This window comes from Pseudomonas sp. GW823-FHT02E01, from assembly GCF_058797535.1.
This window is the reverse complement of record NZ_JBXAJS010000004.1, coordinates 128364-186034: the sequence shown is the minus strand read 5'-3', so window position 1 is coordinate 186034 and position 57671 is coordinate 128364. Positions and strand designations below refer to the sequence as shown.

The 57671-nt window shown below is 60.9% G+C and carries 47 protein-coding genes and 2 tRNA genes (1 of these 49 only partly in view); 33 read left to right on the top strand and 16 right to left on the bottom strand.

Going from position 1 to position 57671, the window contains the following annotated elements:
• The 5 genes from parE to AC1RDQ_RS11070 all read left to right on the top strand — a co-directional run.
• A protein-coding gene (gene parE / locus AC1RDQ_RS11090; RefSeq protein ID WP_340312326.1) for a DNA topoisomerase IV subunit B crosses the window boundary here: on the top strand, positions 1-1673 show its 3' portion. The gene continues 232 nt to the left of window position 1, outside the view; the window shows 1673 of its 1905 coding nt (coding positions 233-1905); the start codon falls outside the window, past its left edge; the stop codon is at positions 1671-1673.
• On the top strand, positions 1673-2662 hold the full coding sequence (locus tag AC1RDQ_RS11085) for an esterase-like activity of phytase family protein (RefSeq protein ID WP_492587240.1): 990 nt from the start codon (positions 1673-1675) through the stop codon (positions 2660-2662). Before parE ends, AC1RDQ_RS11085 begins: the two co-directional genes overlap by 1 nt.
• Positions 2659-3183, top strand: coding sequence for a retropepsin-like aspartic protease family protein (locus tag AC1RDQ_RS11080; protein WP_057712259.1), 525 nt, complete (start codon positions 2659-2661; stop codon positions 3181-3183). The genes AC1RDQ_RS11085 and AC1RDQ_RS11080 overlap by 4 nt, the downstream gene beginning before the upstream one ends.
• A 7-nt stretch (positions 3184-3190) precedes the next feature.
• A complete protein-coding gene (parC, locus tag AC1RDQ_RS11075; protein WP_057396215.1) occupies positions 3191-5458 on the top strand; it encodes a DNA topoisomerase IV subunit A in 2268 nt (755 codons plus the stop codon).
• 442 nt (positions 5459-5900) lie between these two features.
• On the top strand, positions 5901-6614 hold the full coding sequence (locus AC1RDQ_RS11070; protein ID WP_057712257.1) for a PqiC family protein: 714 nt from the start codon (positions 5901-5903) through the stop codon (positions 6612-6614).
• 252 nt (positions 6615-6866) lie between these two features.
• Here the strand turns inward: AC1RDQ_RS11070 and AC1RDQ_RS11065 are convergent, their stop codons facing one another.
• Entirely contained in the window at positions 6867-8384 is a 1518-nt protein-coding gene (locus tag AC1RDQ_RS11065; RefSeq protein ID WP_154910352.1) for an AhpA/YtjB family protein, read from the bottom strand.
• A gap of 135 nt (positions 8385-8519) precedes the next feature.
• Here AC1RDQ_RS11065 and serB point away from each other — a divergent pair, with 135 nt between their 5' ends.
• Positions 8520-9734, top strand: coding sequence for a phosphoserine phosphatase SerB (gene serB, locus AC1RDQ_RS11060; RefSeq protein WP_057395688.1), 1215 nt, complete (start codon positions 8520-8522; stop codon positions 9732-9734).
• A 128-nt stretch (positions 9735-9862) separates the two neighbouring features.
• Here serB and asd read toward each other — a convergent pair whose 3' ends face one another.
• Genes asd through AC1RDQ_RS11045 form a run of 3 tightly spaced genes read right to left on the bottom strand, consistent with a single transcriptional unit; the run spans position 9863 to position 13137 of the window.
• Positions 9863-10723 carry an archaetidylserine decarboxylase gene (gene asd, locus AC1RDQ_RS11055; RefSeq protein WP_095964686.1) on the bottom strand — a complete coding sequence of 287 codons (861 nt, stop codon included), beginning with the start codon at positions 10721-10723 and terminating at the stop codon, positions 9863-9865.
• 18 nt (positions 10724-10741) lie between these two features.
• Positions 10742-11557, bottom strand: a complete 816-nt coding sequence (locus tag AC1RDQ_RS11050) for a rhodanese-like domain-containing protein (protein WP_150811899.1) — start codon at positions 11555-11557, stop codon at positions 10742-10744.
• Between the two features lie 41 nt (positions 11558-11598).
• The gene (locus AC1RDQ_RS11045) at positions 11599-13137 is read right to left on the bottom strand and encodes an HDOD domain-containing protein (RefSeq protein WP_492587238.1); all 1539 of its coding nucleotides are present in this window, start codon (positions 13135-13137) and stop codon (positions 11599-11601) included.
• A 167-nt stretch (positions 13138-13304) separates the two neighbouring features.
• On the opposite strand from AC1RDQ_RS11045, the gene motA reads away from it, so the two are divergent.
• Positions 13305-14156, top strand: coding sequence for a flagellar motor stator protein MotA (gene motA / locus AC1RDQ_RS11040; RefSeq protein WP_015093220.1), 852 nt, complete (start codon positions 13305-13307; stop codon positions 14154-14156).
• Between the two features lie 3 nt (positions 14157-14159).
• Positions 14160-15206, top strand: a complete 1047-nt coding sequence (gene motB / locus AC1RDQ_RS11035) for a flagellar motor protein MotB (RefSeq protein WP_492587236.1) — start codon at positions 14160-14162, stop codon at positions 15204-15206.
• A 51-nt stretch (positions 15207-15257) separates the two neighbouring features.
• Here the strand turns inward: motB and AC1RDQ_RS11030 are convergent, their stop codons facing one another.
• From AC1RDQ_RS11030 to rsgA, 4 genes are all read right to left on the bottom strand, one after another.
• The gene (locus AC1RDQ_RS11030; protein WP_057712251.1) at positions 15258-15749 is read right to left on the bottom strand and encodes a toll/interleukin-1 receptor domain-containing protein; all 492 of its coding nucleotides are present in this window, start codon (positions 15747-15749) and stop codon (positions 15258-15260) included.
• On the bottom strand, positions 15749-16708 hold the full coding sequence (locus tag AC1RDQ_RS11025) for a caspase family protein (protein ID WP_057712250.1): 960 nt from the start codon (positions 16706-16708) through the stop codon (positions 15749-15751). The genes AC1RDQ_RS11030 and AC1RDQ_RS11025 overlap by 1 nt, the downstream gene beginning before the upstream one ends.
• Positions 16709-16710: 2 nt before the next feature.
• Positions 16711-17118, bottom strand: a complete 408-nt coding sequence (locus tag AC1RDQ_RS11020; protein WP_057712249.1) for a TIR domain-containing protein — start codon at positions 17116-17118, stop codon at positions 16711-16713.
• A 200-nt stretch (positions 17119-17318) separates the two neighbouring features.
• Positions 17319-18350, bottom strand: a complete 1032-nt coding sequence (gene rsgA, locus AC1RDQ_RS11015) for a small ribosomal subunit biogenesis GTPase RsgA (RefSeq protein WP_007978809.1) — start codon at positions 18348-18350, stop codon at positions 17319-17321.
• 107 nt (positions 18351-18457) lie between these two features.
• Between rsgA and orn the strand changes: the two genes are divergently transcribed.
• On the top strand, positions 18458-19000 hold the full coding sequence (gene orn / locus AC1RDQ_RS11010) for an oligoribonuclease (protein ID WP_008035288.1): 543 nt from the start codon (positions 18458-18460) through the stop codon (positions 18998-19000).
• 185 nt (positions 19001-19185) lie between these two features.
• Positions 19186-19797, top strand: a complete 612-nt coding sequence (locus AC1RDQ_RS11005) for a trimeric intracellular cation channel family protein (RefSeq protein ID WP_057712247.1) — start codon at positions 19186-19188, stop codon at positions 19795-19797.
• Here AC1RDQ_RS11005 and queG read toward each other — a convergent pair.
• Positions 19779-20858: a tRNA epoxyqueuosine(34) reductase QueG gene (queG, locus tag AC1RDQ_RS11000; RefSeq protein ID WP_057712246.1), complete on the bottom strand. Its 1080-nt coding sequence runs from the start codon at positions 20856-20858 to the stop codon at positions 19779-19781. The two genes, AC1RDQ_RS11005 and queG, sit on opposite strands and share 19 nt — an antisense overlap.
• 63 nt (positions 20859-20921) lie before the next feature.
• Between queG and AC1RDQ_RS10995 the strand changes: the two genes are divergently transcribed.
• The 12 genes from AC1RDQ_RS10995 (at position 20922) to AC1RDQ_RS10940 (ending at position 35926) form a co-directional block, all read left to right on the top strand.
• Positions 20922-22421: an NAD(P)H-hydrate dehydratase gene (locus tag AC1RDQ_RS10995; RefSeq protein ID WP_492587234.1), complete on the top strand. Its 1500-nt coding sequence runs from the start codon at positions 20922-20924 to the stop codon at positions 22419-22421.
• Positions 22409-22879, top strand: coding sequence for a tRNA (adenosine(37)-N6)-threonylcarbamoyltransferase complex ATPase subunit type 1 TsaE (gene tsaE / locus AC1RDQ_RS10990; protein ID WP_007973252.1), 471 nt, complete (start codon positions 22409-22411; stop codon positions 22877-22879). The genes AC1RDQ_RS10995 and tsaE overlap by 13 nt, the downstream gene beginning before the upstream one ends.
• Positions 22880-24310, top strand: coding sequence for an N-acetylmuramoyl-L-alanine amidase (locus AC1RDQ_RS10985; protein ID WP_150811893.1), 1431 nt, complete (start codon positions 22880-22882; stop codon positions 24308-24310).
• The gene (mutL, locus tag AC1RDQ_RS10980) at positions 24307-26217 is read left to right on the top strand and encodes a DNA mismatch repair endonuclease MutL (RefSeq protein ID WP_057712243.1); all 1911 of its coding nucleotides are present in this window, start codon (positions 24307-24309) and stop codon (positions 26215-26217) included. Before AC1RDQ_RS10985 ends, mutL begins: the two co-directional genes overlap by 4 nt.
• Positions 26217-27188: a tRNA (adenosine(37)-N6)-dimethylallyltransferase MiaA gene (miaA, locus tag AC1RDQ_RS10975; RefSeq protein ID WP_150812098.1), complete on the top strand. Its 972-nt coding sequence runs from the start codon at positions 26217-26219 to the stop codon at positions 27186-27188. The genes mutL and miaA overlap by 1 nt, the downstream gene beginning before the upstream one ends.
• Before the next feature lie 93 nt (positions 27189-27281).
• A complete protein-coding gene (gene hfq, locus AC1RDQ_RS10970; RefSeq protein WP_003221112.1) occupies positions 27282-27542 on the top strand; it encodes an RNA chaperone Hfq in 261 nt (86 codons plus the stop codon).
• Between the two features lie 12 nt (positions 27543-27554).
• Positions 27555-28856 (top strand): ribosome rescue GTPase HflX, encoded by a 1302-nt coding sequence (gene hflX, locus AC1RDQ_RS10965; protein WP_057712241.1) that lies wholly within the window; start codon positions 27555-27557, stop codon positions 28854-28856.
• A gap of 96 nt (positions 28857-28952) precedes the next feature.
• On the top strand, positions 28953-30128 hold the full coding sequence (hflK, locus tag AC1RDQ_RS10960; protein ID WP_057712240.1) for an FtsH protease activity modulator HflK: 1176 nt from the start codon (positions 28953-28955) through the stop codon (positions 30126-30128).
• A complete protein-coding gene (gene hflC, locus AC1RDQ_RS10955) occupies positions 30128-30997 on the top strand; it encodes a protease modulator HflC (protein ID WP_007973264.1) in 870 nt (289 codons plus the stop codon). The genes hflK and hflC overlap by 1 nt, the downstream gene beginning before the upstream one ends.
• Positions 30998-31309: 312 nt before the next feature.
• Positions 31310-32497 (top strand): ATP phosphoribosyltransferase regulatory subunit, encoded by a 1188-nt coding sequence (locus tag AC1RDQ_RS10950; protein WP_492587232.1) that lies wholly within the window; start codon positions 31310-31312, stop codon positions 32495-32497.
• Between the two features lie 54 nt (positions 32498-32551).
• Positions 32552-33841 carry an adenylosuccinate synthase gene (locus AC1RDQ_RS10945; protein ID WP_057712238.1) on the top strand — a complete coding sequence of 430 codons (1290 nt, stop codon included), beginning with the start codon at positions 32552-32554 and terminating at the stop codon, positions 33839-33841.
• Between the two features lie 150 nt (positions 33842-33991).
• Positions 33992-35926 (top strand): methyl-accepting chemotaxis protein, encoded by a 1935-nt coding sequence (locus AC1RDQ_RS10940; protein ID WP_492587230.1) that lies wholly within the window; start codon positions 33992-33994, stop codon positions 35924-35926.
• 120 nt (positions 35927-36046) lie between these two features.
• Here the strand turns inward: AC1RDQ_RS10940 and AC1RDQ_RS10935 are convergent, their stop codons facing one another.
• The 5 genes from AC1RDQ_RS10935 to AC1RDQ_RS10915 all read right to left on the bottom strand — a co-directional run bounded on the left by AC1RDQ_RS10935 (position 36047) and on the right by AC1RDQ_RS10915 (position 39236).
• Positions 36047-37612, bottom strand: a complete 1566-nt coding sequence (locus tag AC1RDQ_RS10935; protein ID WP_090452817.1) for an ABC transporter permease — start codon at positions 37610-37612, stop codon at positions 36047-36049.
• A complete protein-coding gene (locus AC1RDQ_RS10930) occupies positions 37612-38622 on the bottom strand; it encodes an extracellular solute-binding protein (protein ID WP_150811888.1) in 1011 nt (336 codons plus the stop codon). The genes AC1RDQ_RS10935 and AC1RDQ_RS10930 overlap by 1 nt, the downstream gene beginning before the upstream one ends.
• Before the next feature lie 18 nt (positions 38623-38640).
• The gene (locus tag AC1RDQ_RS10925; RefSeq protein ID WP_159389505.1) at positions 38641-38925 is read right to left on the bottom strand and encodes a hypothetical protein; all 285 of its coding nucleotides are present in this window, start codon (positions 38923-38925) and stop codon (positions 38641-38643) included.
• Positions 38896-38982, bottom strand: a tRNA-Leu gene (locus AC1RDQ_RS10920). Before AC1RDQ_RS10920 ends, AC1RDQ_RS10925 begins: the two co-directional genes overlap by 30 nt.
• A 167-nt stretch (positions 38983-39149) precedes the next feature.
• Positions 39150-39236 (bottom strand) — tRNA-Leu (locus tag AC1RDQ_RS10915).
• 225 nt (positions 39237-39461) lie between these two features.
• Here AC1RDQ_RS10915 and rnr point away from each other — a divergent pair.
• The 11 genes from rnr to AC1RDQ_RS10860 all read left to right on the top strand — a co-directional run bounded on the left by rnr (position 39462) and on the right by AC1RDQ_RS10860 (position 56352).
• Complete coding sequence (gene rnr, locus AC1RDQ_RS10910) at positions 39462-42089, top strand: ribonuclease R (protein WP_223501883.1); 2628 nt, start codon at positions 39462-39464, stop codon at positions 42087-42089.
• On the top strand, positions 42086-42853 hold the full coding sequence (gene rlmB, locus AC1RDQ_RS10905; protein ID WP_007973273.1) for a 23S rRNA (guanosine(2251)-2'-O)-methyltransferase RlmB: 768 nt from the start codon (positions 42086-42088) through the stop codon (positions 42851-42853). The genes rnr and rlmB overlap by 4 nt, the downstream gene beginning before the upstream one ends.
• A 305-nt stretch (positions 42854-43158) precedes the next feature.
• Complete coding sequence (rpsF, locus tag AC1RDQ_RS10900) at positions 43159-43581, top strand: 30S ribosomal protein S6 (RefSeq protein ID WP_008048087.1); 423 nt, start codon at positions 43159-43161, stop codon at positions 43579-43581.
• Between the two features lie 28 nt (positions 43582-43609).
• Complete coding sequence (rpsR, locus tag AC1RDQ_RS10895; protein ID WP_002551829.1) at positions 43610-43840, top strand: 30S ribosomal protein S18; 231 nt, start codon at positions 43610-43612, stop codon at positions 43838-43840.
• A 36-nt stretch (positions 43841-43876) separates the two neighbouring features.
• On the top strand, positions 43877-44770 hold the full coding sequence (locus tag AC1RDQ_RS10890; protein ID WP_056725445.1) for a YybS family protein: 894 nt from the start codon (positions 43877-43879) through the stop codon (positions 44768-44770).
• A gap of 19 nt (positions 44771-44789) precedes the next feature.
• Entirely contained in the window at positions 44790-45236 is a 447-nt protein-coding gene (rplI, locus tag AC1RDQ_RS10885; RefSeq protein WP_007973276.1) for a 50S ribosomal protein L9, read from the top strand.
• A 122-nt stretch (positions 45237-45358) separates the two neighbouring features.
• Positions 45359-46756, top strand: coding sequence for a replicative DNA helicase (gene dnaB, locus AC1RDQ_RS10880; RefSeq protein WP_007915846.1), 1398 nt, complete (start codon positions 45359-45361; stop codon positions 46754-46756).
• Between the two features lie 188 nt (positions 46757-46944).
• Complete coding sequence (locus tag AC1RDQ_RS10875; protein ID WP_007994999.1) at positions 46945-49248, top strand: YgiQ family radical SAM protein; 2304 nt, start codon at positions 46945-46947, stop codon at positions 49246-49248.
• Between the two features lie 366 nt (positions 49249-49614).
• Positions 49615-52887: a transglutaminase family protein gene (locus AC1RDQ_RS10870; RefSeq protein WP_492587227.1), complete on the top strand. Its 3273-nt coding sequence runs from the start codon at positions 49615-49617 to the stop codon at positions 52885-52887.
• An 88-nt stretch (positions 52888-52975) separates the two neighbouring features.
• On the top strand, positions 52976-55462 hold the full coding sequence (locus tag AC1RDQ_RS10865; protein WP_492587225.1) for a circularly permuted type 2 ATP-grasp protein: 2487 nt from the start codon (positions 52976-52978) through the stop codon (positions 55460-55462).
• The gene (locus tag AC1RDQ_RS10860) at positions 55462-56352 is read left to right on the top strand and encodes a transglutaminase family protein (RefSeq protein WP_407514988.1); all 891 of its coding nucleotides are present in this window, start codon (positions 55462-55464) and stop codon (positions 56350-56352) included. The genes AC1RDQ_RS10865 and AC1RDQ_RS10860 overlap by 1 nt, the downstream gene beginning before the upstream one ends.
• A 213-nt stretch (positions 56353-56565) precedes the next feature.
• Here AC1RDQ_RS10860 and AC1RDQ_RS10855 read toward each other — a convergent pair whose 3' ends face one another.
• Entirely contained in the window at positions 56566-56745 is a 180-nt protein-coding gene (locus tag AC1RDQ_RS10855; protein WP_007973286.1) for a hypothetical protein, read from the bottom strand.
• Positions 56746-56813: 68 nt separating this feature from the next.
• Positions 56814-57401, bottom strand: a complete 588-nt coding sequence (locus AC1RDQ_RS10850; RefSeq protein ID WP_057397746.1) for a cytokinin riboside 5'-monophosphate phosphoribohydrolase — start codon at positions 57399-57401, stop codon at positions 56814-56816.
• Between the last annotated feature and the right edge of the window lie 270 nt (positions 57402-57671).

The window sequence follows — 57671 nt, the reverse complement described above, 5'->3', positions numbered from 1 at the left end:
TGCCGGTGGACATTCACCCCGAGGAAGGTGTTTCGGGCGTCGAGTTGATCCTCACCAAGCTGCATGCCGGTGGCAAGTTTTCCAACAAGAACTACCAGTTCTCCGGCGGCTTGCACGGGGTGGGTATTTCCGTGGTCAACGCCTTGTCCACCGAAGTGCGGGTGCGTGTAAAACGTGACGGCAACGAATACCAGATGACCTTCAAGGATGGCTACAAGGCCACCGAGCTTGAAGTCGTCGGTACTGTCGGCAAGCGCAATACCGGGACCAGCGTGTTCTTTGCGCCGGACCCGAAATACTTCGACTCACCAAAATTCTCCATCAGCCGCCTCAAACACGTGCTCAAGGCCAAGGCCGTTCTGTGCCCGGGCTTGCTGGTCAGTTTTGAAGACAAGGCCACCGGCGAGAAAGTCGAATGGCATTACGAAGACGGCCTGCGTTCCTATCTGGTGGATGCGGTCAGCGAATTCGAGCGCCTGCCGAACGAACCGTTCTGCGGCGCTTTTGCCGGTAACAAGGAAGCCGTGGATTGGGCGCTGCTGTGGCTGCCGGAAGGCGGCGATGCGGTGCAGGAAAGCTACGTCAACCTGATCCCGACGGCCCAGGGCGGTACCCATGTCAACGGTCTGCGTCAGGGCCTGCTCGACGCCATGCGCGAGTTCTGCGAATTCCGCAGCCTGCTGCCGCGTGGCGTGAAGCTGGCACCGGAAGACGTCTGGGAACGCATCGCCTTCGTTCTGTCGATGAAGATGCAGGAACCGCAATTCTCCGGGCAGACCAAGGAGCGCCTGTCGTCCCGTGAAGCGGCGGCGTTCGTCTCCGGTGTGGTCAAGGATGCGTTCAGCCTGTGGCTCAATGCCAACCCGGAAACCGGCATGTTGCTGGCGGAACTGGCGATCAACAACGCCGGCCGTCGCCTCAAGGCCAGCAAGAAGGTCGAGCGCAAACGCATTACCCAAGGCCCGGCGCTGCCGGGCAAACTGGCCGACTGTGCCGGACAGGATCCGATGCGTTCCGAGCTGTTCCTGGTCGAAGGTGATTCCGCCGGCGGTTCGGCCAAGCAGGCGCGGGACAAGGAGTTCCAGGCGATCCTGCCGTTGCGCGGCAAGATCCTCAATACCTGGGAAGTCGACGGCAGCGAAGTGCTGGCCAGCCAGGAAGTGCACAACATCGCCGTGGCCATCGGTGTCGATCCGGGCGCGGCGGACATGAGCCAGCTGCGCTACGGCAAGATCTGCATCCTCGCCGACGCCGACTCCGACGGTCTGCACATCGCGACCTTGCTGTGCGCCTTGTTCGTCCAGCATTTCCGCCCGTTGGTCGATGCCGGTCACGTTTACGTCGCGATGCCGCCGTTGTACCGCATCGACCTGGGCAAAGAGATCTACTACGCCCTCGATGAAGCCGAGCGCGACGGGATTCTCGATCGCCTGGTGGCCGAGAAGAAGCGCGGCAAGCCGCAGGTCACCCGATTCAAGGGTCTGGGCGAAATGAACCCGCCGCAGTTGCGCGAGACCACCATGGACCCGAACACCCGGCGTCTGGTGCAGTTGACCCTGGAGGATTTCGAGGCTACCTCGGAGATGATGGACATGCTGCTGGCGAAGAAGCGTGCCGGTGACCGCAAGACCTGGCTGGAGTCCAAGGGCAACCTGGCCGAGGTGCTGGGCTGATGCGCTTGGGCTTTGCCCTGGCGTGTGCGTTGCTGCTGACCTCAATGACGGTGTCTGGCGAACCGACACCGCAACTGCGTCTGTTGTCCGAGCATGCCGTCGATGGCATGCGCGGCGGCAACCTGTCCGGGCTGGCCCAGTGCGGCAAGGAGCTGTGGACGGTCTCCGACCGTGACGATGATCAGATCTATCGTCTCGATACCCGGGCCAACGTCTGGCGCGCAGAGGCCGTGGGCATCGGCGTACCTGAAGTACCTGACAGCGGGTTGCCCTGGGGATTGCGTTCGCGGACCTGGGCCGCTTCGTTCGTGCGTGGCGGCAATCTGGATTTCGAAGGTATCACCTGTGACCGCGCCGGCAATCGTTACGTGGTCAGCGAATCCCATGCAGCGGTGTTGCAAATACCGCCAACCGGGCCGACGTCCTGGCTGAAGATTTCGCCGCTCATGGCGCGTGAAGCCCGGGCCAGCGGCATGTTGTTGCGTTTCAATGCACTGTTCGAAGGCTTGGCGATCAATCCTGAAGGTGACCAGTTGTGGTTGGCTGCCGAGCGCGAGAGCCGCGGGTTGCTGCTGATCAAGCGCAAGCAATTGGTGTGGGACTGCGATGGTGGATGCGTGCTGCTGAGTGAAGCCGGGAAAGAAATGCAACCCGCACAGTTTCCCAACGCCAGAGCGATGCCTCGGGATTTTGCCGATCTGTCATTGTTCAACGGCAAGCTGTTTACCCTGGAGCGCAATGCGTTCGAGGTCTGCCGCCGAGATGCGCTGACCGCCAAAGTCGAGCGTTGCTGGTCGTTTGCCGAAGAGGCATTGCAGGAAAATCGGCGTTATCCACAGGATTATGGCCTCGCGGAAGCGCTGGTAGTGGACGCTTACGGTGCCTGGATCGGTATCGACAACAACAACGGTGCTCGCGCCGATGGCGAAGTCCGTCCGGTGGTCTGGCGTTTTGCTGCACCGGAAGGTGGCTGGAGTGCCAAGTCATGAGACAACGAAGCCCGGGGCAGCGCATCGGCCGGGTGTTTATGGTACTGGCCTGGTGTGCCGCGTTGTTTCTGGCCACGCGTTTTTTCGGCCAGTGGGAAGCGCGTCAGCAAAATCCGAACGTGGTGGTCAGCTCGGAGCAGGGCGAGGGTTTCATTGAGGTGAAACTGGTGAGCAATGCGCAGGGGCATTTTGTCGCCAGCGGTCAGATCAACGGCCATCCGGTGGACTTCATGCTCGATACCGGGGCGACCGATGTGTCGATTCCGGCGGACCTGGCCAAGCGTTTGAAGCTCGAAGAAGGATTCGGCGTGACCCTGAGCACGGCCAATGGCCTGAGTCAGGGCTATCGCACCCGTATTGAACGCCTGCAACTGGGCGACATCGTGCTGCGGGATGTACGCGCACTGGTGGCCCCGGGGCTGCATGGCGATCAAGTGTTGCTCGGCATGAGCGCACTGAACAAACTTGAATTTACCCAGCGCGGTGGCACCATGCTGCTGCGCCAGACAACGAACCGATGAGGCCCGCATGAGCGACTCCCTTGATCTCAGCCTGGACGGTGTAGAACGCCGGTCACTGGCTGACTTCACCGAAAATGCCTACCTCAACTACTCCATGTACGTGATCATGGACCGTGCCCTGCCGCATATCGGCGACGGCCTGAAACCGGTACAGCGGCGTATCGTCTACGCCATGAGCGAGCTGGGGCTGGACGCTGATTCCAAGCACAAGAAGTCGGCACGTACCGTCGGTGACGTGCTCGGTAAATTCCACCCCCACGGCGACTCGGCCTGCTACGAAGCCATGGTGCTGATGGCCCAGCCGTTCAGCTATCGCTATACGCTGGTCGACGGCCAGGGCAACTGGGGTGCGCCGGATGATCCCAAGTCCTTCGCCGCCATGCGTTACACCGAAGCGCGGCTGTCGCGTTATTCCGAAGTGCTGCTCAGCGAACTGGGCCAGGGCACGGCGGATTGGGGCCCGAACTTCGACGGTACGCTGGACGAGCCGCTGGTGTTGCCGGCCCGCCTGCCGAACATCCTGCTCAACGGCACCACCGGTATCGCCGTGGGCATGGCCACCGACGTGCCGCCGCACAACCTGCGGGAAGTCGCCACGGCGTGCGTGCGTTTGCTCGATGAGCCCAAGGCCACGGTCGAACAGCTCTGTGAACACATCCAGGGCCCGGACTACCCGACCGAAGCGGAAATCATCACCCCGCGCGCCGACCTGCTGAAAATCTACGAAACCGGTCGCGGTTCTGTGCGCATGCGCGCCGTGTATCACATCGAAGACGGCGACATCATCGTCACCGCGCTGCCGCATCAGGTCTCGGGCGCCAAGGTGCTGGAGCAGATCGCCGCGATGATGCAGGCCAAGCCGTCAAAGGCGCCGCAAATTGCCGACCTGCGTGACGAATCCGACCACGAAAACCCGTGCCGGATCGTGATCATTCCGGGCGCACGGAAAAACTTCGACCACGATGCGCTGATGCAGCACCTGTTCGCCAGCACCGAGCTGGAGTCGAGCTACCGGGTCAACATCAACATCATCGGCCTGGACGGCAAGCCGCAGCTGAAAAACCTGCGGGCGCTGCTGGTCGAATGGCTGGAGTTCCGGGTGCAGACCGTGCGTCGTCGCCTGCAATTCCGCCTCGACAAGGTCGAACGTCGCCTGCACCTGTTGGACGGTTTGCTGATTGCCTACCTCAACCTGGATGAAGTGATCCACATCATCCGCACCGAGGAGCAGCCACGGGCCAGGCTGATCGAACGCTTCGCCCTGAGCGAAATCCAGGCCGACTACATCCTCGACACCCGTCTGCGTCAGTTGGCGCGACTGGAAGAGATGAAACTGCGTGCCGAGCAGGATGAACTGCTCAAGGAACAAGCCAAGCTGCAAGCCCTGCTGAGCAGCGAAGCCAAGTTGAAAAAACTGGTGCGCAGCGAACTGATCAAGGACGCTGAAACCTACGGTGATGACCGCCGGTCGCCTATTGTCGAGCGCGCCGAAGCCAAGGCCCTGACCGAGCACGACCTGCTGCCGAACGAGAAAGTGACGGTCGTGTTGTCGGAAAAAGGCTGGATTCGCTCCGCCAAAGGCCACGAAATCGACGCCACCGGGCTCTCCTACAAGGCCGGGGACGGCTTCAAGGCACTGGCAGCCGGGCGCTCCAACCAGTTTGCCGTGTTTATCGACTCCACGGGCCGCAGTTATTCGGTGGCCGCCCATACCTTGCCGTCGGCCCGTGGCCAGGGCGAGCCGCTGACGGGTCGCCTGACGCCGCCGCCAGGGGCGAGTTTCGAGTGCGTGCTGATGCCGGAAGACGATGCGCTGTACGTGATCGCCTCCGACGCCGGCTACGGCTTCGTGGTCAAGGGTGAAGACCTGCAGGCCAAGAACAAGGCGGGCAAGGCCCTGTTGAGCCTGCCGAACAACGCCAAGGTCATGCTGCCGCGCCCTGTGGCCGATCGTGAACAGAACTGGCTGGCGTCGGTGACGACCGAAGGTCGCCTGCTGATCTTCAAAATCAGCGACCTGCCACAATTAGGTAAAGGCAAAGGCAACAAGATCATCGGGATTCCCGGTGAGCGAGTGGCCAGTCGCGAAGAGTATGTGACGGACATCGCCGTATTGCCGGACGGTGCAACACTGGTGTTGCAGGCCGGGAAACGTACCTTGTCACTGAAAGCGGACGATCTTGAACACTACAAGGGTGAACGTGGTCGTCGTGGCAACAAGTTGCCGCGTGGCTTCCAGAGGGTCGATGCGCTGCTCGTCGAAAACCTCAATTAGGCGACCTGGGGGCGTTCTCGACTAGTTTCACCACCGCGCCGGGTCTGCTGTTGAGCAGGGCAAGGCGCGAGAAGCGAGGTTTGGTCATTCCAAATAAGCTTCGAGCAACACAGCCCTGCACAACAGCAGGCCCGGCCCTTCGGGTTGTGCCTTAAAGCGGGCCAGGCTGCGTTGGAGGCCTTGGAAAGGGAGCAACCATTACCTGCGGCCTCCGCCTTGCCTGGCCCGCTTTAAGGCGACAACGCGGTGGTGAAACTAGGCGAGAACGCCCCCTGGAAGCGCCGAACTACGAATTAACCCGTAGTTCGGCGCTTTGCGCTGGAGTCGGAACGCATATTCACGGATGATATGGCCTTTCAAGCGCCGGCATTGCCGCGCGTTCTTCATATTTATTGAGTATTTTCACTGTGGTCAGCCTTTTAGCGACCACCTGGATGGGACGATGACTGCTCTGCGCCTTCCTTTTATTCTTTTGCTCGCCGGCGTTCTTGGCCTGGCGGGTTGCAGCGTTCACCAGCCGGTGTCGTTGTATCAACTGGACGCTGGTAGTCCGGTACAGCCCGCACAGAACGCGGGCATGGCGGTATTGTTGGGGCCGGTCACCGTGGCCGACTACCTGCAACGCGAAACCCTGTTGCAGCGTCAGCCGGATGGCAGCCTGCAAGCCTCGACCGACGGTCGTTGGGCTGGCAGCCTTTCGTCGGATATCGATCAGCTACTGCTGCGCCAGGTCGCGGGTCGCCTGGACAGTCAGCGCGTAGTGCTGGCCCCGGCGACAGTGGGCTTCACCCCGGACGTTCAGGTGCTGCTGACTATCACGCGCCTGGATTCGGGTGAAAAACAACCGGCGATCCTCGACGCGCAATGGCGCCTGATCGACCGTCGCGGGCAGGTCCGCGACAACCGCATTATCCATTTGCAGGAACAGCATGCCGGTACCACGGCGGCTCAGGTCCAGGCACAGGGTGTGTTGTTGCAGCGCCTGGCCGAACAACTGTCGGTGGCGCTCAAGCCTTTGGCCAATCAGCCGCCGATCGCCGAAGCCCCACGCAAGCCGGCAGCCAAGGCGGCAGCACCTGCGGTAGAACAGGAAAAGCAGCCGAAGATCCCGATGGCCGCGCCGATTCGTACGGATATGGAAGTGTTCCGCTTCTAAGTCTGGACTGAATCCATACAAAGCCCGCATTGATGCGGGCTTTGTTGTTTTTACAGGTTGGAGATATCTAGCGCCTGTTCTGGCCTCATCGCGAGCAAGCTCGCTCCCACAGGGGATCTTCAGTGAGCACACCCTTGGGCTAACCCGGATCAAGTGTGGGAGCGAGCTTGCTCGCGATGAGGCCAGAACAGGCAACAAAAAAGCCCGCAGACGATCACTCATCTGCGGGCTTCTTCATATCGAGGTTAAGGCTTAAGCTCGACGCTCATGCATCCGCGCCAGTTGCCGTTCAAGCATCGACGGATACGGCTCCATCAACCGTTCCACGCAGCACGCACCTTCAGGGCTGGCGATCGGGCGGATCCGCGCGCGCTGGCGAATCAACACGTCGTCACTGATCTTGCGCTCCACCAGCAGCAGGTTGCGGCTGTGTTGCGACAGGGCCAGGGCGTCCTGGGCAGGGTCGGTCAGCAGCAAGTCGATCTGGCTCAGGCCGAACAGTTCGTCGCCCAGAGTCAGGCCAAGCTGCAATTGCAGGGTGATGCCACTGTCCGCGACTTCGATCTGCAACTGGTGGCCCAGGGCCCGCAGCAGCTCGCCACAGCAAATGGCGTTGGTCAGGTAATCGTCGCCGCTGTCTTCGGTGTGGAACAGCATCAGCGTGCTGCCATCGTTCAAGGTCTCTACTTCGCCCTGATACAGGGAAGCTGCCTGGTCTAGGCAATCGCGATAGCGCTCGAGCAGTTCTTCAAGACGCGCCCGCGGCAGGCGTCGCAGTTGCTCCTGGGAGCCCAGTTGCACCGCCAGCACCGCGCTGTGTTGCGGTACGCTCGGCGTGGCTTTGCGAATCACCGGTTGTGGGGTGCTGTCCAGCGACTCGTCGCGCAGATCGGCGAACGGGTCTTCGTCATCGTCGTCTTCAACGGTGCTGACGATCTGTCGTGGCGCTGGTTTGAGCGCCGCTACCGGGCGGCTCTCGTCGAAACTCGGATCGCGCAGGTTACGGACTTCGAAGGCCGGGTCGGCCTCGTCATCCATGTCGTCGAACTCCGGTTCCGGTTCTGGCACAGGGGCCGGTTCCGGGGCGAAGTTGGCGTGCAGCTGGCGCGCCAGGTCGCCGATTTCGTCCTGGCGGTCAGTGGCCGGGGTGAATTCATCGATATTGCGCAGCCACACCCGCAATTGCAGCAGCGGCGTGGAGAGATAACGCCCCATGCGCAGGCTCAGGGCCAGGGACAGGGCCAGCAGGATTGCACTCAGAATGCCCATGCTTTGCAGGCTGATGGTCATCGGTTGCTGGAACTGGTCCATGTCCAGGCTGATGCGCAATTGCCCGGCAGTCACGTCCTGGAAGGTGATCTTGCTTTGGTACATGCCCTCGGCTTCGCCCAGCAGGCCATGCTTGGGGCGTTGGCCGGATTCGGCGAGGATGCGGTTGTCCGGGCTGTAGATGGCGGCGTGGGCCACCAGCTTGTTCTTGGTCAGGTTGTTGAGCAGCACGTTGAGGCTGAGGATGTCGTTGGACACCAACAGCTCGGTGGCCGAGGTGGCCGTCTGCGTGGTCAGGCTTTCGCCCAGCGCATCCGCCTGCTCGTGCATGGCCTGCTTGAACTGCAGGCCCATCACACCGGCATAGATGACCAGAGCCAGGGCGACCAGGATCACGTTATGGCTGGCGATGCGCAATGCAATCGGTACACGGCGGTGGCGCAGTGCCCGGAAGATCAGCAGGAAGAAGTTGTCGGTTTTTACTGGCGTGGGCCGGTTCACTTGAGCTCGGCTCTTTTGTCCGTGAAGTTGACGCGCAGTATAGCGACAGGCCCTAGACCGTCAAAGCGCTCACGGTGCCCGATGGTCACTGAAAGTGGGTAGAATGCGGTTTTTTTCCACTTGCGGGGGTGCGCCTTGCGCGAAATCGTCCTGATAAACATCACGGGAGTCGACCGTCCGGGTCTGACTGCAGCCATTACCGGCGTTCTGGCCCAGGGTGGTGTGAACATTCTCGACATCGGTCAGGCGGTGATCCACGACACCTTGTCGTTCGGCATCCTGGTTGAAATTCCCGACACCGAGCAAGGCAAGTCCGTGCTCAAGGACATCTTGTTCAAGGGCTATGAACTCGATCAACAAGTGCGTTTCACGCCGGTGTCCGAACAGGATTACCAGCAGTGGGTCGGCAATCAGGGCAAAAAGCGCCACATTGTGACCCTGTTGACCCGCAAGGTGACAGCCGGGCAGTTGCAGGCCGTGAGCTCGATCACCGCCAAATATGGCCTGAACATCGATCACATCGATCGCCTGTCCGGGCGCATGCCGCTGGACACACCAGCCGACAAGGGCAAGGGCTGCATCGAGTTTTCCGTGCGTGGCGAGGCGGCTGATCCGCAGGCGCTGCGTGCCGAATTCCTCAGCGTCGCCCAGGAACTGAACGTCGACATCGCCTTCCAGGAAGATTCGCTGTTCCGTCGCAACCGTCGCCTGGCGGTGTTCGACATGGATTCAACGCTGATCGAAGCCGAAGTGATCGATGAGCTGGCCAAGGCGGCCGGCGTCGGCGACAAAGTGTCGGAAATCACCGAGCGGGCAATGGCCGGTGAGCTGGATTTCCGCGCCAGCTTCAAGGAGCGCCTGGCCTTGCTCAAAGGTCTGGACGTCAATGTGCTGGACTCCATCGGTGCCTCGCTGCGCCTGACCGAAGGCGCAGAAACCCTGTTCGCCGAACTCAAGCGCCTGGGCTACAAGACCGCGATCCTGTCGGGCGGCTTCACCTACTTCGCCAAGCAGTTGCAGGCCAAGCTGGGAATCGACTACGTGTTCGCCAACGAACTTGAAGTGGTCGACGGCAAAGTCACCGGCGTGGCGGTCGAGCCGATTGTCGATGCACAGCGCAAGGCGGATTTGCTGAAGGAACTGGCACACAAGGAAGGCTTGCGCCTGGAGCAGACCATTGCGGTCGGCGATGGTGCGAATGACTTGCCGATGCTGGCGATTGCCGGGTTGGGCGTGGCGTTCCGGGCCAAGCCGCTGGTCAAGCAGTCGGCCAAGCAGGCGATTTCCACCTTGGGGCTGGATGGTGTGCTCTACCTGCTGGGTTTCCGCGATCGCGACGGCCAGCTGTAACACCGCAAAACAACTGTAGGAGCGAGCTCGCTCGCGATGAGCGGCGAGGCGACGCGGGCATTCAGATTGCCCGCGTCATCGTTAACGCCCATCGCGAGCAGGCTCGCTCCTACACGTATGTGCGTTGATCAGGCCTTCGGTGCGCCCATGCCCTGACCCATCTGCACCGCTGTGCCAGCGGTCATTTCTTCAGCCCACTTCACCTGATCCGGCCCGAACAGCACGACGGCGGTCGAACCCAGTTTGAAGCGACCCAGTTCCGCACCTTTTTCCAGGTGGATCGGCGCGCGTGCGGCTTCGTCGTAACGGAAGGTTTTCAGCTCGCGCTTCGGCGGCGTGACCAGACCGGCCCAGACGGTTTCAATCGAGGCCACAATCATCGCACCCACCAGTACCACGGCCATCGGGCCGCGTTCGGTGTCGAAAATGCACGCCACGCGCTCGTTGCGGGCAAACAATTCCGGAACGTTTTCAGCAGTGGTCTGGTTGACCGAGAACAGACGGCCCGGGATGTAGACCATCTCGCGCAGGGTGCCGGCCAGTGGCATGTGCACGCGGTGGTAGTCCTTCGGCGACAGGTAGATGGTCGCGAAGTCGCCACCCATGAACGGCGCAGCGTTTGCCGCATCGCCCCCCAACAGTTCCAGCACGCTGAAGCTGTGGCCCTTGGCCTGGAACACGCGGCCGTGCTCGATCGGGCCGAGCTGGCTGATCGCGCCGTCGGCGGGGCTGAGGATCGCGCCCGGGGTTTCGTCCAGCGGACGGGCACCGTCTTTCAGTGCGCGGGTGAAGAACGCGTTGAAGTGCTCATAGGCGGTCAGGTCTTCGACCAGCGCCTGGGACATGTCCACCTGATAACGTTTGGCGAACCAGGCGGTGAAGGCATTCTTGAACCAGCGCACGCGGCATTCGGCGATGCAGCCGGCCAGACGCGAGAGCAAGTTGTGGGGCAGCAGGTACTGGCCGAGGAGAAACAGACGCTTGTTCATTAACGGTCCTTAAAAATCTTAAATTTCTACCGGGGTATCGGGATGATTGCCCCATTCGCCCCAGGAGCCGGCGTAGCCTTTGACCCGCGGATAACCGAGAGCCTTGGCCACCAGATAGGTGAAACCAGAACGATGATGTGTCTGGCAGTGGGTAATCACTTCTTTGTCTTTGCTGATCCCGAGTTGTTCGAGGATCTGCGGCATGTCGGTGCGGATGCGCAGCTGGCGTGCCCGATCCATGCCAGCGGTCCATTCGAAATTGATCGCGCCGGGAATGTGTCCGCCCTTGGCTGCCAGGACTTTCTCGCCGGAGTACTCCAGCGGCCCGCGCGCATCCCAGATTGCCAGGTCGGCGGCGCCGAGACGGCTTTGCAGGTATTCGCGGGTGGCGGTGGGTTCATCGTGCAGGGTCAACGCAACCGGACCGCCCACGTGCGGCGGGATCTGGATCGACATGGGCAAGCCTGCTGCCAGCCAGGCTGTCAGGCCACCGTCAATATAGTGGTACTTACTGTGGCCGATGACATCCAGCAGCCAGATGAAGCGTCCGGCCCAACCGCCGCCTTCGTCGTCATACACCACGTAGACCGCATCGGGGTTGTGCCCCAGCTCACCAAACAGCGTTTCGAGTGCTGCCTGCGGGGGCATCAGCCCCGGGGCGGGGGCCTGGCCGAGCTGCGTACGCTTTGGATCGACAAAGCGCGCGCCGGGAATGTGCCCTTCGGTGTAGCGGGCGGCACTGGTCAAGTCCACCAGAATCAGTTCGCGGGCGTCGAGGCGAGGGAGCAAGTCGCTCGGCTCGATCACCAGCGGCAAGCCAGAGAAGTCAGACATGTGAGGTCTCCAGAGCACAAAAGGGAGGATTGTAACGCAGCTTATTGGCCACGGTGGCTAAAGCTGTGCAGGGCTTTCTCGATGCACTGTGCGGTTTTGCCGAAGGCCTGTACGGAAATTTCCGAAAACGGCCCGCCGCCTTGATCCGCCACGACGATCATGATCACCCGGCCATTGTTGATCAGCGAACGCAGGAGCAAGTGTTCACCGCTGAACTGCGAGCGCAGGCTGTTGGGCAACATGGCCGAGAATTGCGCGTTGTTGGCAGGCGTCAGGCGCACCTGGGCCTGCTGCGCGAGCAGGCGTTGCAACACGTTGCTCTGGCTGACCACGAAATTCAACCCGGCCACTTCCTTCGACAGGCCGGCCGTCTGGTGCACGCGCAGGTTGGCGTGGGTGCGATCGGCCATCAGGATCATCACCCGGCGCATGCCGCAGGCCACGAGGGCGTCCCGGGCGGCGATGGTCAAGTGCATGGCGTTGGTGAAACGGCTCGGCTCGACCAGCAACTCGGCGCATTGCTTGCGCCACTTCGCCAGGTCTTCGGCGGTAGGTGCCGCTGCCGGCAGCAAGCCTGCGTGGACACGGTTCATGCCCCACGGCCAGATCAGCGACTCGGCAGGGTGCCAGAGGTCGGGCATGGCGTGTTGGCGTGCGCTGTTGGCGGCTTGCTGGTGCAATTGCTGCTGCAGTTCGTCCATCGGCATTTGCAGGTAAAGGCTGGTCAGGTACTGCCAGCGCTCGCTGTGGGGGCTGTCCCAGGCGTGTTGCGCCGACAGCGCCAGCCCATTGGCCAGCAGCACTGTATTGGCCGGTTGATTGAGCCAGCGGCGCAGGGTCGGATCGTCGTCAAGGCGATTCTGCTGGCGCAGTGGATGGTCGCTGTCACGGGCGATGCGCAGGACTTTCACCAGTTCCCGCTGCTCGGTGAGCAGCAATCGATAGCCTTGCTGCACCCAGATCGGCAAGCGCCAGACTTCCACCAACGCCAGGCCGATATCCAGCAGGCGTACGCCAAACAGTTGCTGCTCGACTTTGCGTGCCGACTCGCCTTTATGGATGACCCGCAGCTCCCAGTCTTCGAGCAGTTTCGGATGGGTCAGTGCCAGCGGCCACAGGGGCGAAAGAAACAGCAGGCTGCCCCAGTGGATGTCCTGCCACAGGCGCGCCAGGCGGCTGGCAAAAAAACCGTTGGCCTGTTGCGTGGCGTGCTGGCTGATCATCTGCAACTGACGCAGGGCTTTGGGAATCTCGAGCTCGGGTTCGGCGGGTAGCCGCGCGAGCAGCTCTTCGGTGCGCGTCAAACCGAGGCGGTTGATTGCAATTTCAAGGTTTTCCGCAGGCTCGGTCATGCTGCCATGGGTATGCCGGTTGGCTTCGCGAATCACGCTCAAGGCCAGGGCCGGGCTGCCTTGCATGAGGTCGGCGATGTCGCGCAGCGAGCTGCGATTGTCGCGGATGGCCTTGCAGACACGGTCATGGCTGGCTTGCGGGACGGGAAGACGTACGCCATCGAGCAGCTTGACCCAGCCTTCGAGGGTCGTTGGTTTTGGCGTTGGAACGTTCGTTTCGTTAACCATGGTGGGAGGCGATCATCGTCAACATTACCTGTGCCCGGATGGGGTCAAATTAGCTTTTCGCCTGAACGGGCTATAGTCTGGCGCAGTTTTGCCGATAAGTAGAAGAAGAGATTTTTTAACTTCCGAATATGACCTTGAACCCGACTCAGTAAGTGCTCTCCTAACCTATGGCTAAAATTATCGGCATCATCGTCGTATTCGCGAGCGTGCTCGGCGGATACGTGCTTTCCCACGGCAAGATTGCCGCCCTGATACAACCTTTCGAGGTCATGATCATTGGCGGTGCTGCCCTCGGCGCCTTCTTGCAGGCCAACCCCGGCTACATGACGATGCACGTGCTCAAGAAGTCCCTGAGCATGTTCAGTTCACGTTTCAACCACGCCTTCTACCTTGAAGTGCTGGGCCTGATCTACGAGATCCTCAACAAGAGCCGCCGCGAAGGCATGATGGCCATCGAAGGCGACATCGAAGATGCCGCTGCGAGTCCGATCTTCGCGAAGTACCCGACGGTACTCAAGGACGAGCGCATGACCGCGTTCATCTGCGATTACCTGCGCATCATGTCTTCCGGCAACATGGCTCCCCACGAGCTGGAAGGCCTGTTCGACATGGAGCTGTTCAGCCTCAAGGAAGACCTCGAACACCCATCCCACGCGGTCAACGGCATCGCCGACGCCATGCCCGGTTTCGGTATCGTCGCGGCGGTACTGGGTATCGTGGTGACCATGGCTTCGCTGGGTGAAGGCGACCAGAAGTCCATCGGCCTGCACGTAGGTGCGGCACTGGTGGGTACCTTCTTCGGTATTCTCGCCGCCTACGGCTTCTTCGGCCCGCTGGCCCATTCCCTGGCCCATGATGCCAAGGAAGAGCTGAACGTCTATGAAGCCATCAAGGCTTCGCTGGTGGCTTCGGCTTCCGGCATGCCGCCATCGCTGGCCGTGGAGTTCGGGCGCAAGGTCCTGTACCCGGCGCACCGTCCAAGCTTCGCCGAGCTGGAACAAGCGGTTCGCGGTCGTTAAGCCATGGAAAATAACCAGCCGATAATCATCAAGCGCGTCAAGCGCATCGCCGGCGGGCATCACGGGGGCGCCTGGAAAATCGCCTTCGCCGACTTCGCCACGGCGATGATGGCGTTCTTCCTGGTGTTGTGGCTGTTGTCCACCGCTACGCCGGAACAGAAAATTGCCATCGCCGGTTACTTCAAGGACCCGATCGGCTTTTCCGAAAGTGGCACGCCCTACATCATCGATCTGGGCGGCACGCCGACCCTGGCGCCGGAAAACACTCTCAACCCCGAGGTGAAGTCCCAGCCGCAGCCGGACAAGGTCACCATCGATACCGATCAGGTCGAAGGCATGGCCGAGCAGGTCGAAAAAGAGCGCCTCGAGCTGTTGCTGCAAGAACTGCAGAACAAGGTCGAAGAAAACCCGCAGATGCAGAAGTTCAAGGATCAGATCCTGTTCGAAATCACGCCGGACGGCCTGCGAATCCAGATCATGGACGCGGAAAACCGCCCGATGTTCGATTCAGGTTCAGCACGCTTGAAGCCGTATTTCGAAGACATCCTGCTGGCCATGGCCGACACCATCAAGGCGGTGCCGAACAAGATCAGTATCAGCGGCCACACCGATGCCAAGCCATACACCGGCACCGGTGATTTCGGTAACTGGGAATTGTCTGCCAACCGTGCCAACGCCGCACGGCGTGCGCTGGTGGCGGGCAGCTATCCGGATGCGCAGGTGGCGCGCGTGGTCGGTTATGCCTCGTCGGCCCTGTTCGATCGCGAGCATCCGTTCAACCCGGTGAACCGCCGTATCGACATCGTGGTGCTGACCAAGAAAGCCCAGCGTGCCATCGAAGGTTCGCAAGGTGCTGAATCTGCTCCTGATGCACCGCAAGGTTCGGCTGCGCCGGGAGCCGCACCGGCTGCACCGGTCGACCCGAACGCGTTGCCGGCGGACAAGGAACCGCTGCCGGCGCACGAACTGCGCGAGCGTCTGAATCTGTTCGATGATCCGGCACCGAAGCCGGGTGAGCCAGCCAAACCGGCTGAACCGCCCAAGCAGTGACCGACAAAAAAGCCGACAGCGATGTCGGCTTTTTTGTGGGTGTTTCCTACGTTAAAAGCCGCGGATGATTCGGGACTTGAGGTCGGCGTGAAAGCGATCCGCATTGGATTTGTTAACTCTGCGCACCGACTCGCTACCGGTCACCGAATCCAGTGACATCGAGCGCTTGAGCATCGACTCGTTGCGATAGGCATCGATGAAGAACTCGATGTCCCGGTCGCTGGTCAGCTTCGGCCATTTGTCGAGGTACAGTGGCAGCTCTGTCGGGCCGGTCTTGAACGAGCAGATGCGCCGGTTGGTGATGGTCGCTTCGCCGATTTCGAACGGCACCCACCAAGACAGTGCGGTTTTCTCCGACACCACCGCCAGCAGGTGTGTGCATTCGCTGATGTTGCGGGTGATCACCCCGGTGATGTCGTCGGTGGTCTGGGATTCGGCATCCAGTACGTCGAGGTAGGTCTTGATGTTGGCCTGCATCAGGCGCGTGTTGATGTTGATCGCGTGGGCGCGGTCCATGTGGCGGTAGCTGATAAACACTGGCATCAGAAATGTCCCTTGATCGCGAGTTCGCGGTAATAGGCGCCGAGGGCGGTGAGGCGGCAGCCGGTGGAGTGGATGGCGGCGTAATACATGTGTTCGGCGTCCACCGGTTCGACCAGGCTGTGGCGGTTGCACTTTTGCAACTGGGCGAAGACCTCGCCCTGTTCCGGGTTGAACTCGGGCTCGGTGGGCTCAAAGCTGGGGGCGAGGGGGTACACCGACTCGGCTTCGGCAAACCATTCGGGGAGTTTGCGCAGGATTTCCTTGGGGATCAGCGGGGACACTTCGCGCAGGGAAATGAACTGCGAGACATTGGTCTTGAACACCGGACGCTGTTCCCAGGCATCAAGGGCATTGTCGACAAACGAATAGAGGCTGCCGGGGGTGATCTTGCCCAGGATGTTCGCGGCTCCGCCGTGCAGGGCCTGGAGCAGCAATCCGGTGAACACGCCGTGCTGCATGCCCTCCATCGCCGGCTCTTCCTTTTTACAGGCGGTCAGAATGGTCATGCCTTCGCCGACCACGCTGCCTTCGCTGCGCAAGGCGCGCAGTTCGCCGGCCGAGCCGCTCTGGCAACAATCGAGAATGATCACTTTGTTTTTGATCTTGGTGGCCTTGCTCGCCCAGTTGAGGATGTCGCTGAGGCGAATCCCGTCCTTGGCGCTCTTGTAATCCTGCGGGATCAACATGCCTTCGTCGGTGTCGGTGTCGAAGCTGCCGTGGCCGGCGAAATACAGTAGCGCGACGTTGCAGTCACCGGAAAACAGCTCGCGGATCTGGTCTTCGAGTTTTTCCCTGCTCAGGAAGTCCTCGGCGGAAGTCAGCACGATGTTCTTGAAGTTCGGATCGCCATTGGCGTCGGTTTTCAGCACGGAGGCCATGGCCATGGCGTCATTGCTGCAACCGCTCAGACGCGACACATGGGTGTAGTCGTTGATGCCGATAAACAGTCCCTTGCGCATGGTTACACCGCCGTATGCTGGCGAATCGCGCTGATGATGCTGTTGGTGTTCCACGCACATTCGGCATGTGCCGCGTCACGTACCACCGTGGAAATGCGCTCGGCACCGAACGGCTTGATCGCAATGATCACCTTGCCCATGCGCTTGGCGATTTCGATTTCCTTGTTGATCCACTTGCTGTAGGTGGAGTACATCCCGGCCATGATCAACACCGCCGAACACGGGCGAATCTTGTTTTCGATGGCCTCCTCAAGTTGTTTGTCGGTTTTCGCGCCGACAATCGGGTTGTCCGGTGGAACCGAAAAATTCTTGTACGTGAAACCAGGCTTGGCGTTGAGCAGGCGCACAAGATTGTCGTGGGCGTCGGAGTAGTTCCACGAGTGGCTGATGAACAGGTGGTAGGTTTGCATAGGTGTCCCTCGGAGTCGCTGGAGTGCGAAGAGGGCTAGAACTTAGGCGAATACAGGGCGGCTACAAGGGGGCGGTGCGGAAAGAGAAATGCCCTACAAGCGAGCGTGCACAGGTCTTACAGAAAGGTCTGATGTTTAAGCGGGGGGGAAGATCCAGCCGCCGGCCACCCCGCTGAGGGCAGGGTGGTCGGCACGTCTGTTTAGTAGCCGTTTTCCGGCAGACTGGCGATGATCGAGCGGTAGCTGTTCATCCGCTGTTGCTGCACGCGGCCGTCTTCAAGGGCCTTGAGCAGGGCGCAACCGGGTTCGCGGTCATGCTTGCAATCACGGAAACGGCAGGTGCCAAGCAGGTCGTTGAACTCGATGAAGCCGGCTTCGACGTCGGCACGGCTGACGTGGCCCAGGCCGAATTCGCGGATACCCGGGGAGTCGATCAACTCACCGCCGCCGGGGAAGTGGAACAACCGCGCGGTAGTGGTGGTGTGGGTGCCCTGGCCGGACAGTTCGGACAACGGGCCGACGCGGGTTTCGACATCCGGCAGCAGGCTGTTGACCAGCGACGACTTGCCGACGCCGGACTGGCCGACGAATACGCTGATGCGTCCGTCCAGCTGTGTCTGCAATTGCTCCATGCCGTTGCCGTGGTGCGCCGACACTTCCAGCACCGGATAGCCCAGGGTGCGGTATACGGCGAGCAAGGCGTTCAGTGCAGGAGCGTTGTTTTCGTCGATCAGGTCGAATTTGTTCAGCAGCAACAGCGGCTTGATGCCAGCATGCTCGGCCGCCACCAGGTAGCGGTCGATCAGGTTGGCATGGGGCTCGGGCAGCGGTGCAAACACGATGACGATCATGTCGACGTTGGCCGCAACCGGCTTGAGCTGACCACGGCTGTCCGGGCGACACAGCTCGGTGTTGCGCGGCAGTTGCGCCACGATCACGCCGATACCCTGGTTGCCGGCACGCCAGACCACCTGATCGCCGGTCACCAGCGCCGGCAGGTTGGCGCGCAGGTGGCAACGGAATACCTGGCCGGCCAGTTCGCCGTCGCGGGCCTCGACCTCGACCTGCACACCGAAGTGCGCGATCACCAGGCCGTGCTGTTCCGGGCCCAGATCGCCGCCCTCAAGTGCCTCGACGGCCGAGGACTCGCGTTTGGCGGCGCGGGCAGCGCGTTCGCCCTGAATCTTTTCGATGCGCCAGTTTTGACGACGATTGAGTTGGCGTTTGGCCATGGGTGTTCCGTATCAAGAATGCAGCGATTAGGTAAAACGGCCGCGAGTTTAGCACGCCCGGCCACCGGCCTAGGCTAAACTGCGCAGCATTGCCTAGGAGCCGACACATGCAAAACCCACAGAACCTGATCTGGATCGACCTGGAAATGACCGGTCTGAACCCGGACACCGACGTCATCATCGAAATGGCCACCATCGTCACCGACAGTGACCTGAACACCCTGGCCGAAGGCCCGGTGATCGCCATTCACCACAGCGACGAAATCCTTGCCGGCATGGACGAGTGGAACACCCGTCAGCATGGCGGTTCCGGGCTGACCCAACGGGTTCGCGACAGCCGCATCAGCATGGCCGAAGCCGAAGCCGAAACCATCGCCTTCCTGGAAAAGTGGGTGCCGAAGGGCAAGTCGCCGATCTGCGGCAACAGCATCTGCCAGGACCGTCGCTTCCTTTATACCCACATGAAATCCCTGGAAAGCTTCTTCCACTATCGCAACCTCGACGTGTCGACCCTCAAAGAGCTGGCTGCGCGCTGGGCACCGGATGTGCGTGACAGCTTCAAGAAGGGCAGCACGCACCTGGCCCTGGACGACATCCGCGAATCGATCGCTGAGCTGCAGCACTACCGCAAGCATTTCATCAAATTCTGATTCACGGTCGTCCGTTCCGGCCCCATCGCGAGCAAGCTCGCTCCCACAGGTGCAACGCCGGCCCTGTGGGAGCGAGCTTGCTCGCGATGGCGTAGGCGCAGTCGCCACCAGTGTTCGGGTAGCGCCCTCTTTTGGTGCCAGGGTGAACTGAGTAGACTGCGCGCCTTTCTGCAAGGACCGCCACTATGCTGCTGATGCTCTACCTGATCGCCATCACCACCGAAGCCATGACTGGCGCCCTCTCTGCCGGCCGACGGGGCATGGACTGGTTTGGTGTGGTGCTGATCGCTTGCGTCACGGCGCTGGGTGGCGGGTCGGTGCGCGATGTGCTGCTCGGGCATTACCCTCTGACGTGGGTCAAACACCCGGAATATCTGGTGCTGACCACGGCAGCCGCGATGATCACAGTGTTCACGGCCCGCTGGATGCGGCATTTGCGCTCATTGTTCCTGGTGCTCGACGCCATGGGCCTGGTGGCGTTCACCCTGATCGGCTGCATCACCGCCCTGGAAATGGGCCATGGCATGTTGGTCGCCTCCGTTAGCGGCGTGATCACCGGCGTCTTCGGCGGCATCCTGCGGGACATTTTCTGCAACGATATTCCGCTGATCTTCCGGCGTGAGCTTTATGCCAGCGTTTCGTTCGCCGCGGCGTGGTGCTACATGCTCTGCATCTATCTGCAATTACCCGATGAACAATCGATTCTGATCACCTTGTTCGGCGGTTTTCTGCTGCGCTTGCTGGCGATCCGTTTTCATTGGGAAATGCCCAAGTTCGTCTATAACGACGAAGCCTGACGTTCGGCGTGTTGCCGCAACGCCCACGCGACATGTTCACGGACCAGTTCCGAAGGATGCTCCCGTCGCGCCTTCAGCGCCTCCAGCACCGGAATCGTTGAAGGCGCATTGCCCAAGCCCACCGCAAGGTTGCGCAACCAGTTTTCATAGCCCGTCCGGCGCAGCGGCGAGCCTTCGGTGCTGCTCAGGAATTTCTCTTCATCCCACATGAACAGTTCCGCCAGCCCGGCGTTGTCCAGATTGTGCCGCGGCTTGAAGTCGCTTTCACCGGAAGGGCGGGCGAAGCGGTTCCACGGGCAGACAATCTGGCAGTCATCGCAACCGAACACCCGGTTGCCGATCAGTGGCCGCAGGTCTTCAGGGATCGCGCCTTTGAGTTCGATGGTCAGGTAGGAAATGCAGCGTCGGGCATCCAGCACATAGGGGCCGACGAAGGCGTTGGTCGGGCAGATGTCGAGGCAGGCACTGCAGCGCCCGCAGTGTTCGGTGGCATGGGGCGGGTCGACCGGCAGCGGCAGGTCGACGAACAGTTCGGCGAGAAAAAAGTAACTGCCGGCCTTGCGGTTCAAGACCAGGGTATTTTTGCCGATCCATCCAAGCCCCGCCTGTTCGGCGATGGCTTTTTCCAGCACCGGGGCACTGTCGACGAAGGCGCGGTAGCCAAACGGGCCGATCTGCGCCTGAATTTTTTCCGCCAGTTGTTGCACGCGTTTGCGGATCAGCTTGTGGTAATCGCGACCCAAGGCATAACGCGAGACGTAGGCTTTTTCCGGTTGGGCGAGCATTTTTGCCATCTGCGTGTCGCCGGACAAGTAATCCATGCGCAGGGACACCACGCGCAAAGTGCCCGGCACCAGCTCTTCGGGGTGCGAGCGTTTGCTGCCGTGGGCGCCCATGTAATCCATTTCGCCGTGGTAGCCGGCTTCGAGCCAGCGCTCCAGGTGCTGCTCATGCTCGGCCAGGTCGAGGCCGCTGATGCCGACTTGCTGAAAACCCAGCTCGCGGCCCCAGTCCTTGATGGATTGGGCGAGGGCGGGCAGATCTGTGGTAATAGCGGGCATGAGACGAGAGAAACCGGGGCTGAGATGCGTATAATTCTGCCAGACATCGGAGCCCGAAGACGCATGCCGCACACTAAAGATGAATTACCCGACGTGCTGTATAGCGCCGCCCAGGTGCGAGCACTCGACGCGAGCCTGATCGCCGCCGGCACGGCGGGCTTCGAATTGATGCAGCGCGCGGCGCGGGCGACGTGGCGGGCGCTGGTGCGGCAGTGGCCGACAGCAAACGAGCTGAGCGTGCTGGCCGGACATGGCAACAACGCAGGCGACGGGTACCTGGTGGCCGTACTGGCCCAGCGTGCCGGTTGGTCGGTGCGGGTGCTGGCGGTGGGCGATCCGCAGCGCTTACAGGGTGATGCGGCGTCGGCCCATGCCGAGGCGGTGTCTGAACATGTGCTCATCGAGCCCTGGACGGCACAATCCGGATTGCGCGGCATTGTGCTGGATGCTTTGCTTGGCACCGGTCTGAGCGGTGACGTGCGTGATCCCTATGTCAGCGCCACCGCCGCGATCAATGCCAGCGGACTGCCGGTTGTGGCGGTGGATATTCCGTCAGGGTTGTGCGCGGATACGGGCCGTATCCTTGGTCATGCAGTGCATGCCGACCTGACGGTCACGTTCATTGGCTTGAAGGTGGGGTTGTTCACCGGTGATGCCGCGGATGTGACGGGTGAGTTGGTGTTCAACGATCTGCAGGCTGATCCGCAGTTGCTGAGCGGTACTGCGTTCACGGCTCGGCGCTTGTGTGTCGCTAACCTGCCGCGTCTGGTGTCCCGGGCACCGGCATCCCACAAAGGCAAGTTCGGCCATGTGCTGCTCATTGGCGGTGATCGCGGTTACGGTGGGGCAATTTTGCTGAGTGCACAAAGTGCGCTGCGCAGCGGCGCGGGCATGGTTTCGCTGTCCACCCGTCCGGAACATGTTTCGCCAGCGCTTTCTCGAATTCCGGAAGCCATGGTGCTGGGCACGTCGTCGGCCAATCAACTGATGGGGTTGCTTGAGAAGGTATCGGTGTTGGTGGTCGGGCCGGGCCTGGGTCAGGCAGGGTGGGGGCGCAGCCTGCTGTCGGCTGCGGCCAATGCGCCTTTGCCGCAAGTCTGGGATGCCGATGCCTTGAATCTGTTGGCGGGTGGACAGGTCGATCTGCCCAGGGGTTGCGTGATCACCCCGCATCCGGGGGAGGCGGCACGTTTGCTTGGGGTGAGCACTGCCGACGTTCAGTCTGACCGTCCCGCCGCAGCCCATGCATTGAGTAAAAAATATACAGCTGTCGTCGTTCTGAAAGGTGTCGGCAGCCTGATCGCCCATCCCGATGGACGTCTGGCGCTGTGTCATCAGGGGCACCCGGCCATGGCCACCGCCGGTTTGGGCGACGTGCTGGCCGGTTTGCTCGGCGCATTGCTGGCCCAGGGCATGGAGCCGTTCGACGCGGCCTGCCTGGCGGTCTGGCTGCACGCCAATGCCGGCGAGCAACAAGGAAAATTGGGCCGTGGGCTGGCGGCCAGTGATCTGATCCCAGCCATTCGTCAGTTGTTGGAGGAGCAAGCACCGTGTCTGAAGTAACCCTGTACCTGGCCGATGAACAGGCCATGAGCGACTTTGGCGCACGCATTGCCCGAATCACCCAAGGCCATGGCCTGATCTTCCTTGAGGGCAACCTGGGGATGGGCAAAACCACGTTGTCCCGAGGCATCATTCGCGGTCTGGGACATGTCGGGGCAGTCAAAAGCCCGACCTTCACCCTGGTCGAACCCTACGAGATCGGCGACATTCGCGCCTTCCATTTTGATTTGTACCGTCTGGTTGATCCGGAAGAGCTAGAGTTCCTCGGTATCCGCGACTACTTCGAAGACGATGCCCTGTGTCTGATCGAATGGCCCGATAAAGGTGCAGGCTTTTTGCCAAAGCCTGACCTGACCATTACCATTAGCCCGCAAGACAGCGGGCGTTCGCTGAAAATTTTATCCCAGGGCTCGCGTGGCGAGGCCTGGTGTGCCGCTTTGGCATTGGAATCCAAATAGATGATGGGGTTAGGTATGCGCTTTCGCGCGTTGGTGGCTGCCGTAGGGGTGTTGTTCTTGGCGGTGACCGTCGACGCTGTGGCCGATTCGAAGGTCAACAGTGTTCGTCTGTGGCGGGCACCGGACAACACGCGACTGGTGTTTGACCTGACCGGCCCGGTGCAACACAGCGTCTTTACCCTGACGGCTCCGGACCGCCTGGTCATCGACATCAATGGCGCGACCCTCGGTGCGCCGCTCAACGTCAACACCTCGAACACCCCGATTACCGCCATGCGCTCGGCCCAGCGCACGCCGACGGACCTGCGGGTGGTCATCGACCTGAAAAAGGCCGTGACGCCGAAAAGCTTCTCCCTGGCGCCGAACGCTCAGTACGGTAACCGATTGGTGGTCGACCTGTTCGATAACGCCGCAGACGCCGCGCCACCGCCTGCGCCGACACCGTCGGTCGCCACGGTGCCTGCCGTGCCGGTCACGCCTGCGGAACCTGCAATCAAATTGCCGCCAGCCCCGGCCGGCAAACGCGACATCATTGTGGTGATCGACGCCGGTCACGGTGGCGAAGATCCGGGGGCTTCCGGCTCCCGAGGCCAGCGCGAGAAAGACGTGGTGCTGCAGATTGCCCGCGAAACCCAACGCCAGGTCAACGGCATGAAAGGTTTCCGTGCCGAACTGACCCGTACCGGCGACTACTTCATTCCGTTGCGCGGCCGTACCGAAATCGCCCGCAAGAAAGGCGCCGACCTTTTCGTCTCGATCCACGCCGACGCCGCGCCTTCTGCCGCCGCTTTCGGTGCCTCGGTATTTGCCCTGTCCGATCGCGGCGCAACTTCCGAGACCGCCCGTTGGCTGGCCGACAGCGAAAACCGCTCCGACCTGATCGGTGGTGCCGGCAACGTCAGCCTCGATGACAAAGACCGCATGCTCGCCGGCGTGCTGCTCGACTTGTCGATGACGGCATCCCTGACCTCCAGCCTGAACGTTGGCCAGAAAGTCTTGAGCAACATCGGTCGGGTCACGCCATTGCACAAGCAGCGGGTTGAGCAGGCCGGGTTCATGGTACTGAAGTCGCCTGATATCCCGTCGATCCTGGTGGAAACCGGGTTCATCTCCAACGCCAACGAAGCCTCGAAGCTTGCTGCGTCAAGCCATCAACAGGCGCTGGCGCGTTCGATCAGCAGCGGCGTGCGCCAGTTCTTCCAGCAGAACCCGCCGCCAGGCACTTACATTGCCTGGCTGCGTGATTCCGGAAAAATCGCCCAAGGTCCACGTGACCATCGGGTAAACCCTGGCGAGACGCTGGCGATGATCGCCGTTCGTTATCAGGTTGCGCCGGCCACCCTGCGCAGCGCCAACAACCTGTCGAGCGATGAACTCAAGGTTGGTCAACACTTGACCATTCCGGGCACTGAACTGGCGGCCAAAGAATGAATCAGGTCGTGAACAACAGCGCTCGCATCGAGCTGCTCAGCCCGCGGCTGGCGAACCAGATTGCCGCGGGTGAGGTGGTCGAACGCCCGGCTTCGGTGATCAAGGAACTGCTGGAAAACAGCCTCGACTCCGGCGCCAAACGCATCGACGTCGATGTGGAGCAGGGCGGCGTCAAGCTGCTGCGGGTGCGCGACGATGGCAGTGGCATTTCCGCCGATGACCTGCCGTTGGCCCTGGCCCGTCACGCCACCAGCAAGATCCGCAACCTGGAAGACCTCGAACAGGTCATGAGCCTGGGGTTTCGCGGCGAGGCCCTGGCATCGATCAGCTCCGTCGCGCGCCTGACCTTGACCTCCCGCACCCGCGACGCCGATCAGGCGTGGCAGGTCGAGACCGAGGGCCGTGACATGGCGCCCCGTGTGCAACCTGCGGCCCACCCGGTGGGCACTTCGGTTGAAGTGCGCGACCTGTTCTTCAACACGCCGGCGCGGCGCAAGTTTCTCAAGACCGAAAAAACCGAATTCGATCACCTGCAAGAAGTGATCAGGCGCTTGGCCCTGGCGCGCTTCGATGTGGCGTTCCATCTGCGCCATAACGGCAAGACCATCCTCAGCCTGCACGAGGCCCATGATGATGCGGCCCGTGCCCGGCGCGTGGCGGCGATCTGCGGGCCGGGTTTCCTGGAGCAGGCGCTGCCGATCGAAATCGAGCGCAACGGCCTGCATCTATGGGGCTGGGTCGGCCTGCCGACCTTCAACCGCAGCCAGGCCGACTTGCAGTATTTCTTCGTCAATGGCCGTGCCGTGCGCGACAAACTGGTGGCCCACGCGGTACGCCAGGCCTATCGCGACGTGCTGTTCAATGGTCGGCACCCGACCTTCGTGCTGTTTTTCGAAGTCGATCCGACCGGCGTCGATGTCAACGTGCACCCGACCAAGCACGAAGTGCGCTTCCGTGAAGGGCGCATGGTTCACGACTTCCTCTACGGCACCTTGCATCGCGCCTTGGGCGATGTGCGCCCCGACGATCAACTGGCGGCGCCGGTTGCCACGGCCATCGTCCGGCCTACCGGCCTCGAAGCCGGTGAATTCGGACCCCAGGGCGAAATGCGCCTGGCCGCCAATGCGCTGCTGGAGCAGCCTCAGGCTCAGCCGTCGTTCAATGCGCCGGCGGGTTCGGGGGCAGGCGCGGGTTACCAATATCAATACACGCCGCGACCGCAGTCCGGTGCACCTGTCGCCGAAGCGCAGGCCGCCTATCGCGAGTTTTTTGCACCGCTGCCCGAGGCCAATGCCGTCGCGCTGCCGGCCGGGCAGGACGACATCCCGCCGCTCGGTTATGCGCTGGCACAACTCAAGGGCATCTACATTCTTTCGGAAAACGCTCAGGGCCTGGTGCTGGTGGACATGCACGCCGCCCACGAGCGGATCATGTATGAGCGTCTGAAGGTGGCGATGGCCAGTGAGGGCCTGAGCGGCCAGCCATTGCTGGTGCCGGAGTCCCTGGCCGTCAGCCAGCGTGAAGCCGATTGCGCCGAGGAGCATGTCGCCTGGTTCCAGCGCCTGGGCTTTGAATTGCAGCGTCTGGGCCCGGAAACCCTGGCGATACGGCAGATTCCGGCACTGCTCAAGCAGGCCGAAGCGAACCGGCTGGTCGCTGACGTCCTGGCTGATCTGATGGAGTTCGGCACCAGCGACCGCATTCAGGCGCACCTGAACGAATTGCTCGGGACCATGGCCTGCCACGGCGCGGTTCGTGCGAATCGGCGGTTGGCCCTGCCGGAAATGAACGGTCTGCTGCGTGACATGGAAAACACCGAGCGCAGTGGTCAATGCAACCATGGCCGACCGACCTGGACCCAGCTGGGCCTGGACGATCTGGACAAACTGTTCTTGCGCGGTCGTTGATGAGCCAGTTCCCACCTGCGATTTTCCTGATGGGCCCGACCGCCGCCGGCAAGACCGACCTGGCCATCGAGCTCACCAAGGTCCTGCCTTGCGAGTTGATCAGTGTCGATTCGGCGCTGGTCTACCGTGGGATGGACATTGGCACCGCCAAGCCTTCCAAAGAGCTGCTGGCGCAATATCCGCATCGTCTGATCGATATTCTCGACCCGGCCGAGAGCTATTCGGCTGCGGATTTCCGCCGTGACGCCCTGGAAGCCATGGCTGATATCACCGCACGGGGAAAAATTCCGCTGCTGGTGGGTGGCACCATGCTCTATTACAAGGCTTTGGTTGAGGGTCTGGCAGATATGCCGGCCGCCGATCCCGAGGTCCGTGCACAAATCGAAGAAGAGGCTGCGCGCCTTGGTTGGCAAGCCTTGCACGAACAATTGGCGGTGATCGATCCGGAGTCCGCGGCTCGAATACATCCGAACGATCCCCAGCGATTGAGTCGAGCGCTGGAAGTTTATCGTGTCAGCGGTCAAAGCATGACCGCCCTGCGTTTGCAACAATCTGCGCAAAGTACTGAAGCAGCCGCTTCGGGACTGCAACAATTGCCCTATACTGTCGCGAACTTGGCCATTGCTCCGGCAAATCGCCAGGTACTGCACGAGCGAATTAAACAAAGATTCACTTTAATGTTGGAACAGGGATTCATTGACGAGGTCGTAGCCCTGCGTAATAGAGGAGACCTGCATACCGGGTTGCCGTCTATACGTGCAGTAGGCTATCGCCAAGTCTGGGACTACCTGGATGGCAAGCTGACGTCAGCCGAGATGCAGGAGCGTGGGATCATTGCCACGCGCCAATTGGCGAAACGCCAGTTCACCTGGCTGCGCAGTTGGACTGATCTGCATTGGCTGGACAGTCTGGATTGCGACAATCTGCCGCGCGCCTTGAAATACCTTGGGACCATCTCCATATTGAGCTGAGTCCTTGCAATTGCCGTCTATCCTTGGGGGTGTGACGGCCAAAGCCATCTGATTACCTATTTTTTATATTGAATCCTTAAAGGAGTGCGGCACATGTCAAAAGGGCATTCGCTACAAGACCCTTACTTGAATACTTTACGTAAAGAGAAAGTTGGGGTGTCCATCTACCTGGTCAACGGTATCAAGCTGCAAGGCACGATCGAGTCTTTCGACCAGTTCGTTATCCTGCTGAAAAACACCGTCAGCCAGATGGTCTACAAACACGCCATCTCTACAGTGGTGCCGGTTCGTCCAATTCGTCTGCCTAGCGCAACCGAATCCGATGCAGGTGATGCTGAGCCAGGTAACGCCTGATAGGAGTCTCCTTTGTTCTTTGAGCGCCACGGTGGTGGTGAACGAGCCATTCTCGTTCACTTGGATGGTCAGGACCCTGAGGCGCGCGAAGATCCGCAGGAGTTTCAGGAGTTGGCAATTTCGGCTGGCGCCGAGACCGTCGCGTTTTTCAACGTGCCGCGTCATCGGCCAACCGCCAAAACCCTGATCAGCAGCGGCAAGGTCGAAGAGTTGCGCGACCTGGTCCAGGCCGAACAGGTCGATCTGGTGATTTTCAATCACATCCTCACGCCCAGTCAGGAACGTAACCTCGAACGTATTTTCGAGTGTCGCGTGATCGACCGCACGGGTTTGATTCTCGATATTTTCGCCCAACGCGCCCGCACCCATGAAGGCAAGCTCCAGGTCGAACTGGCCCAGCTTGAGCACATGAGTACGCGGCTGGTTCGCGGCTGGACTCACCTTGAACGGCAGAAAGGCGGTATCGGCCTGCGCGGTCCGGGTGAAACCCAGCTGGAAACCGACCGGCGCCTGTTGCGGGTTCGCCTGCGGCAGATCAAGGGGCGCCTGGAAAAGGTCCGCAGCCAGCGTGAACAATCGCGCCGTGGCCGCAAACGGGCTGACATTCCGACGGTTTCGCTGGTGGGTTATACCAACGCCGGCAAATCGACGCTGTTCAACTCGGTGACCGACTCCGACGTCTTTGCGGCTGACCAGTTGTTCGCCACCCTCGACCCGACCTTGCGCCGGCTCGAGCTCGATGACCTCGGCCCGATCGTGCTGGCTGACACCGTGGGCTTCATTCGTCACTTGCCGCACAAGCTGGTCGAGGCATTTCGGGCTACGCTCGAAGAGTCGAGCAACTCCGACCTGTTGCTGCACGTGATCGACTCCCATGAGCCTGAGCGCATGGCCCAGATTGAACAGGTCATGGTGGTGCTCGGAGAGATCGGGGCTCAAGACTTGCCGATCCTGGAGGTCTATAACAAACTCGATTTGCTCGAGGGCGTGGAGCCGCAGATCCAGCGCGATGCCGATGGCAAACCGCAGCGGGTCTGGCTTTCGGCGAAAGATGGCACGGGTCTTGATCTGCTCAAGCAGGCCGTGGCCGAGTTGCTTGGCGATGAGTTGTTTGTTGGTACCTTGCGCTTGCCGAACCGATTTGCTCGACTGCGTGCGCAGTTTTTCGAACTCGGTGCGGTACAAAAGGAAGAACACGATGACGAAGGCATCAGCTTGCTGGCCGTTCGTTTGCCACGGGCCGAATTGAATCGGCTGGTGAGTCGCGAAGGTTTGCAACCGATGGAGTTCATCGAGCAACACACTTTGCAATAAAAGCCTGAGAAAGCGGTTGTGCCGCGGTGACAGGCATTCTGTAGCATTGGTCGGCGCGCCGTGGGTGCGTCTTTGCTTTATCAGATGGAGAGCGCTATGGCTTGGAATGAGCCGGGTGGCAACTCGAATAATCAGGATCCTTGGGGTGGCAAGCGTCGTAACAACGGCGACCGCAAGGGGCCACCGGATCTCGACGAGGCCTTCCGAAAGCTGCAGGAAAGCCTGAACGGTTTGTTCGGTGGTGGTAAGAAACGTGGTGGCGACGACGGCGGTGGTCCGGGCAAGAGTGGCGGCTTTGGCGGCCTGCTCGGCATCGGTCTGGTCGTGTTGGCGGCCGTTTGGCTGTACAGCGCGGTCTATGTCGTCGACGAGCAGGAGCAAGCTGTGGTGCTGCGCTTCGGCAAGTACTACGAAACCGTGGGTCCGGGCCTGAACATCTACTTCCCGCCGATCGACAAGAAGTACATGGAGAACGTCACGCGTGAGCGTGCCTACACCAAGCAGGGCCAGATGCTGACCGAAGACGAGAACATCGTCGAAGTGCCGCTGACCGTGCAGTACAAGATCAGCAACCTGCAGGACTTCGTGCTGAGCGTCGATCAGCCGGAAATCAGCCTGCAGCACGCGACCGACAGCGCCTTGCGCCATGTGGTGGGCTCCACCGCGATGGACCAGGTGCTGACCGAAGGTCGTGAGTTGATGGCCAGCGAGATCAAGGAGCGTCTGCAACGCTTCATGGACACGTATCGCACCGGTATCACCGTCACCCAGGTCAACGTTCAGAGCGCAGCGGCACCGCGTGAAGTCCAGGAAGCCTTCGATGACGTGATCCGTGCCCGGGAAGACGAGCAGCGTTCGCGCAACCAGGCCGAAACCTATGCCAACGGCGTCGTGCCGGAAGCTCGTGGTCAGGCCCAGCGCATCCTTGAGGATGCCAATGGTTACCGTGACGAGACCGTCTCGCGCGCCAAGGGTGAGGCCGATCGCTTCACCAAGCTGGTCGCCGAGTACCGCAAGGCCCCTGAAGTCACCCGCCAGCGTCTGTATCTGGACACCATGCAGGAAGTCTTCACCAACACCAGCAAGGTTCTCGTGACCGGCAACAAGAACGGCCAGAACAACCTGTTGTACCTGCCTCTGGACAAGATGGTCGAAAGTGGTCGCAGCACCAGCACCCAGGTGAGCAGTGCGGCAGCCACCAGCAATGAAGCGAATGCGCGTGCGGCAGCTGATCTGCAGCAACAGCCAGCACGTACCAGGGAGAGTCGCTGATGAGCAATAAATCGCTGATCGCCCTTATTGTCGGCGTCGTCGTGGCGATCGCTGCCTGGAACTGCTTCTACATCGTGGCTCAGACCGAGCGTGCGGTGTTGCTGCAGTTCGGTCGCGTGGTCCAGACCGATGTTCAGCCAGGCCTGCATGTGAAAGTGCCCTACGTTAACCAGGTGCGTAAATTCGACGCACGCCTGATGACGCTGGATGCACCGACGCAACGCTTCCTGACGCTGGAAAAGAAAGCCGTGATGGTCGATGCCTACGCCAAGTGGCGCGTGAAGGACGCAGAGCGTTACTACACCGCGACTTCCGGCCTCAAGCAGATCGCCGACGAGCGTCTTTCCCGTCGTCTGGAATCGGGCCTGCGTGACCAGTTCGGTAAGCGCACCCTGCACGAAGTGGTGTCGGGTGAGCGTGATGCGCTGATGGCGGATATCACGGCATCGCTGAACAAGATGGCCGAGAAAGAGCTGGGCATCGAAGTGGTCGATGTTCGGGTCAAGACCATCGACCTGCCGAAAGAAGTGAACCGCAGTGTGTTCGAGCGTATGAGCACCGAGCGTGAGCGTGAAGCTCGCGAGCACCGCGCCAAGGGTAACGAGCTGGCCGAAGGCATCCGTGCCGACGCCGATCGTCAACGCCGCGTGCTGCTGGCTGAAGCCTATCGTGAATCCGAAGAGGTTCGCGGTGACGGCGATGCCCAGGCTGCTGCGATCTACTCCAAGGCCTACGGTCAGGATCAGGAGTTCTACGCGTTCTACCGTAGCCTGCGCGCCTACCGTGAAAGCTTCGCGAACAAATCCGACGTCATGGTCCTCGACCCAAGCAGCGACTTTTTCCATTACCTGGAAAAAGCCAAGCCTTGATACAGCGTTGACCTGAATTATCCCCCGCCGGGCGGCTAAAACCTCTGGCGGGGTGATCCTTTGGGAAAACGTGTGTATGATGCGGCAGCCGGGAAATTCCCGGCTTTTTTGCGTCTGCATGTTTGATTGCTGTTTTCAAGCAGATGCCGGGCCGATTGGCTCGACAGTTTTTCGAGGAAAGTGGTTGGCGAAGCCGGTAGAAGGGCTTTTCGCTCCGTCGCTCATGCGCGTGGTTTGTGCGCAAGCCGACCATTTTCTGCTTCACTCAAGGCTCGCCGACAGGCTGGTCGCCCGGAGATAGGGGAAGGCGTAATGGCAACGGTAGACCGCTGGCTTCTGCCAGATGGCATCGAAGAAGTACTGCCACCGGAAGCTGCGCGTATTGAAGTCGCGCGTCGTCAGGTGTTGGATCTGTTCCAGAGCTGGGGTTACGAGTTTGTCGTGACTCCCCATATCGAGTACCTGGAATCCCTGCTGACCGGCGCGGGCCAGGACCTGGATCTGCGCACCTTCAAGGTCATCGACCCGCAATCGGGCCGTCAGATGGGTTTCCGCGCCGACATCACGCCGCAAGTGGCGCGCATCGATGCGCACACCCTGCGTCGTGAAGGCCCAAGCCGCCTGTGCTATGCCGGTAGTGTCCTGCACGCTCAGCCTCGCGCCCTGTCGTCCTCGCGCAGCCCGATTCAACTGGGTGCCGAGTTGTACGGCGACGGCAGTCCGAGCAGCGACGTCGAAGTCATCAGCCTGATGCTGGCCATGCTGCGACTGGCCGATGTGCCGGATGTGCACATGGACCTCGGTCATGTTGGCATCTATCGCGGCCTGGCCCGTGCGGCCGGTTTGTCCGGTGAAGTCGAGCAGCAGTTGTTCGATGCCTTGCAACGTAAGGCCATCGACGAGGTCATTACCTTGACCGAAGGCTTGCCTGCCGATCTGTCGGGCATGCTGCGGGCGTTGGTCGACCTGTGTGGCGGTCGTGAAGTGCTGGCTGCGGCCCGCGAGCGTCTGGCAAAGGCACCGGCCCCTGTTCTGGCAGCGCTGGACGATTTGCTGGCGATTGCCGAGCGGCTGTCCGTGCGTTTCCCTGAGCTGCCGCTGTATTTCGACCTGGGCGAGCTGCGTGGCTACCACTACCACACCGGTGTGGTGTTCGCTGTGTTCGTACCGGGTGTTGGCCAGTCCATTGCCCAGGGCGGTCGTTACGACGACATCGGCGCCGACTTCGGTCGCGCCCGTCCGGCGACCGGCTTCTCCACCGATTTGAAAACCCTGGTGACCCTGGGGCGTGCTGAGATCGAGCTACCGTCTGGCGGTATCTGGATGCCTGACAGTACGGATGCGGCACTCTGGCAGCAGGTTTGCCAGTTGCGCAGTGAGGGTCAGCGTGTCGTTCAGGCTTTGCCTGGACAACCTTTGGCCGCCGCCCGTGAAGCGGACTGCGACCGGCAATTGATTCAGCAGAACGGGCTTTGGCAAGTATCGCCACTGGCTTCTTGAGTTTTCCTGCCGGCTGCCGCCGGCACCAAGTTTGCGCGAATGAGGACAAGTGTTATGGGTAAGAATGTCGTAGTCCTGGGCACCCAATGGGGTGATGAGGGCAAAGGCAAGATCGTTGATCTGCTGACCGAACATGCTGCCGCCGTAGTGCGCTACCAGGGTGGCCACAACGCTGGCCACACCCTGGTGATCGACGGTGAGAAGACCGTCTTGCACCTGATTCCGTCGGGCGTGCTGCGCGAAGGCGTGCAGTGCCTGATCGGCAACGGCGTGGTGGTTGCACCCGACGCTCTGCTGCGGGAAATCACCAAGCTGGAAGAGAAGGGCGTACCGGTGCGCGAGCGCCTGCGTATCAGCCCATCCTGCCCGCTGATCCTGTCCTTCCACGTTGCGCTGGACCAGGCCCGTGAAAAGGCCCGTGGCGAGCTGAAGATCGGTACTACCGGTCGTGGCATCGGCCCGGCATACGAAGACAAGGTTGCACGTCGTGGCCTGCGTGTTGGCGACCTGCTCAACATGCCACGCTTTGAAGACAAGTTGCGTGAACTGGTGGATTACCACAACTTCATGCTGGTTGGTTACTACAAAGAGCCAGCCATCGACTTCGACAAGACCCTGGCCGAGTGCAAAGACTACGCTGAGCTGCTCAAGCCGCTGATGCTGGACGTGACTGCCGAGCTGCACGACCTGCGTCGTGCTGGCAAAGACATCATGTTTGAAGGTGCCCAAGGTTCGTTGCTGGACATCGACCACGGTACCTACCCGTACGTGACCAGTTCCAACACCACCGCTGGCGGCGTTGCTACCGGTTCGGGTGTCGGCCCTATGTTCCTGGACTACATCCTGGGCATCACCAAGGCTTACACCACCCGTGTAGGTTCGGGTCCATTCCCGACGGAACTGTTCGACGAAGTCGGCGCGCACCTGGCTAAACAAGGTCACGAGTTCGGCGCGACTACCGGCCGTGCCCGTCGTTGTGGCTGGTTCGACGCCGTTATCCTGCGTCGCGCTATCGATGTGAACAGCATCTCGGGCATCTGCCTGACCAAGCTGGACGTACTCGACGGTCTGGAAACCATCAACATCTGTGTCGGCTACAAAGATGCAGAAGGCAAGGCCGTTGCCCCGACTGATGCTGACAGCTATGTAGGCCTGCAGCCTGTGTACGAAGAAGTGCCGGGCTGGACCGAATCGACCGTGGGTGCCAAAACCCTGGAAGAGCTGCCAGCTAACGCCCGTGCTTACATCAAGCGCGTCGAAGAGTTGATTGGCGCGCCGATCGACATTATTTCGACGGGCCCGGATCGCAACGAAACCATCGTCCTGCGCCATCCGTTTGCTTGATAAGTCGTTGATGTAAAACACAAAGGCCCCTTAATTGGGGCCTTTGTCGTTTATGCCTGCTGGACGGCATGACCTTTGCTATTAGCTTTGCCTAAAACGTCACTTTTGGCGTGCCATCAATTTAATGGCGCTTTTGCAGAGGGATATCAAGTGTCGGCCGTTCTCTCATTGTTACAGAGCCGTTTGTTGCGGCCCGTGTTCGTTACCCTTGGTATCGCCCTTTTGGTGCAGGTGCTGGTAGCTGTCGCTCTGACCCGGAGCACGGTGACCGCGCTGGAAGCCGATCTGGGCCTGCGCCTGGGCGCGGACAGTCAAAAGCTTTCCGCTGAGCTTGAGCAGGCGGGACGCGAAGTCACGTCGAGCCTCGACAGTCTCTCTACCAGTACGCGTCAGCGCCTGACCGCCGGTTTGTCCTCGCGTCTTGAGCAGGAGCAGGCGCAATTGCGTTCGGCCCTGGAAAAGGACCTGAAGGACTCCGCCAGCGACATGGCACAGCTTCTGGCTTCCGTCGCGCCTCGCGCCATGTGGGACAACGACATTCCGACACTTTCCGAGTTCGCCCGCCGGGCCCAGCGCAATCCCAATGTGCTGTTCGTGGTGTATGACGACGCCACCGGCCAGCACCTGACGCGCTACCTCAATCGGGAAAATCCGATCAACAAGGCGCTGTTGGAAAAAGGCCAGGGCGAGCGTGCGCTGGACAAGGTGCTGGATGCGGCGAAGAACGATCCTTCGGTGTTCTACATCGAGGCTCCGATCAATCCTAACGGCGTTGAAATCGGCAAGGTCCTGATGGGGGTCTCGACGGCTTCCGTGGAGACTGATCTGGCGGCCCTCGACAAGCGCTTCTCGGCGTTGATCGCCAGCAGCGATCAACTGGTGGGCGACAGCCTCAAGGGTGCGGCTGCTGACAGCGCAACGGCCATGCGCTCGCGTCTGCAGTCGGCGCAGTCCACGGCGGCGGAAATGAAGGCCAATACCACCAGCACCGTGCAGGAGGCTGCTACGACATTGCGCTGGCGCATCGGCGTGTGTCTGGCGGTGGTGGGCTTCGGTGTTCTGCTGTTGTTGGCGGTGGTGCTCGGTCGCCGAGTGGTCAATCGCCTGAAAATGCTGATCGTTGCCATGGATGACCTGGCGGCGGGCGAGGGTGATCTGACCAAGCGTGTGCAGATCAACAGCAAGGATGAAATCGGCGACATGGCCTCGGCGGTCAATCGCTTTGTGGATAAGTTGCAGCCGATCGTGCGTGAGGCGGGGGATGTCGCCCAGCGTACCGGCGTGGAGATCGGCGCCATGACCTTGCGCAACGCCGGTGCGGACGCGGCGGCTGGCATGCAGCGCGACGAGGTGGCGGAGAGTTTGCGCGCCTTGTCGCAAATGGCTGATGAGGCGCAGTCGGAAAGCCATGCCATGCAGGCGGCGCTGAAGCAGGTGGTGGACATTCGTCAGGCCACCGATGAAAACACCCGGACCTCGGCGAAAGTCGGCAGCCTGATCGAGGAGCTGGCGGGTCAGGTCAACACTGGCGCGCAAGTGATCGAGCGCCTGGCGCAGCAAAGTGAGCAGATTGAGGTGGTGCTGACGGTGATTCACGGCATCGCCGAACAAACCAACCTGCTGGCGCTGAACGCAGCGATTGAGGCGGCGCGTGCCGGCGAGACCGGGCGCGGGTTTGCCGTGGTGGCCGATGAGGTGCGGGCGCTGGCGAGCAAGACGCAAAGCTCCACCGGCGATATTCAGGCGCACATCGTGGCCTTGCAGCAAGGTGCGCGTGAGGCGGTGGCGGCGATTGCTCAGGCCGGGCGCCAGGCCAGTGAGGGTTTACTGGTGCTGCGTGACAGTGCGCGGTTGCAGCAGTCGGTGCAGGTATCCGTCGAGCAGGTCCATGCGGCGATCGGTTTGGCTACCCAGGCTGCAGCGCATCAGGCGCAGGGCGCGCAGGCGGTTCGGGGGCGGGTGCAGACCATTCATGCCCAGGCCGAGAAAGCGGCGCAAGCTGTCGTGGAGACTACGGCGAGCGGCAAGGTGCTCGATGGTCTGGCGGCGCAGTTGAAGGCGAGCCTGGGGCAGTTCAGGGCTTAATACTGTTTCAGGGATGGCCTCATCGCGAGCAAGCTCGCTCCCACATTTGATCCGGGGTGTTCACAAACTTTGTGTCCACCATCGAAACCTGTGGGAGCGAGCTTGCTCGCGATGACGGTCTTAGCGACTCAGATACATCCGGGTCGTCAGCAAATAGACCGGCAACCCCGACACCAATATCAACAACGCCGCATAAGGCGCCGCCGCCGCAAACTCCACATTCGCGGTATGCGCCCAGACTTCCGTCGCCAGTGTATTGAGCCCGGTGGGGCTCAGCAGCAAGGTCGCCGTCAGCTCCTTCATCGCATCCAGGAACACCAGGGCAAAAGCCGCCCCCAGCGCCGGGAAAATAATCGGCAGTGTCACTCGGCAGAAGGCACTGAATGACGAGGCTCCCAGCGTGCGTGCCGCCTCCTCAAGCTGTGGTGCCGCCTTGTTCAGGGCGGTACGGATCGGCGCCTGGGCCAGCGGCAGAAACAGCAGGGCATAGGCGATCAGCAGCAATGCCGAAGTCTGGTAAAGCATCGGCACGTAGTGCAGGGCGAAATACACCAGGGTCAGGGCAATGACCAGCCCCGGCAGCGCATGCAGCAGATAGGGCAGGCGCTCGGCCCAGATCGCCAGTTGGCCTTTGTAGCGCACGACCAGCAGGCCGACCGGCACCGCCAGCACCAGGCACAGAGCAGCGCCACCCAGCGACAGAGCGAGGGACGACAGCAATGCTTCGCCGATTGCCGCTACGGGAAAGGCTGCCGATGTTCCTACCGCCAACCAGTAGACCAGCATCCCCAGCGGAATCCCGCTGCCAATGATTGCCAGCAACAGGCAATAAAGCTGTCCCGCCACAGCCCAGGGTCCCAGTTGAACCTGTTCCGCGCGTCGCGCCGCACCCTGTCCGGTGCGCACGTGTCGACCCTTGCCGCGCACGCGCAGCTCCAGCCACAGCAGCGCCAGGCACAACATCAGCAGTACGGCGGAGAGCATCGCCGCGTTGGCATTGCTGAACTCCAGCTCGAACTGCTGATAGATCGCCGTGGTGAAGGTTTGCAGGCCGATGATCGACAAGGCGCCGAACTCCACCAGCATGTGCAGGGCAATCAGCAACGAACCCGCCAGCAGCGAAGGCCAGAGCAGGGGCAGGGTGACGCGAAAGAACACGCCCCAGCGATTTTGCCCCAGCGTGCGAGCCGACTCTTCCAGGGACGGATCGAGATTGCGCAAGGTTGCCGCCACGGGCAGAAAGATCAACGGATACTTGGACAGGCTCATCACCAGGATCGCCCCGCCGAGTCCTTCGAAATGAGCGCTGAGGGAAACCCATGTGAAACTGCTGACAAAGGCCGGTACGGCAAACGGCAGGCAGAGAATCACGCCCCACAGTCGTCGGCCCGGCAGATTGCTGCGCTCGAGCAACCAGGCCAGCGACAAGCCGATCACCCCGCAAACAATGGTGACGCCAATCATCAATGCGAGTGTGTTGCGCAGCAAGCCGAACACATAAGGTCGCCATAGCAAATGCAGTGCTTCTGCCCAGCCAGCTTGCCAGGCTTTGAGTCCGACATAGGCCAGCGGCAGGAAGCTGAGTACGACCAGCAGCAAGACCGGCAACACCAACCCTATGGGAGGACGCTTGCGGCGGGGCACGTTGTTGCTGCGCAGGCTGGTGGCAGATAGCGATGCGCTCATCAGTTCAAGCCAACGTCACGTTCCAGGTCCAGGGCTTCTTCGGCATTGCCGAGGTCGGCTGGCGTGACTTTCGGCGCTTGCAACTCGCTGAATGGCTTGAGTCCGCGATCAGACTCCATGCCTTTGTGCAGCGGGTATTCGGCGGTGGTCTGGGTGATCACGCGCTGGCCTTCCTCGCTGGCCATGTAGGCGAGCAACTGTTGTGCTTCCTTGGGATGTTTGCTGGATTTGAGCACCGCAGCACTGGAAACCGTGATCAGTCCGCCGACATCGCCACCGCTGAAGTAATGCAGTTTCGAGTCGAGCTGGCCTTTTTCACGCTGCAGGGCGAACCAGTAGTAATTGTTGACGAGTACGGTGGCGACTTCGCCATTTTCCACCGCTTTCAGTGCAACCATGTTGTTGCTGTAGGTCTTGCCGAATGCTCGCAGACCGGTCAGCCACTCTTCGGCTGCGTCCATGCCGTGCACCTTGATGATCGCGACCGCTTGCTCCTGGAAGGCGCCGCTGGTGGGTACGAAGCCGACCTTGCCTTGCCATTTCGGGTCGGAAAATTCCATCACCGAGGTCGGCAGGTCTTTTTCATCGATCAGCTTGGGGTTGAACGCAACGACGCGCACCCGGGCGGTCACGCCAATCCAGGTGCCGTTACCGGCGACGTATTCCTTGGGCAGAACGGCCAGTGTGGTGTCATCGGTTTTGGCCAGCAGGCCTTGTTCGCCGAGTTTGTTCAGGGGTGGCGATTCTTCGGTGTAGATCACGTCGGCGGGGGAGCGATCGCCTTCTTCGACGATCTGGCTGGCGAGCTGGTTGCTGCTGCCTTTGCGCACATTGACGTGGATCCCGGTCTTGGCTTCGAAGGCCTTGGCGACCGCGTCGCCGACTTCTTTGTGCTGGCCGTTGTAGAGGGTCAGGGCAACCGGATCGGCGGCTTGGGTGAGGGGAGTGGCGAGTGCCAGGCCGAGGAGGGTGGTGATCAGGCCGCGGCGCAGGGTATTTCGAAACATCATTCGCAGGGTTCCTCACTGTCACATTGCAAAAACTTGTAACAATGATAAACGATATTGTTTCTCAAATGCGCCGATAAATCCTGTAGGAGCGAGCTTGCTCGCGATGGGCGTGAACGAAAACGAGGGGTGTCTGGAGAAATGCGTCGCCTGTACATCCATCGCGAGCAAGCTCGCTCCTACAGGGGGAGGAGGCGTGTTTTTAAACCCCGGAAACGCAAAAACCCGCTTTCGCGGGTTTTTGTGAAATCCAAGGTCGTAACCTTGAATTTGAATTGGTGCCCAGAAGAAGACTCGAACTTCCACGACCGTAAGGTCACCAGCACCTGAAGCTGGCGTGTCTACCAATTTCACCATCTGGGCATTCATCTTCAGCGTTGCCGCTGTTGATGTGGCGCACTATACGGAGAGCGTTTTGATCTGTAAACCCCTGATTTTAAAATTAATAAACCAGCGGTCAAAAATGCAAAAACCCGCTTTCGCGGGTTTTTGTGTGAGCCTTGAAATTGAACTAATCTCAAGCTCGAAATTGGTGCCCAGAAGAAGACTCGAACTTCCACGACCTTGCGGTCACCAGCACCTGAAGCTGGCGTGTCTACCAATTTCACCATCTGGGCAGTATCGGCAACGTTGTCCGTCGTCGATGGCGCGCACTATACGGAGCGTCTTTTTAACTGTAAACCCCCGGCCACAAAAAAACCTGAAAAAATTCACCAGCGGTCTGCAATTCAGCTTTGATGTGTCGATACAGGGCTTTAGATGGGTCGTATTAGTCTGAAATTTCCCGTTTCATTACGCCTATGCCAAACTAACCCGCATATAGACAAGGTGAAAACTCTCTAATGGCCGATTGGCAGTCCCTCGATCCCGAGGCCGCTCGTGAAGCGGAAAAATATGAAAACCCTATTCCTAGCCGCGAACTGATCCTTCAGCACCTTGCTGATCGAGGTTCGCCTGCTAACCGCGAGCAACTGGTCGAAGAGTTTGGTCTGACCACAGAAGACCAGATCGAAGCCCTGCGCCGCCGTCTGCGCGCCATGGAGCGCGATGCTCAACTCATCTATACCCGTCGCGGCACTTATGCACCGGTGGACAAGCTTGACCTGATCCTGGGTCGCATCAGCGGTCACCGCGACGGCTTCGGCTTCCTGGTGCCGGACGACGGTAGTGACGACCTGTTCATGAGCCCGGCGCAGATGCGTCTGGTGTTCGATGGTGACCGTGCCCTGGCCCGGGTATCCGGCCTGGACCGTCGTGGTCGCCGCGAAGGCATGATCGTCGAAGTGGTGTCCCGCGCTCACGAAACCATCGTCGGCCGCTACTTCGAAGAGGGCGGCATCGGTTTCGTGGTTGCGGACAATCCGAAGATCCAGCAGGAAGTGCTGGTGACGCCGGGTCGTAACGCCAACGCGCAGATCGGTCAGTTCGTCGAAGTGAAGATCACTCACTGGCCGACGCCACGCTTCCAGCCGCAAGGCGACGTGGTTGAAGTCGTGGGCAACTACATGGCGCCGGGCATGGAAATCGATGTTGCCCTGCGTACCTACGACATTCCTCACGTCTGGCCTGACGCCGTGCTCAAGGAAGCCGGCAAGCTCAAGCCGGAAGTCGAAGAGAAAGACAAAGAGAAGCGCATCGACCTGCGTCATCTGCCGTTCGTCACCATCGACGGCGAAGATGCCCGCGACTTCGACGATGCGGTCTATTGCGAAGCCCGTCCGGGCAAGCTGCGCCTGTTCTCGGGCGGCTGGAAGCTGTACGTGGCGATTGCCGACGTATCCAGCTACGTGAAACTCGGTTCGGCGCTGGATGCCGAAGCGCAGGTTCGCGGCAACTCGGTGTACTTCCCCGAGCGCGTGATTCCGATGCTGCCTGAGCAGCTGTCCAACGGTTTGTGCTCGCTGAACCCGCAAGTCGATCGCCTGGCCATGGTTTGCGAGATGACCATCTCCAAGTCCGGTGAAATGACCGACTACTGCTTCTACGAAGCGGTGATTCACTCCCATGCGCGCCTGACCTACAACAAGGTCAGCGCGATGCTGGAAACGCCGAAAGCCACCGAAGCTCGCAAGCTGCGCGGCGAATACACCGACGTGGTGCCGCACCTCAAGCAGTTGTACTCGCTGTACAAGGTGTTGCTGGCGGCCCGTCATGTACGTGGCGCGATCGATTTCGAAACCCAGGAAACCCGGATCATCTTCGGTTCCGAGCGCAAGATCGCCGAAATTCGTCCGACCGTGCGCAACGATGCGCACAAGCTGATCGAGGAATGCATGCTGGCGGCCAACGTGGCCACCGCCGAATTCCTGAAGAAACACGAAATTCCGGCGCTGTATCGCGTTCACGATGGTCCGCCACCGGAGCGCCTGGAAAAGCTGCGCGCGTTCCTCGGCGAGCTCGGCCTGTCCCTGCACAAAGGCAAGGACGGTCCGTCGCCGAAGGATTACCAGGCACTGCTGGCCGGCATCAAGGATCGTCCGGATTTCCACCTGATCCAGACTGTCATGCTGCGTTCGTTGAGCCAGGCGGTGTACAGCGCCGATAACCAGGGCCACTTCGGCCTGAATTACGAGGCGTACACCCACTTCACTTCGCCGATTCGCCGCTACCCGGACTTGCTCACGCACCGGGCGATTCGCAGCGTGATCCATTCGAAGCAGGACACCCCGCACGTTCGCCGTGCCGGTGCGATGACCATTCCGAAAGCGCGCATCTATCCGTACGACGAAGCGGCCCTGGAGCAACTCGGCGAGCAGTGCTCGATGAGCGAGCGCCGTGCCGACGAAGCGACCCGCGATGTAGTGAACTGGCTCAAGTGCGAGTTCATGAAAGATCGCGTTGGCGAGTCGTTCCCGGGTGTGATCACCGCCGTGACCGGTTTTGGCCTGTTCGTCGAACTGACCGATATCTACGTCGAAGGCCTGGTGCACGTCACCGCGCTGCCGGGCGATTACTACCACTTCGATCCTGTGCACCACCGCCTGGCCGGTGAGCGTACCGGTCGCAGCTTCCGCTTGGGCGATACCGTGGAAGTGCGCGTCATGCGCGTCGACCTCGACGAACGCAAGATCGACTTCGAGATGGCCGAGAAAACCATCAGCGCGCCGATCGGCCGCAAGAAGCGTGGTACCGAAAGCACGGCACCCGCTGCGAAAGTCGAAGCAGAACCGGCCCCGGCGAAAACCGGTCGTCGTCCTGCCAAGGAAAAGGCTGTAGAGGCCTATCGCCCGAGCGATGCGGCGGCGAAAAACGCCGAAGTGCGCAAAAGTCGTGAAATGAAACAGGCGTTGCTCGCCGGTGCGAAAAGCGGCGGTAAAGCGGCGTCTGGGGGAAAGACCAGTCGGTCGACGCCTGACAAGGCCGTCGGCGGCAAGCCAGCCAAACCGAGCAAACATCGTAAAGGCCCGCCAAAAGCGGGCTCGGCTCCAGCCAAGAGTGGCGGGGCGCGTAAACCTAAGGCCAAGCCATGAGTCAGTTGGAAAAGATCTACGGCGTACATGCTGTAGAAGCGTTGTTGCGTCACCACCCGAAACGCGTGAAGCAGATCTGGTTGGCCGAAGGTCGCAATGACCCTCGGGTCCAGACACTGATCGAACTGGCCAACGAAAACCGGGTCCAGGTCGGCCAGGCCGAGCGCCGTGAAATGGACGCCTGGGTTGAAGGCGTGCACCAGGGTGTGGTCGCGGACGTGAGTCCGAGCCAGGTCTGGGGCGAGGCGATGCTCGACGAGCTGCTCGATCGCACCGACGGCGCACCGTTGTTGCTGGTGCTCGACGGTGTGACCGATCCGCACAACCTCGGCGCCTGCCTGCGCTCCGCCGATGCGGCGGGCGCGCTGGCCGTGATCGTGCCGAAGGACAAGTCGGCGACTCTGACTCCGGTTGTACGAAAAATCGCCTGCGGTGCGGCGGAAGTGATTCCGCTGGTTGCCGTGACCAACCTGGCGCGCACCCTGGAAAAGCTCCAGCAGCGCGGCTTGTGGGTTGTCGGCACGGCCGGTGAAGCTGAGGTCAGCCTGTATGACCAGGATCTGACCGGCCCGACCATCCTGATCATGGGTGCCGAAGGCAAGGGCATGCGTCGCCTGACCCGCGAGCATTGCGACTACCTGGTCAACCTGCCGATGGCCGGTAGCGTCAGCAGTCTCAACGTTTCCGTGGCGACGGGGGTCTGCCTGTTCGAAGCCCAGCGTCAGCGCAGTGTCAAAGCCAAGGCTGCTGCCAAGAAATCCTGATCCAGTTGCAGTCCCTGTGGGAGCGAGCCTGCTCGCGATAGCGGTGTAACATTCAGCATTAATGTCGAATGTTGCGACCCCATCGCGAGCAAGCTCGCTCCCACAGTGTTTTTGTAGTGAGGGAAAGATTGGGGTTGTTCAAATAATCACCAATTACCTTGCGCCTCCCTCGCCCCTTCTCTACAATTGCGCCCCTTGCTGTGATGGCAGGCACCAACGTGTCTAGCGTCCGCAAGTCCATAAGTGTCATTCACTCCTTGTCTGACCGCTTTTGAGCGGCAGGCTACAACCCGTAAGGAGCATTCATGCGTCATTACGAAATCATCTTTTTGGTCCACCCGGATCAAAGCGAGCAAGTCGGCGGCATGGTTGAGCGTTACACCAAGCTGATCGAAGAAGACGGCGGCAAAATCCACCGTCTGGAAGATTGGGGCCGTCGTCAACTGGCCTACGCAATCAACAATGTTCACAAGGCTCACTACGTGATGCTGAACGTTGAGTGCACCGGCAAGGCCCTGGCCGAGCTGGAAGACAACTTCCGCTACAACGATGCAGTGATCCGTAACCTGGTCATCCGTCGCGACGAAGCCGTTACCGGCCAGTCCGAGATGCTCAAGGCTGAAGAAAACCGCAGTGAGCGCCGTGAGCGTCGCGACCGTCCTGAGCACGAAGGCGCTGAAAGCGCTGATAGTGATGACAGCGACAACAGCGATAACGCTGACGAGTAATCCACGGACCTTTTAAGGAGCCAATTACATGGCACGTTTCTTCCGTCGTCGTAAATTCTGCCGCTTCACCGCTGAAGACGTGAAAGAGATCGATTACAAAGATCTCAACACTCTGAAAGCCTACGTATCCGAGACCGGCAAAATCGTTCCAAGCCGCATCACCGGTACCAAAGCTCGTTATCAGCGTCAGCTGGCCACCGCTATCAAGCGCGCCCGCTTCCTGGCCCTGCTGGCCTACACCGACAGCCACGGCCGCTGAGACCGGGCAGTCGACACGTAGCAAAGGATTGAATGCATGCGGGCCATAGCTGAGTTCATCATGCGCGGCCGTATGCAGGCCACTCTGGTAGTGGCTGGATGCGCGGCATTGCCGTTGTTGTATTGGTTGGGTGCTGCCGCCGGATGCCTTGTGCTCCTGCGGCGCGGATTGAGGGACGCCCTGGGCGTTCTTGCTCTGGGACTGCTGCCGGCATTGGCCTGGTGGCTTTACTCCGACGACCCACGGGCACTTCTGGTGCTGCTGGGGTCTGCGAGCCTTGCGTTGGTTTTGCGCGCAAGCGAGTCCTGGAACCGCGTGCTGCTGGTCAGCATAGCGATGGGAGTGGTGTTTTCAGTGGTGTTGGGGACAGCTTTTGCTCCCCAGATCGAGATGCTGGCGCAGGCTTTGATCAAAGTCATGCCGTCGCTACTCGGTGATGTCTACCAGAAGTTGTCGGTAGACGAACAAGCGCGTTTCGCGTCCCTGATTGCACCGGTCCTGACCGGCCTGATTGCGGCGTTGTTGCAAATCGTCAGCTTGCTGAGCCTGCTTGTCGGGCGTTACTGGCAGGCGTTGTTGTACAACCCGGGCGGTTTTGGTCGCGAGTTTCGCGCCATCCGCATCCCGCTGTTGCCGGCGATGTTGCTGCTGGCGTGCATGCTTCTGGGACCGAATCTCGGTTCACAGATGGCCATGTTGACGCCGTTGTGCAGCGTACCGCTGGTGTTCGCCGGGCTGGCCCTGATTCACGGGCTGGTGGCGCAGAAGCGACTGGCCAGGTTCTGGCTGGTGGGGTTGTACGTGACGCTGTTGCTGTTCATGCAACTGATCTATCCGTTGCTGGTGGTCCTGGCCATCGTCGACAGCCTGATTGATTTTCGCGGTCGTTCGGCACCGAAAGATGCCGATAACGCGAACGGTGAAGGTTAAAAGTTAAGAGGATTTTCACATGCAACTGATCCTTCTGGAAAAAGTCACCAACCTGGGCAACCTGGGTGACAAAGTGAACGTTAAGGCTGGTTACGGTCGTAACTACCTGCTGCCTTACGGCAAAGCTACCGCTGCGACCCCAGCCAACCTGGCTGCGTTCGAAGAGCGTCGCGCTGAGCTGGAAAAAGCTGCAGCAGATCGCAAAGCATCGGCTGAAAGCCGCGCTGCCCAACTGGCCGAGCTGGAAGTGACCATCACTGCCACCGCTGGCGACGAAGGCAAGCTGTTCGGTTCGATCGGTACTCACGACATCGCTGACGCACTGACCGCCTCCGGCGTTGAAGTGCAGAAGAGCGAAGTTCGTCTGCCGAACGGCACCATCCGCAACGTAGGCGAATTCGACGTAGCCGTGCACCTGCACGCCGAAGTTGAAGCCACCGTACGCGTTGTCGTGGTAGCAGCTTAAGCAGCACTTGTCGGCTGGCACCCTCGGGTGCTTGCCGGTAACATCGGGCACGATCCTGTTTACAGGTCGTGCCCTTTGTCTTTCTGAAACCTCTGCTTTTTATCACCAAGAACCAAGTGGCCATGAACGATATCTCCGCTCCTGAGCAATACGATCTGCAAACCGCCGCGCTGAAAGTGCCGCCGCATTCCATCGAAGCCGAACAGGCTGTACTCGGTGGTCTGATGCTGGACAACAACGCCTGGGAGCGTGTGCTCGATCAAGTCTCCGACGGCGATTTCTATCGACATGACCACCGCCTGATTTTCCGTGCGATCGCCAAGCTGGCCGATCAGAACATGCCGATCGATGTCGTGACCCTGTCCGAGCAACTGGACAAGGAAGGTCAGACTTCGCAAGTCGGTGGCCTCGGTTACCTCGGTGAACTGGCGAAAAACACCCCGTCCGTCGCCAACATCAAGGCCTATGCGCAGATCGTTCGCGAACGGGCGACGTTGCGCCAGCTGATCGGTATCAGTACCGAAATCGCCGACAGCGCGTTCAACCCTGAAGGTCGCACTGCCGCCGAGATTCTCGACGAGGCTGAACGGCAGATCTTCCAGATCGCCGAGGCCCGACCGAAAACCGGTGGCCCGGTGGGCGTCAACGACCTGCTGACCAAAGCCATCGACCGCATCGACACCCTGTTCAACACCGACAACGCCATCACTGGCCTGTCCACCGGCTACACCGACCTCGACGAGAAAACCAGCGGCCTGCAACCGTCCGACCTGATCATCGTCGCTGGCCGTCCATCCATGGGTAAAACCACCTTTGCGATGAACCTGGTGGAAAACGCCGTGTTGCGCAGCGAGAAGGCCGTCCTGGTTTACTCCCTCGAGATGCCAGGTGAATCGCTGATCATGCGTATGTTGTCTTCCCTGGGGCGTATCGACCAGACCAAGGTCCGTTCCGGCCAGCTGGAAGATGACGACTGGCCGCGCCTGACCTCGGCGGTCAACCTGCTCAACGACCGCAAGCTGTTCATCGACGATACCGCCGGCATCAGCCCGTCGGAAATGCGCGCCCGGACCCGCCGTCTGGTGCGTGAACACGGCGATGTCGGCCTGATCATGATCGACTACCTGCAACTGATGCAGATCCCGGGCTCCAGCGGTGACAACCGGACCAACGAGATTTCCGAGATCTCCCGATCCCTGAAAGCCCTGGCCAAGGAATTCAACTGTCCGGTGGTGGCGCTCTCGCAGCTCAACCGTTCCCTGGAGCAACGGCCAAACAAACGCCCGGTGAACTCCGACTTGCGGGAATCCGGAGCGATCGAGCAGGACGCCGACGTGATCATGTTCGTTTACCGCGACGAGGTGTATCACCCGGAGACCGAGCACAAGGGCATCGCCGAAATCATCATCGGCAAGCAGCGTAACGGGCCGATCGGCTTTATCCGCCTGGCCTTCATCGGTAAGTACACCCGCTTCGAGAACCTGGCGCCGGGTAGCTATAACTTCGACGATGACGAATAATTTGTAGCGTCTGATCGGTCCTCATCGCGAGCAAGCTCGCTCCCACAAGGATCACGCCGAACTTGTGGGAGCGAGCTTGCTCGCGATGGGGTCACCGCAATTTCCGACCATGGCCGTCGGAATTGGTCAAAATTTGTGCTATATTCCGCGCCCGCGAAATTCAATGAAAGCCAACACCGGTTATCGACATGCAAGCAGCCAAGCCGTTATTTGACTATCCCAAGTACTGGGCCGAATGTTTCGGGCCAGCGCCGTTCCTGCCCATGAGCAGGGAGGAGATGGATCAGCTCGGCTGGGATTCCTGCGACATCATCATCGTCACCGGTGATGCCTACGTCGACCACCCGTCGTTCGGCATGGCGATCATCGGCCGGCTGCTGGAGTCCCAGGGCTTCCGCGTCGGGATCATTGCCCAGCCGAACTGGCAGTCCAAAGACGATTTCATGAAGCTCGGCGAGCCGAACCTGTTCTTCGGTGTCGCGGCCGGCAACATGGACTCCATGATCAACCGCTACACAGCGGACAAGAAAATCCGTTCCGACGACGCGTACACGCCGGGTGGCCTGGCCGGCAAGCGTCCGGACCGCGCCAGCCTGGTCTACAGCCAGCGCTGCAAGGAAGCCTACAAGCACGTGCCGATCGTGCTCGGCGGCATCGAAGCGTCCCTGCGCCGCATCGCTCACTACGACTACTGGCAGGACCGTGTGCGCAACTCGATCCTGATCGACGCCAGCGCCGACATCCTGCTCTACGGTAATGCCGAGCGTGCGATTGTCGAAGTCGCCCAGCGCCTGTCCTACGGTCACAAGATCGAAGACATCACCGACGTGCGCGGCACCGCGTTCATCCGTCGTGACACACCGCAAGGCTGGTACGAAGTCGACTCCACGCGCATTGACCGTCCGGGCAAGATCGACAAGATCATCAACCCGTACGTCAACACCCAGGACACCCAGGCCTGCGCCATCGAGCAGGAAAAAGGTCCGGTTGAAGATCCGCAGGAAGCCAAGGTCGTGCAGATCCTGGCCAGCCCGCGCATGACCCGCGACAAGACCGTGATTCGTCTGCCGTCGGTGGAAAAGGTCCGTAATGACGCAGTGCTCTACGCCCACGCCAACCGCGTGTTGCACCTGGAAACCAACCCGGGCAACGCCCGTGCGCTGGTGCAGAAGCACGGCGAAGTCGACGTCTGGTTCAACCCGCCACCGATTCCGATGACCACCGAAGAAATGGACTACGTGTTCGGCATGCCTTATGCGCGCATTCCGCACCCGGCGTATGGCAAGGAAAAAATCCCGGCCTACGACATGATCCGTTTCTCGGTGAACATCATGCGTGGCTGCTTCGGCGGCTGCACCTTCTGCTCGATCACCGAGCACGAAGGCCGGATCATCCAGAACCGTTCCCACGAGTCGATCATTCGCGAAATCGAAGAGATTCGTGACAAGGTCCCGGGTTTTACCGGCGTGATCTCCGACCTCGGTGGCCCGACCGCGAACATGTACCGCATTGCCTGCAAGAGCCCGGAAATCGAATCCGCGTGCCGCAAGCCATCGTGCGTGTTCCCTGGCATCTGCCCGAACCTGAACACCGACCACTCGGCGCTGATCCAGTTGTACCGCAGTGCCCGTGAATTGCCGGGTGTGAAGAAGATCCTGATCGCTTCCGGCCTGCGCTATGACCTCGCGGTCGAGTCGCCGGAGTACGTCAAGGAGTTGGTGACCCACCACGTCGGTGGCTACCTGAAGATCGCCCCGGAACACACCGAGGAAGGTCCGCTCAACCAGATGATGAAACCGGGCATCGGCAGCTATGACAAGTTCAAGCGCATGTTCGAGAAGTACTCCAAGGAAGCGGGCAAGGAGCAGTACCTGATTCCGTACTTCATCGCCGCCCACCCGGGCACCACCGATGAAGACATGATGAACCTGGCCCTGTGGCTCAAGGGCAACGGCTTCCGTGCCGACCAGGTGCAGGCGTTCTACCCGTCGCCGATGGCCACCGCCACCGCGATGTACCACTCGGGCAAGAACCCGCTGCGCAAGGTCACCTACAAGAGTGACGCGGTGACCATCGTCAAGAGCGAGGAGCAGCGCCGACTGCACAAGGCGTTCTTGCGTTATCACGACCCGAAAGGCTGGCCGATGCTGCGTGAGGCACTGACCCGCATGGGCCGCGCCGACCTGATCGGGCCGGGCAAGAACCAGTTGATTCCTTTGCATCAGCCGTCGACTGACAGCTACCAGAGCGCCCGTCGCAAGAACTCGACGCCGGCCGGCAGCCACAAGGTTGCAGGGGAAAAGACCACCAAGATCCTGACCCAGCACACCGGCCTGCCACCACGTGCCAGCGATGGCGGCAACCCGTGGGACAAGCGTGAACAGGCCAAGGCTGCGGCGTTCGCCCGCAACCAGCAGGCGGCCAAGGAACGCAAGGATGCGGCCAAAGGCAAGGGGCCAAAGCCGACCCGCAAGCCGGTCGTGCCGCGCTAAGCCTCGCTTGAACTGAACAGAACGCCAACCTTCGGGTTGGCGTTTTGCGTTTCAGGGTTCAACCATTTGTGCTGGAACCAATGGCCTCTTCGCGGGCAAGCCCGCTCCCACAGGTTATTGAGGTTGTCCGCAGTTTTGTGTTCACAGCAAAACCCTGTGGGAGCGGGCTTGCCCGCGAAGAGGCCGGAGCTGCCAACCAATTCTGGCTGGTTGCCACATTTACGTGCACCTGTGCCAAACCATTTTCCCGCATCGCCCGATTTTGGTGCTGTACTGCCTCAGGCAACCGAAGAAAGCGCCAGCGCTGCTGGATGGCATAAGTCTTGCGCGCTTTCCAATACGCTCAAGGCTCGCAGGAGGCACGCCGTGTCGATTCATGTCGCATTGCACCACGTCACGCATTACCGCTATGACCGCGCTGTCGAACTCGGCCCGCAGATCGTTCGCCTGCGTCCCGCCGCCCACAGCCGCACGCGGATTCTGTCCTATGCGTTGAAAGTCTCCCCCGAACAGCACTTCATCAACTGGCAGCAGGACCCTCAGGGCAATTACCTGGCGCGGCTGGTGTTCCCGGAAAAAACCGAAGAATTGCGAATCGAAGTCGATCTGCTGGCCGAAATGGCGATCTTCAATCCGTTCGACTTCTTCCTCGAACCCTACGCGGAAAAAATCCCCTTCACCTATGCCGCGGATGAGCGCAAGGAGCTGGCGCCGTACCTGGAAACCCTGCCCCTGACGCCGAAGTTCAAGGCCTACCTGGACGGCATCGACCGCACACCGTTACCCGCCGTGGACTTTCTCGTCGCGCTCAACCAGCGTTTGAGCGAAGACATCGACTACCTGATCCGCATGGAGCCCGGCGTACAAACACCTGAGCACACCCTCGACCAGGCCTCCGGTTCGTGCCGCGACTCCGCCTGGTTGCTGGTGCAACTGCTGCGCAACCTGGGGCTGGCGGCGCGTTTCGTGTCGGGCTACCTGATCCAGCTGACCGCCGACGTCAAAAGTCTCGACGGTCCGTCCGGCACCGACGTGGATTTCACCGACCTGCACGCCTGGTGCGAGGTGTACCTGCCCGGCGCCGGCTGGATCGGCCTGGATGCGACCTCTGGACTGTTTGCCGGTGAAGGACATATTCCATTGGCCTGTAGTCCCGATCCGTCCTCTGCGGCGCCGATCAGTGGCTTGGTGGAACCCTGCGAGTGCGAATTCAGCCACGAAATGTCCGTGGAGCGGATTTGGGAAGCACCACGGGTCACCAAGCCCTACAGCGACGATCAGTGGCTGGCGATCCAGGCCCTGGGCCGACGGATCGATGCTGATTTGCTGGAAGGCGATGTACGCCTGACCATGGGCGGCGAGCCGACCTTTGTGTCCATCGATGACCCGGACGGCGCCGAGTGGAATACCGCGGCGCTGGGGCCGGATAAACGACGGTTGTCCGCCGAACTGTTCCAGCGCATGCGCAAGCACTACGCACCCCAGGGGCTGGTGCATTTCGGGCAGGGCAAGTGGTATCCCGGCGAGCAACTGCCGCGCTGGTCGCTCAATTGCTACTGGCGCCGTGACGGCGTACCGATCTGGCACAACAGCGCGCTGATCGCCGACGAGCAGGAGGATTATGGCGCCGACGGTGCGCTGGCCGGGCGTTTTCTGGCGAGTGTCGCCGAACGCTTGAAGATTCCGACACGCTTTGTGTTCCCCGCCTACGAAGACAATTTCTATTACCTCTGGCGCGAAGGAATGTTGCCGCAAAACGTCAGCGCCGAAGACTCACGCCTGGAAGAGCCTTTGGAGCGTAAGCGCCTGCGCAAGGTCTTCAGTCAAGGCCTGGACAAGGTCATCGGCCAGGTTCTGCCGCTGGCGCGCACCGCCAAGGGCGACCAGTGGCAGAGCGGGCGCTGGTATCTGCGCGACGAGCACTGCCGTCTGGTGCCGGGGGATTCTCCACTCGGATATCGCTTGCCGCTGGGTTCGCAGCCTTGGGTGAAGGCGGCGGAGTATCCGTTCATCTATCCGCAGGACCCGAATCAGGATTTCCCGCCGCTGCCCGACACAGGGCAGCTTCAGAGCCAAGGCGCAGCCGTCGCAGAAGACCGTGCGCCAAACATCGACGAGTCCGCCGACTGGCTGACCCGCACGGCGTTCTGTGCCGAGGCGCGGGAAGGCCGTTTGTACCTGTTCATGCCGCCGCTGGAACGGGTCGAGGATTACCTCGAGCTGGTCGCTGCCATCGAAGCCACCGCCGAAGAGCTGATGTGCCCGGTGTTGCTGGAGGGGTATGAGCCGCCGAGCGATCCACGCCTGAGCAACTTGCGCATCACCCCGGATCCGGGGGTGATCGAGGTCAACGTGCAGCCGTCCGCGACCTGGGATGAGCTGGTCGAGCGCACCGAATTCCTCTATGAAGAGGCGCGCCAGACTCGGCTGACCACCGAGAAATTCATGATCGACGGCCGGCATACCGGCACGGGCGGTGGTAACCATTTCGTGCTGGGTGGCGCGACACCGGGGGACTCGCCGTTTCTGCGTCGCCCGGATCTGCTGCGCAGCCTGATCAGCTACTGGCATAACCATCCGTCGCTGTCCTACCTGTTTTCCGGATTGTTCATCGGCCCGACGTCCCAGGCGCCGCGGGTCGATGAGGCGCGCAACGATGCCTTGTACGAGCTGGAAATCGCCTTCGCGCAGATGCCTGAAGCGGGTGAGGAGTGCCCGCCATGGCTGGTGGATCGACTGCTGCGCAACCTGCTGATCGATGTAACCGGCAACACCCACCGCGCCGAGTTCTGCATCGACAAACTCTATTCGCCGGACGGTGCCACCGGGCGCCTCGGATTGCTGGAGCTACGTGCGTTCGAGATGCCGCCCCATGCGCGCATGAGCCTGGCGCAACAATTGTTGCTGCGGGCGCTGGTTGCGCGGTTCTGGCGCGAGCCCTATGCGCCGCCGAAACTGGCGCGCTGGGGCACGGAGCTGCACGATCGCTTCCTGTTGCCGCACTTTATCGAGCAAGACTTCGCCGATGTCATCGTCGACCTCAACTCCGCCGGTTATCCGGTGCGGGCCGAATGGTTCGCCGCGCATCTGGAATTCCGCTTCCCCAAGGTTGGCGACTACGCCGTCAGCGGCATTGCGCTGGAACTGCGCCAGGCGCTCGAGCCCTGGCACGTGCTGGGCGAAGAGGGCGCCATGGGCGGTACGGTGCGTTACGTGGATTCGTCACTGGAGCGTTTGCAGGTCAAACTCAGCGGCTTGCCGCCCCAGCGATATCTGCTGACCTGCAACGGCATTCCGGTGCCATTGCAGCCCACCGGGCGTGTAGGCGAATTCGTCGCTGGCGTGAGATTCCGTGCCTGGCAACCGGCTAACTGCCTGCAACCGACCATTGCGGTCCACGCGCCCCTGGTGTTCGACCTGCTCGACATCTGGATGCAGCGCTCGCTGGGCGGTTGTCAGTACCACGTCGCCCATCCGGGCGGGCGCAACTACGACAGTTTGCCGGTGAATGCTAACGAAGCGGAGAGCCGGCGAATGGCGCGCTTCTTCCGCATCGGACACACGCCGGGAAAGTTTCCTGTACCCAATCTGGAAATCAGCGACGAGTTGCCGATGACACTCGATTTGCGACGTTTCTAAACCGTACGCGACGCTCGGATTTTTCGTATATCCGGGCGTCACGAGCCTGCGTTAGTCTGACCGTTCATTGCTGTCTGCCGAGCTTTCCATGCCTGACCTGCTAGACCGCTACCCGCTGACGGCGGGCACCTATCACGAACTGCTCGACGACAGTGGCGCCGTGCGCCCGCACTGGCGCCGGCTGTTCGAACAGTTGCAACGCAGCACGCCGGCACAACTGGTGCAGCGTCAGGCTCTGCTGACCCGGCAGATTCAGGAAAACGGCGTTACCTATAACGTCTATGCCGACCCCAAGGGCGCGGACCGGCCGTGGGAGCTGGACCTGCTGCCCCATGTCATCGCGGCTGAGGAGTGGCAACAGTTGTCGGCCGGCATCGCTCAGAGGGCGCGGTTGCTCAATGCCGTGCTGGCTGACCTTTACGGTCCGCAACGGCTGATCGCCGAAGGTCTGCTGCCCGCCGAGCTGGTGTTCGGTCACAACAACTTCCTTTGGCCCTGTCAGGGCATCAGCCCGCCTGACGGAGCCTTTCTGCATCTGTATGCCGTGGATCTGGCGCGCACACCCGATGGCCGCTGGTGGGTGACGGCGGATCGTACCCAGGCGCCTTCGGGAGCCGGATATGCGCTGGAAAACCGCACGATTGTGTCCCGGGCCTTTCCCGAGTTGTACCGCGATCTGAAAGTGCAGCACCTGGCCGGGTTCTTCCGCACCTTGCAGGAAACTCTGGTCCGTCAGGCCCCGAGTGACGGAGACGCACCGTTGGTGGTACTGCTGACACCGGGGCGTTTCAACGAAAGCTATTTTGAACATCTGTATCTGGCTCGTCAGCTCGGTTATCCGCTGGTGGAGGGCGGCGACCTGACGGTGCGCGATGCCACGGTCTACCTGAAGACCCTGAGTGGCCTGCGTCGGGTCCACGCGATCATGCGCCGGCTCGACGATGACTTCTGCGATCCGCTGGAGCTGCGAACCGACTCCGCCCTCGGCGTGCCTGGCCTGCTTGAGGCTGTGCGGCAGGGGCGGGTTCTGGTGGCCAACGCCCTCGGCAGCGGTGTGCTGGAATCGCCGGGTTTGTTGGGTTTTCTGCCGAAGATCAATCAATTCCTGTTTGGCGAAGAACTGATCCTGCCGTCCATCGCCACCTGGTGGTGCGGTGAAGCGCCGGTTCTGGCCCAGGCCCTGGAGAAACTTCCAGAGTTGCTGATCAAGCCGGCGTTTCCGTCCCAGAGCTTTGCACCGGTATTTGGCCGTGATTTGAGTGATAAACAGCGCAAGGAGCTCGCAGAGCGCATGCAGGCGCGTCCTTATGCCTATGTGGCGCAAGAACTTGCGCAATTGTCCCAGGCGCCGATCTGGCAAGCCGAAGACGGCCAACTGCAACCCCGTGCCATCGGCATGCGCGTGTATGCAGTGGCCAGCCGCGAGGGATATCGGGTACTGCCCGGTGGCTTGACCCGGGTCGCCGCCCAAGCCGATGCTGAAGTGGTGTCGATGCAGCGCGGCGGCGCCAGTAAAGACACCTGGGTGCTGGGCGATCGTGCGCCTAGCGGCGAACAATGGAAGGCCCAACGCAACATCGGTGTGCATGACCTGGTGCGGCGCGATCCGTACCTGCCATCGCGGGTGGTGGAAAACCTGTTCTGGTTCGGTCGTTATTGCGAGCGTTGCGACGACAGCGCCCGTTTGCTGCGCATCATGCTGGCGCGCTATGTCGACGGCGACGACCCACAAGCCCTGCAGGCAGCGGTGGACCTCGGCGAGCGGCTGATGCTGTTGCCCGATGAGGGCGAGTTGCCGGAACGCCTGTTGGCGGCGCTGCTCGGCGATGACTGGCCGTTCAGTCTGCGTTCCAACCTGCAACGCTTGCAGTGGGCTGCTTCGCAGGTGCGCGGCAAGCTCTCGCGGGAAAACTGGCAGGCGCTGGTGGAGTTACAGCGCGAGGCCATGGAGCTGGAAACCGAAGAGCCGGATTTCGGTGAGTTGCTGGATTTTCTCAATCGTCTGGTGATGTCTCTGGCGGCGCTGTCTGGCTTTGCCCTGGACGACATGACCCGGGATGAAGGCTGGCGTTTCCTGATGATTGGTCGGCGAATCGAACGCCTGCAATTTCTCAGCGGCAGCCTGGCGGCGTTCCTGCGGGGCGCCGGGGCTTTCGATCAGGCCGGGCTGGAGTGGTTGCTGGAACTGGGCAACAGCAGCATCACTTACCGTTCTCGATACCTGGCGGTGGCGCAGCTGATCCCGGTGCTCGACCTGCTATTGCTCGATGAGCAGAACCCTCACGCCGTGTTGTTCCAATTGAAACTGGTGACCCGCACACTCAAACGCCTCAACGATGACTTTGGCGCGCCGCGTGAAGCAGCGCTGCCGCAATTGGTCGAGCGTCTGGCGCGATTCGATCTGGGCTGCCTGGAAAACCCGCTGTTCGGCGACGCGAGTGTTCGCGCTGCCATCGAGGGGCTGGCCGCGCTGCTGCAAGAGATCGCCGACGCCAGCGGGCAAGTTTCCGATCGCTTGGCGCTGCGGCATTTCGCTCATGTCGATGATGTCAGCCAGCGCACGGTGTCCGTCTGATGAGCGCTCACTACCAGATTTTCCACGACACCCATTATCACTACGACAGCCCGGTGTCCCTGGCCCAGCAACTGGCGCATTTGTGGCCGCGGCCTTGTGCCTGGCAGCGCTGCACCGACCGGCAATTGCAGATCAGTCCGCAGCCGACCTCGCGCCGCGATGAACTGGATGTATTCGGCAATCCGCTGACCCGGCTGGCGTTTGAACGTCCTCATGATGAGCTGCTGGTCAATGCCAGCCTCACGATCGAGGTACTTCCCCGGCCCGTGCTGGACTTCAATCTTTCACCCCCATGGGAAGACACCCGTAGCGCGCTGACTTACAGCAGCCAGCCACTGTCACCCGAATTGCTTGAAGCCTGCCGTTACCGCTTCGAATCACCTTACGTGCATCTAAAGCGCAACTTCGTCGAATTTTCCGAGAGCTGCTTCCCGACGGGGCGGCCGCTGTTGCTCGGCGTTCAGGCGTTGATGGAGAAAATCTTCAGCGAGTTCACCTTCGATGCCGAAGCGACTCAGGTGGCGACGCCGCTGGTAGAAGTGTTGGAGCGTCGGCGCGGGGTCTGCCAGGATTTTGCCCACCTGATGCTCGCCTGTGTACGCTCCCGTGGATTGGCCGCACGCTACATCAGCGGCTACCTGCTGACCCAGCCGCCACCTGGCCAGCCACGGCTGATTGGTGCCGATGCATCCCACGCCTGGGTCTCGGTGTTTTGCCCGGTGCTGGGGTGGGTGGATTTCGATCCGACCAACAATGTGCAACCGGCACTGGAGCACATCACCCTGGCCTGGGGCCGGGATTTTTCCGATGTGTCGCCGTTGCGGGGGGTGATTCTTGGGGGAGGGAACCACGACCCGGAAGTTCGCGTCACTGTGATGCCACTGGATTAACGAAGATCAACTGTGGGAGCGAGCTTGCTCGCGATAGCGGTGTGTCAGTCAATTTGATATTGGATGTGCGGCCGTCATCGCGAGCAAGCTCGCTCCCACAGGGAATTACGGTGTGTTTGGGTCATTCGATTGGCCTGTGTGGGTCGGCAGCAAAGCTGCCAACCCTTTACACAGATCCGGTGGGCCTGTTCAGATCAACCGGCCCGGAGGTTCTCAGGCGTCGGGCGCCGAGTCTTTCGGTGCATCAACATCGTCTTCTGCCGCCACTTCACCCTCAGGGTTCAGTGCCGCTTCTTCAGCTGTAGCTTTCTTGCGCTGAAGCTTTTCCTCTTTCTTCTGCTCCTTGGCCAAGTCTCTCTGACGTTTGGCGAAGGAATAATTAGGTTTAGCCATGGGCGATCCTCTGGGGTCGAAGGTGAGGTTGAGCGGCGCATATTCTGCCCTGTATCGGTGCCGAGCCGTTAGCTGGGTTTTTGCTCGGCCCATTTTGGCGCTATGGACGGTTGCCAGGCATCCAGAGCATCGAGCAGGGTTTGCGGCGATTCGCTCACTTGCAGCATGTCACGGTGCTGCCCGCGAACGAAGCCTTCGCCGACGATGTGATCAAGAAAAGACGTCAATTTGCTGTAGAAACCATTCACTTCCAGCAAACCCAGCGGTTTGCCGTGGTAGCCGAGCTGGCCCCAGGTCCAGACTTCGAACAGCTCTTCGAGGGTGCCAAGGCCGCCGGGCAGTGCGATAAAGGCATCGCTGAGCTCGGCCATCCGCGCCTTGCGCGCGTGCATGCCATCGACGACTTCCAGGCGAGTCAGGCCGCTGTGGCCGATTTCCTTGTCTTTGAGGCTTTGCGGGATGATGCCGATCACTTCACCGCCGGCCGCTAGGGCCGCATCGGCGACGATGCCCATCAAGCCCACGGCGCCACCACCATACACCAGGGTCAGCTTGCGCTCGGCCAACGCCCGGCCAAGGGCCACGGCTGCTTCGCGGTAAGCCGGGTTGGTGCCGGTGCTGGCACCACAAAATACACAAACGGATGTTAAAGACATGCCTTGCTCCTTGGTCGATCAGGGCCACAGAGTAAAGGCAGGCGCACGGCACTCCAAGGGCTAGACTTGGTGTTCTGGGGTTTCGTACGTGCCGCTGGCACCGCAGGCGTAGGCGGCCAGCAAACTGCACAACAGACTGTTGATCAACATGATGGGCATTCCATTTGAAGGGGGACGGCCTGATGATAGGCCCGGACCAGACACTTGGCCGGTAGATATTTCGCATCGGTGCCATAGCGCGAAAGTTGTATACAATTTTTGATTCAAGTC

Excerpts from the sequence above, each read along its gene's own strand:
- AC1RDQ_RS11085 (WP_492587240.1), top strand. The coding sequence starts at position 1,673 with ATGCGCTTGGGCTTTGCCCTGGCGTGTGCGTTGCTGCTGACCTCAATG.
- AC1RDQ_RS11080 (WP_057712259.1), top strand. The coding sequence starts at position 2,659 with ATGAGACAACGAAGCCCGGGGCAGCGCATCGGCCGGGTGTTTATGGTA.
- parC (WP_057396215.1), top strand. The coding sequence starts at position 3,191 with ATGAGCGACTCCCTTGATCTCAGCCTGGACGGTGTAGAACGCCGGTCA.
- AC1RDQ_RS11070 (WP_057712257.1), top strand. The coding sequence starts at position 5,901 with ATGACTGCTCTGCGCCTTCCTTTTATTCTTTTGCTCGCCGGCGTTCTT.
- asd (WP_095964686.1), bottom strand. The coding sequence starts at position 10,723 with ATGAACAAGCGTCTGTTTCTCCTCGGCCAGTACCTGCTGCCCCACAAC.
- AC1RDQ_RS11050 (WP_150811899.1), bottom strand. The coding sequence starts at position 11,557 with ATGTCTGACTTCTCTGGCTTGCCGCTGGTGATCGAGCCGAGCGACTTG.
- AC1RDQ_RS11045 (WP_492587238.1), bottom strand. The coding sequence starts at position 13,137 with ATGGTTAACGAAACGAACGTTCCAACGCCAAAACCAACGACCCTCGAA.
- motA (WP_015093220.1), top strand. The coding sequence starts at position 13,305 with ATGGCTAAAATTATCGGCATCATCGTCGTATTCGCGAGCGTGCTCGGC.
- motB (WP_492587236.1), top strand. The coding sequence starts at position 14,160 with ATGGAAAATAACCAGCCGATAATCATCAAGCGCGTCAAGCGCATCGCC.
- AC1RDQ_RS11030 (WP_057712251.1), bottom strand. The coding sequence starts at position 15,749 with ATGCCAGTGTTTATCAGCTACCGCCACATGGACCGCGCCCACGCGATC.
- AC1RDQ_RS11025 (WP_057712250.1), bottom strand. The coding sequence starts at position 16,708 with ATGCGCAAGGGACTGTTTATCGGCATCAACGACTACACCCATGTGTCG.
- AC1RDQ_RS11020 (WP_057712249.1), bottom strand. The coding sequence starts at position 17,118 with ATGCAAACCTACCACCTGTTCATCAGCCACTCGTGGAACTACTCCGAC.
- rsgA (WP_007978809.1), bottom strand. The coding sequence starts at position 18,350 with ATGGCCAAACGCCAACTCAATCGTCGTCAAAACTGGCGCATCGAAAAG.
- orn (WP_008035288.1), top strand. The coding sequence starts at position 18,458 with ATGCAAAACCCACAGAACCTGATCTGGATCGACCTGGAAATGACCGGT.
- AC1RDQ_RS11005 (WP_057712247.1), top strand. The coding sequence starts at position 19,186 with ATGCTGCTGATGCTCTACCTGATCGCCATCACCACCGAAGCCATGACT.
- queG (WP_057712246.1), bottom strand. The coding sequence starts at position 20,858 with ATGCCCGCTATTACCACAGATCTGCCCGCCCTCGCCCAATCCATCAAG.
- AC1RDQ_RS10995 (WP_492587234.1), top strand. The coding sequence starts at position 20,922 with ATGCCGCACACTAAAGATGAATTACCCGACGTGCTGTATAGCGCCGCC.
- AC1RDQ_RS10985 (WP_150811893.1), top strand. The coding sequence starts at position 22,880 with ATGATGGGGTTAGGTATGCGCTTTCGCGCGTTGGTGGCTGCCGTAGGG.
- mutL (WP_057712243.1), top strand. The coding sequence starts at position 24,307 with ATGAATCAGGTCGTGAACAACAGCGCTCGCATCGAGCTGCTCAGCCCG.
- miaA (WP_150812098.1), top strand. The coding sequence starts at position 26,217 with ATGAGCCAGTTCCCACCTGCGATTTTCCTGATGGGCCCGACCGCCGCC.
- hfq (WP_003221112.1), top strand. The coding sequence starts at position 27,282 with ATGTCAAAAGGGCATTCGCTACAAGACCCTTACTTGAATACTTTACGT.
- hflK (WP_057712240.1), top strand. The coding sequence starts at position 28,953 with ATGGCTTGGAATGAGCCGGGTGGCAACTCGAATAATCAGGATCCTTGG.
- hflC (WP_007973264.1), top strand. The coding sequence starts at position 30,128 with ATGAGCAATAAATCGCTGATCGCCCTTATTGTCGGCGTCGTCGTGGCG.
- AC1RDQ_RS10950 (WP_492587232.1), top strand. The coding sequence starts at position 31,310 with ATGGCAACGGTAGACCGCTGGCTTCTGCCAGATGGCATCGAAGAAGTA.
- AC1RDQ_RS10945 (WP_057712238.1), top strand. The coding sequence starts at position 32,552 with ATGGGTAAGAATGTCGTAGTCCTGGGCACCCAATGGGGTGATGAGGGC.
- AC1RDQ_RS10935 (WP_090452817.1), bottom strand. The coding sequence starts at position 37,612 with ATGAGCGCATCGCTATCTGCCACCAGCCTGCGCAGCAACAACGTGCCC.
- AC1RDQ_RS10930 (WP_150811888.1), bottom strand. The coding sequence starts at position 38,622 with ATGATGTTTCGAAATACCCTGCGCCGCGGCCTGATCACCACCCTCCTC.
- rnr (WP_223501883.1), top strand. The coding sequence starts at position 39,462 with ATGGCCGATTGGCAGTCCCTCGATCCCGAGGCCGCTCGTGAAGCGGAA.
- rlmB (WP_007973273.1), top strand. The coding sequence starts at position 42,086 with ATGAGTCAGTTGGAAAAGATCTACGGCGTACATGCTGTAGAAGCGTTG.
- rpsF (WP_008048087.1), top strand. The coding sequence starts at position 43,159 with ATGCGTCATTACGAAATCATCTTTTTGGTCCACCCGGATCAAAGCGAG.
- rpsR (WP_002551829.1), top strand. The coding sequence starts at position 43,610 with ATGGCACGTTTCTTCCGTCGTCGTAAATTCTGCCGCTTCACCGCTGAA.
- AC1RDQ_RS10890 (WP_056725445.1), top strand. The coding sequence starts at position 43,877 with ATGCGGGCCATAGCTGAGTTCATCATGCGCGGCCGTATGCAGGCCACT.
- rplI (WP_007973276.1), top strand. The coding sequence starts at position 44,790 with ATGCAACTGATCCTTCTGGAAAAAGTCACCAACCTGGGCAACCTGGGT.
- dnaB (WP_007915846.1), top strand. The coding sequence starts at position 45,359 with ATGAACGATATCTCCGCTCCTGAGCAATACGATCTGCAAACCGCCGCG.
- AC1RDQ_RS10875 (WP_007994999.1), top strand. The coding sequence starts at position 46,945 with ATGCAAGCAGCCAAGCCGTTATTTGACTATCCCAAGTACTGGGCCGAA.
- AC1RDQ_RS10865 (WP_492587225.1), top strand. The coding sequence starts at position 52,976 with ATGCCTGACCTGCTAGACCGCTACCCGCTGACGGCGGGCACCTATCAC.
- AC1RDQ_RS10860 (WP_407514988.1), top strand. The coding sequence starts at position 55,462 with ATGAGCGCTCACTACCAGATTTTCCACGACACCCATTATCACTACGAC.
- AC1RDQ_RS10855 (WP_007973286.1), bottom strand. The coding sequence starts at position 56,745 with ATGGCTAAACCTAATTATTCCTTCGCCAAACGTCAGAGAGACTTGGCC.
- AC1RDQ_RS10850 (WP_057397746.1), bottom strand. The coding sequence starts at position 57,401 with ATGTCTTTAACATCCGTTTGTGTATTTTGTGGTGCCAGCACCGGCACC.